The 43955-nt window shown below is 72.7% G+C and carries 33 protein-coding genes and 2 pseudogenes; 12 read left to right on the top strand and 23 right to left on the bottom strand.

The features are described from left to right. Positions 1 to 171 precede the first annotated feature (171 nt). The 9 genes and pseudogenes from ACRWND_RS21625 to ACRWND_RS21585 all read right to left on the bottom strand — a co-directional run bounded on the left by ACRWND_RS21625 (position 172) and on the right by ACRWND_RS21585 (position 13396). A complete protein-coding gene (locus ACRWND_RS21625; protein ID WP_431951866.1) occupies positions 172 to 1497 on the bottom strand; it encodes a M50 family metallopeptidase in 1326 nt (441 codons plus the stop codon). Continuing rightward, on the bottom strand, positions 1494 to 2762 hold the full coding sequence (dxr, locus tag ACRWND_RS21620; RefSeq protein ID WP_431951864.1) for a 1-deoxy-D-xylulose-5-phosphate reductoisomerase: 1269 nt from the start codon (positions 2760 to 2762) through the stop codon (positions 1494 to 1496). The genes ACRWND_RS21625 and dxr overlap by 4 nt, the downstream gene beginning before the upstream one ends. A gap of 92 nt (positions 2763 to 2854) precedes the next feature. Then, complete coding sequence (locus tag ACRWND_RS21615; protein ID WP_431951862.1) at positions 2855 to 4792, bottom strand: acyl-CoA dehydrogenase family protein; 1938 nt, start codon at positions 4790 to 4792, stop codon at positions 2855 to 2857. Between the two features lie 122 nt (positions 4793 to 4914). After that, positions 4915 to 7107, bottom strand: coding sequence for a M48 family metalloprotease (locus tag ACRWND_RS21610; protein WP_431951860.1), 2193 nt, complete (start codon positions 7105 to 7107; stop codon positions 4915 to 4917). Positions 7108 to 7251: 144 nt separating this feature from the next. Beyond that, positions 7252 to 8697, bottom strand: coding sequence for an aldehyde dehydrogenase family protein (locus ACRWND_RS21605; RefSeq protein ID WP_431951858.1), 1446 nt, complete (start codon positions 8695 to 8697; stop codon positions 7252 to 7254). A 113-nt stretch (positions 8698 to 8810) separates the two neighbouring features. Beyond that, complete coding sequence (locus ACRWND_RS21600) at positions 8811 to 10340, bottom strand: PucR family transcriptional regulator (RefSeq protein WP_431951868.1); 1530 nt, start codon at positions 10338 to 10340, stop codon at positions 8811 to 8813. 650 nt (positions 10341 to 10990) lie between these two features. Then, positions 10991 to 11647: a hypothetical protein gene (locus ACRWND_RS21595; protein WP_431951856.1), complete on the bottom strand. Its 657-nt coding sequence runs from the start codon at positions 11645 to 11647 to the stop codon at positions 10991 to 10993. Positions 11648 to 12057: 410 nt separating this feature from the next. Next, positions 12058 to 12649 (bottom strand): annotated as a pseudogene (locus ACRWND_RS21590) (HARBI1 family protein); the annotation flags it as partial. 375 nt (positions 12650 to 13024) lie between these two features. Continuing rightward, positions 13025 to 13396: a hypothetical protein gene (locus ACRWND_RS21585; protein ID WP_431951854.1), complete on the bottom strand. Its 372-nt coding sequence runs from the start codon at positions 13394 to 13396 to the stop codon at positions 13025 to 13027. 161 nt (positions 13397 to 13557) lie between these two features. Here ACRWND_RS21585 and ACRWND_RS21580 point away from each other — a divergent pair, with 161 nt between their 5' ends. Further along, a complete protein-coding gene (locus ACRWND_RS21580) occupies positions 13558 to 14118 on the top strand; it encodes an aldo/keto reductase (RefSeq protein WP_431951852.1) in 561 nt (186 codons plus the stop codon). A 73-nt stretch (positions 14119 to 14191) separates the two neighbouring features. On the opposite strand, the gene ACRWND_RS21575 is transcribed toward ACRWND_RS21580, so the two are convergent. After that, a complete protein-coding gene (locus ACRWND_RS21575) occupies positions 14192 to 16393 on the bottom strand; it encodes an ATP-binding protein (RefSeq protein ID WP_431951850.1) in 2202 nt (733 codons plus the stop codon). Between the two features lie 425 nt (positions 16394 to 16818). Between ACRWND_RS21575 and gabT the strand changes: the two genes are divergently transcribed. Further along, on the top strand, positions 16819 to 18150 hold the full coding sequence (gene gabT, locus ACRWND_RS21570) for a 4-aminobutyrate--2-oxoglutarate transaminase (protein ID WP_431951848.1): 1332 nt from the start codon (positions 16819 to 16821) through the stop codon (positions 18148 to 18150). A gap of 351 nt (positions 18151 to 18501) precedes the next feature. After that, positions 18502 to 19125: a phosphatase PAP2 family protein gene (locus ACRWND_RS21565; RefSeq protein ID WP_431951846.1), complete on the top strand. Its 624-nt coding sequence runs from the start codon at positions 18502 to 18504 to the stop codon at positions 19123 to 19125. On the opposite strand, the gene ACRWND_RS21560 is transcribed toward ACRWND_RS21565, so the two are convergent. The 9 genes from ACRWND_RS21560 to ACRWND_RS21520 form a co-directional block, all read right to left on the bottom strand. Then, on the bottom strand, positions 19097 to 20602 hold the full coding sequence (locus ACRWND_RS21560) for a CoA-acylating methylmalonate-semialdehyde dehydrogenase (RefSeq protein ID WP_431951844.1): 1506 nt from the start codon (positions 20600 to 20602) through the stop codon (positions 19097 to 19099). The genes ACRWND_RS21565 and ACRWND_RS21560 overlap by 29 nt on opposite strands. A 91-nt stretch (positions 20603 to 20693) precedes the next feature. After that, positions 20694 to 21485 (bottom strand): nucleotidyl transferase AbiEii/AbiGii toxin family protein, encoded by a 792-nt coding sequence (locus ACRWND_RS21555; protein WP_431951842.1) that lies wholly within the window; start codon positions 21483 to 21485, stop codon positions 20694 to 20696. Positions 21486 to 21589: 104 nt separating this feature from the next. Then, the gene (locus ACRWND_RS21550) at positions 21590 to 22057 is read right to left on the bottom strand and encodes a hypothetical protein (RefSeq protein WP_431951840.1); all 468 of its coding nucleotides are present in this window, start codon (positions 22055 to 22057) and stop codon (positions 21590 to 21592) included. Between the two features lie 136 nt (positions 22058 to 22193). After that, entirely contained in the window at positions 22194 to 23588 is a 1395-nt protein-coding gene (locus ACRWND_RS21545; protein ID WP_431951838.1) for an NAD(P)/FAD-dependent oxidoreductase, read from the bottom strand. A gap of 34 nt (positions 23589 to 23622) precedes the next feature. Next, positions 23623 to 24423 carry an ABC transporter permease gene (locus ACRWND_RS21540; RefSeq protein ID WP_431951836.1) on the bottom strand — a complete coding sequence of 267 codons (801 nt, stop codon included), beginning with the start codon at positions 24421 to 24423 and terminating at the stop codon, positions 23623 to 23625. Next, positions 24423 to 25358, bottom strand: coding sequence for an ABC transporter permease (locus tag ACRWND_RS21535; RefSeq protein ID WP_431951834.1), 936 nt, complete (start codon positions 25356 to 25358; stop codon positions 24423 to 24425). Before ACRWND_RS21535 ends, ACRWND_RS21540 begins: the two co-directional genes overlap by 1 nt. Then, the gene (locus ACRWND_RS21530) at positions 25358 to 26542 is read right to left on the bottom strand and encodes an ABC transporter ATP-binding protein (RefSeq protein ID WP_431951832.1); all 1185 of its coding nucleotides are present in this window, start codon (positions 26540 to 26542) and stop codon (positions 25358 to 25360) included. Before ACRWND_RS21530 ends, ACRWND_RS21535 begins: the two co-directional genes overlap by 1 nt. Before the next feature lie 29 nt (positions 26543 to 26571). Then, a complete protein-coding gene (locus ACRWND_RS21525; RefSeq protein ID WP_431951830.1) occupies positions 26572 to 27801 on the bottom strand; it encodes a polyamine ABC transporter substrate-binding protein in 1230 nt (409 codons plus the stop codon). An 88-nt stretch (positions 27802 to 27889) separates the two neighbouring features. Next, on the bottom strand, positions 27890 to 29407 hold the full coding sequence (locus ACRWND_RS21520) for a gamma-aminobutyraldehyde dehydrogenase (protein ID WP_431951828.1): 1518 nt from the start codon (positions 29405 to 29407) through the stop codon (positions 27890 to 27892). Positions 29408 to 29695: 288 nt separating this feature from the next. On the opposite strand from ACRWND_RS21520, the gene ACRWND_RS21515 reads away from it, so the two are divergent. Beyond that, positions 29696 to 31423 carry a PucR family transcriptional regulator gene (locus ACRWND_RS21515; protein WP_431951826.1) on the top strand — a complete coding sequence of 576 codons (1728 nt, stop codon included), beginning with the start codon at positions 29696 to 29698 and terminating at the stop codon, positions 31421 to 31423. 15 nt (positions 31424 to 31438) lie between these two features. Here the strand turns inward: ACRWND_RS21515 and ACRWND_RS21510 are convergent, their stop codons facing one another. After that, positions 31439 to 32416, bottom strand: coding sequence for a hypothetical protein (locus ACRWND_RS21510; RefSeq protein WP_431951824.1), 978 nt, complete (start codon positions 32414 to 32416; stop codon positions 31439 to 31441). Positions 32417 to 33055: 639 nt separating this feature from the next. Between ACRWND_RS21510 and ACRWND_RS21505 the strand changes: the two genes are divergently transcribed. Together ACRWND_RS21505 and ACRWND_RS21500 are read left to right on the top strand one after the other, a co-directional pair. Further along, positions 33056 to 34090, top strand: a complete 1035-nt coding sequence (locus tag ACRWND_RS21505; protein WP_431951822.1) for an adenosine deaminase — start codon at positions 33056 to 33058, stop codon at positions 34088 to 34090. Next, positions 34078 to 34740, top strand: a complete 663-nt coding sequence (locus ACRWND_RS21500; protein ID WP_431951820.1) for a glycerophosphodiester phosphodiesterase — start codon at positions 34078 to 34080, stop codon at positions 34738 to 34740. Before ACRWND_RS21505 ends, ACRWND_RS21500 begins: the two co-directional genes overlap by 13 nt. Positions 34741 to 34778: 38 nt before the next feature. Here the strand turns inward: ACRWND_RS21500 and ACRWND_RS21495 are convergent, their stop codons facing one another. Then, a complete protein-coding gene (locus ACRWND_RS21495) occupies positions 34779 to 35279 on the bottom strand; it encodes a hypothetical protein (protein ID WP_431951818.1) in 501 nt (166 codons plus the stop codon). Positions 35280 to 35383: 104 nt separating this feature from the next. Further along, positions 35384 to 36820: a gamma-aminobutyraldehyde dehydrogenase gene (locus tag ACRWND_RS21490; protein WP_431951816.1), complete on the bottom strand. Its 1437-nt coding sequence runs from the start codon at positions 36818 to 36820 to the stop codon at positions 35384 to 35386. 179 nt (positions 36821 to 36999) lie between these two features. Here ACRWND_RS21490 and ACRWND_RS21485 point away from each other — a divergent pair, with 179 nt between their 5' ends. From ACRWND_RS21485 to ACRWND_RS21460, 6 genes are all read left to right on the top strand, one after another. Further along, the gene (locus tag ACRWND_RS21485; RefSeq protein ID WP_431951814.1) at positions 37000 to 37488 is read left to right on the top strand and encodes an Lrp/AsnC family transcriptional regulator; all 489 of its coding nucleotides are present in this window, start codon (positions 37000 to 37002) and stop codon (positions 37486 to 37488) included. A 2-nt stretch (positions 37489 to 37490) separates the two neighbouring features. Beyond that, the gene (locus ACRWND_RS21480; protein ID WP_431951812.1) at positions 37491 to 38852 is read left to right on the top strand and encodes an aspartate aminotransferase family protein; all 1362 of its coding nucleotides are present in this window, start codon (positions 37491 to 37493) and stop codon (positions 38850 to 38852) included. A 284-nt stretch (positions 38853 to 39136) separates the two neighbouring features. Then, positions 39137 to 39862, top strand: coding sequence for an ABC transporter ATP-binding protein (locus ACRWND_RS21475; protein WP_431951810.1), 726 nt, complete (start codon positions 39137 to 39139; stop codon positions 39860 to 39862). Beyond that, a complete protein-coding gene (locus ACRWND_RS21470; protein ID WP_431951808.1) occupies positions 39844 to 40989 on the top strand; it encodes a hypothetical protein in 1146 nt (381 codons plus the stop codon). The genes ACRWND_RS21475 and ACRWND_RS21470 overlap by 19 nt, the downstream gene beginning before the upstream one ends. Positions 40990 to 41109: 120 nt before the next feature. After that, complete coding sequence (locus ACRWND_RS21465; protein WP_431951806.1) at positions 41110 to 42219, top strand: LOG family protein; 1110 nt, start codon at positions 41110 to 41112, stop codon at positions 42217 to 42219. Positions 42220 to 42525: 306 nt separating this feature from the next. Then, positions 42526 to 43311, top strand: coding sequence for a GNAT family N-acetyltransferase (locus ACRWND_RS21460; RefSeq protein ID WP_431951804.1), 786 nt, complete (start codon positions 42526 to 42528; stop codon positions 43309 to 43311). Between the two features lie 14 nt (positions 43312 to 43325). Here the strand turns inward: ACRWND_RS21460 and ACRWND_RS21455 are convergent. Beyond that, positions 43326 to 43595 (bottom strand): annotated as a pseudogene (locus ACRWND_RS21455) (ATP-binding protein); the annotation flags it as partial. Positions 43596 to 43955 lie beyond the last annotated feature (360 nt).

Below are 43955 nucleotides of genomic sequence, written 5' to 3'. Positions count from 1 at the left end.
TCTGGCGGCTCTTGCGGCGGTCGGCGAGCTTGATCGGAACGGACGGCATCCCGAGCGAAATCGCGGTCATGTGCGTGGCATCCCCAAAGTACGCGGATCGAGGTCCCGGCGGCGTGGGCGGGCTCCGGTCAACGAGACTACGTCACCGCGCCCACGCCTCCTGCATCGTGTCTAGGTCAAACGCACCGGATTGATGAGATCCGCGGCCATCACCAGGGCCGTGAAGCAGATGAAGATCCCGGCCACGACATAGGCGACCGGCATCAGCTTCGCCACGTCGAAGGGGCCGGGGTCGGCCCGGCGGAAGACCTTGGCGACGTTACGGCGCACGGACTCCCACAGGGCGCCCGCGATGTGCCCGCCGTCGAGCGGGAGCAGCGGCAGCATGTTGAAGAGGAACAGGGCCAGATTGACCCCGGCGAGCAGGTTGACCATCGTGGCGATCTTCTGCGTGGCCGGCAGCGGCAGCGAGAAGATGTCGCCGCCCAGGCGGGCCGCGCCGATCATGCCGACCGGGGAGTCGGGCTGGCGCTCGCCGCCGCTGAAGACCGCGTTCCACAGGCCGGGAACCTTTCCCGGGACCGCCGCGAGGGAGCGGACGCCGTCCTCGGCGGTGGTGGCCATGTGGTCGATCGACTGGCCGAAGCCGAACGTCACCACGCCGTCGGCGGGTGTGAAACCGAGGAATCCGGCCTGGACGTACTGGCCCTTGACGATGCCGCCGTTCCCGTCGGTCCTGACGACCTTGTTGGCGATCAGGTTCGCGTGCAGGTCGAGGGTCCTGCCGTCGCGGACGACGGTGATGGTGGCGGGGCCGATGGTCTTGCGGATCTCCTGCTGCAGCACCGTCCACTGGCTGTCGTCGACCTTGACCCCGTTGAAGGCCACGATCCGGTCGGCCTTGTGCAGGCCGGCCGCCTTGGCGGGGGCGGCCGGGTAGTCGCCGTGGGCGCAGGGGTCCTTGGCCTTGAGCGCCTGGGTGTCGGAGGCGGGGATGACGCAGTCGGAGACCGATCCGACCGTCGTCGTCTGCGTCGGGATGCCGAAGCCCATGAAGAGCGCCAGGAAGAGCCCGAAGGCGAGGACCAGGTTCATGAAGGGCCCGGCGAACATGACGATCACGCGCTTCCAGGGCTTGCGCGTGTAGAACATGCGGGTCTCGTCGCCGGGCTGCAGCTCCTCGTAGGCCGCGGAGCGGGCGTCCTCGATCATCCCGCGGAAGGGCGAGGTGGACCGGGCGGCGACGCGGCCGTCGTCCCCGGGCGGGAACATCCCGATCATGCGGATGTAGCCGCCCAGCGGGATCGCCTTGACGCCGTACTCGGTCTCACCCTTCCGGCGGGACCAGATGGTCGGCCCGAAGCCGACCATGTACTGCGGCACCCGGATCTTGAACAGCTTGGCCGTGGAGAGGTGGCCGAGCTCGTGCCAGGCGATGGAGAACAGGAGGCCGACCACGAAGATGGCGATCCCCAGTGCCCACATGAGTCCCGTCATACGTGTGCCGCCTCCGTCGTCGCCTGTTCCGCAGCCAGTTCCCGGGCGCGGCCGCGCGCCCACTCCTCCGCCTCGAGGACGTCCTCCACGGTGAGGGAGGTTCCCTCGGCGGGGGTGCCGTGCTCCTCGACCACCCGGGCGACGGTGTCCACGATGCCCGTGAAGGGCAGCGTTCCGGCGAGGAACGCGGCCACGCACTCCTCGTTGGCCGCGTTGAACACCGCGGGGGCGGTACCGCCGAGACTACCCACGCGGCGGGCGAGCGCCACCGCCGGGAAGGCCTCGTCGTCGAGCGGGAAGAAGGTCCACGTCGCGGCCTTGGTCCAGTCGCACCCGGGCGCGGCGTCCGGCACCCGCTCGGGCCAGCCGAGGCCCAGGGAGATCGGCATCCGCATGTCGGGCGGGCTGACCTGCGCCAATGTGGAGCCGTCGGTGAACTCCACCATGGAGTGGATGTACGACTGCGGGTGGACGACGACCTCGATGCGGTCGAAGGGGATGTCGAAGAGCAGGTGGGCCTCGATGACCTCCAGGCCCTTGTTCACCAGGGTGGCCGAGTTGATGGTGACCACCGGGCCCATGTCCCAGGTGGGGTGGGCCAGCGCCTGCTCGGGGGTGACCGCGGCCAGTTCCCGCTTGTCCCGGCCGCGGAAGGGGCCGCCGGAGGCGGTCACGACGAGCTTGCGGACCTCGGGGCGGGAGCCGCCCAGCAGGGCCTGGAAGAGCGCCGAGTGCTCGGAGTCGACGGGCACGATCTGACCCGGCTTGGCCACGGCCTTCACCAGGGGGCCGCCGACGATCAGCGACTCCTTGTTGGCGAGGATCAGGATCCGCCCCGCCTCCAGGGCGGCCAGCGTCGGGCGCAGCCCGATCGAGCCGGTGATGCCGTTGAGCACGGAGTGGCACGGACGGCGGGCCAGCTCGGTCGCGGCGTCCGGGCCCACCAGGACCTCCGGCAGGGACTCGGCGCCGTACCGCTCGGCCAGGGCCTCCCGCAGCGGGCCTTCCGCGTTCTCGTCCGCGACGGCGACCGCGGCGACGCCGAGCCGCCGCGCCTGGTCCGCGAGGAGCCCGACCCGGCCGCCGGCGGCGGACAGGGCCACCACCCGGAAGCGGTCGGGGTTGCGCAGGACGACGTCGATGGCCTGGGTGCCGATCGATCCGGTCGATCCCAGGACGACGATGTCGCGGGGGCCGTCGTTGGCCCCGCCGGCCGCGTCCGGTCCGGGCAGCCGCAGGTGGGGGTCGGCGAGAGTGTCCGTCATCCCCCCATTGTGTCGGGTCGCCGGCACGGCGGGGGCACCGCCTCCGGGAAGGCGGTGCCGCGCGTCGGGGGCCGCGCCCCTGGTCCGGTCGGTCAGCGCATCGGCCGGTGGACGTTCTCCTTGCGGGAGGCGCCAGGCGTGGTGTCGGCGATCCAGGGCCCGTCGCTCGAGGGGTCGACGATGCCCGATTCGAGCCAGGTGTAGGCCCCGCCCAGGACGCCGTCGACGACCTTGCGGTCGATGGAGTCGGTGTTCGTCCACAGGCGGCCGAAGAGCTCCTCGACGCGGATCCGCGACTGGCGGCAGAAGGCGTCGGCGAGCTGGTAGGCCTCGCGTCCGTGCTCGCCGCGCGTACGGAGCATCTCGGCGCGGACGCAGGCCGCGCTCATGGCGAACAGTTCCGCGCCGATGTCGACGACGCGCCCCAGGAAGCCCTGCTTGGTCTCCATCCGGCCCTGCCAGCGCGACATGGCGTAGAAGGTGGAGCGGGCGAGCTTGCGGGCGCCGCGCTCGACGTAGCGCAGGTGGGCGGCGAGGTCGGGATGGCCCGCCGGGTGGAAGGAGGAGTACGCGCCCGGGATCTGGCCGGGGCCGGCGACCAGCTTCGGCAGCCAGCGGGCGTAGAAGCCGCCGGCCTTCACACCGGCCCTGGCCTTGTCGCCGAGCGCCTTGTCGGGGTCGATGAGGTCCCCGGCGACCGACAGGTGGGCGTCGACGGCCTCACGGGCGATCAGCAGGTGCATGATCTCTGTGGAACCCTCGAAGATCCGGTTGATCCGCAGGTCGCGCAGCAGCTGCTCGGCCGGGACGCCCCGTTCGCCGCGGGCGGCGAGGGACTGCGCGGTCTCGAAGCCGCGGCCGCCGCGGATCTGCACCAGTTCGTCGGCCATGGTCCAGCCCATCTCGGACGCGAAGAGCTTGGCCAGCGCGCCCTCGATACGGATGTCGTTGCGGTTCTCGTCGGCCATCTGGCTGGAGAGCTCCATGACGGCCTCGAGGGCGAAGGTGGTCGCCGCGATGAAGGAGATCTTCGCGCCGACGGCCTCGTGGCGGCCGACCGGCCTGCCCCACTGCTCACGGGCCGCCGACCACTCGCGGGCGATCTTCAGGGACCACTTGCCGGCCGCCACACAGGAGGCGGGCAGCGACAGGCGGCCGGTGTTGAGGGTGGTCAGGGCGATCTTCAGCCCGGCGCCCTCGGGGCCGATCCGGTTCTCGGCGGGGACGCGCACCTGGTGGAACCGGGTGACGCCGTTCTCGATGCCGCGCAGCCCCATGAAGGAGTTGCGGTTCTCGACGGTGATGCCCTCGGAGCCGGCCTCGACGACGAACGCGGTGATGCCGCCCTTGTGGCCCTCGCTCCTGGGCACCCGCGCCATGACGACCAGAAGGTCGGCGACGACGCCGTTGGTGGTCCACAGCTTCACGCCGTCGAGGACGTAGGAGTCCCCGTCGGGGACGGCCGTGGTCGCCAGGCGCGCCGGGTCGGACCCGACGTCGGGCTCCGTGAGAAGGAAGGCGGAGATGTCGGTACGGGCGCAGCGCGGCAGGAACCGCTCCTTCTGCTCCGGGGTGCCGAACATCTTCAGCGGCTGGGGCACGCCGATCGACTGGTGCGCGGACAGCAGCACACCGACGGCGGGGCTCGCGGAGCCGACCAGGGCCAGGGCCTTGTTGTAGTACACCTGGGTGAGGCCGAGACCGCCGTACTTGGGATCGATCTTCATGCCGAGGGCGCCGAGCTCCTTCAGCCCGGTGATGACCTCGTCGGGGATCCTCGCCTCACGCTCGATCAGAGCCCCGTCCACCTTCGTCTCGACGAAGTCGCGCAGCTTGGCCAGGAACTCCTCGCCGCGCTGGACCTGCTCGGTCGACGGGGTGGGGTGGGGATGGATCAGGTCGAGCCGGAAGCGACCCAGGAACAGTTCCTTGGCGAAGCTGGGCTTGCGCCATTCCTGTTCGCGGGCGGCCTCTGCGACCTCGCGCGCTTCACGTTCGGACACGGTGGGGCGGGGGGATGCTGCGGACATGGGGACGTCACCTCGCGTCGGTTACCGACCGGAGCTGCTGGTTCGTTGGTACCCCGGTTCCGGCGTCGTCACCAGCCCTCGCGCACGGGGTGCGCGGGGCCGGTGACCTTCCCGACGGCGGCTCAGACCGCGGCGAGCAGCTTGCGCAGCGGCACGGTGTCCGGCGCGGCGCCGTCCTCGGTGGCGGGGGCGGCGAGGGCGTCGACCGCGGCGCCGAACTCCGCCTCGTCGGTGCCGTCGGCCAGCACCAGCCGCACGCCCTGACCCCACGTCAGCTCCCAGTGGGCCGCGCCGGATTCGGCGAGCGCGAGGCCGGCGAGCGCGGCGGCCCCCCTGTGCAGCGCGCCCTCGGGCAGCTGCTGCGCCACGGCCGCGAGGCGGCCCTGGTCGGCGGCGTCGAGCAGGGCCGTCACGGTCGGCTCGAGGCCCGCGGCCGACAGCGCGGCGCGCACCGGCTCGGCGTTGCCGGCGAGCACCGCACGCACCGCCGGATCCGCCAGGGCGCTCCACTCCACTCGGGTGAACGACTGGCTCTCGGGGCTGAGGCCCGCCGCTTCCAGGGCGATCAGCACCTGGTCCCGGTCGCGCAGCAGCTCCAGGGCGGGGCGGTCCGGCCCGGCGGGCGCCGTGGCCGGCCCGTCCGCGGGCGCCGCTTCGACGAGGCGCACGCGCTCGGCGATCGGGGGATGCGAGTCGTACGGGGAGCGCTGCTCGCGCGGCAGCCGGGCGCGCAGCCGGGCCAGCTCGGCACGGCGGGCGGGGTCGGCCAGGAAGCGGCTGAGGCCGCCGTAGACCTCACCGGCGGGCGGCAGCAGCCGGGCCGGTGCGCCGAAGGAGGCGTACTGCCGCATGTAGTGGTCGAAGGCGGTGTCCAGCACCGGGATCTCGCGCAGTGCGGAGGCGGTGGCCTCCCGCCCGGCGAGCCGCACCGCGGCCTGGTCGGCGGCGAGCTCCTGGGCGCGGCCGACGCTGTGCGAGGCGCGGAGGTAGAACGTGGCGTAGGCGGTGTAGATCGCCGCCATGGCCCGGTAGGTGATGCCGGCGCCCGTGGTGTCGACTTCCTTGGCGTCGCGGCCCTTGGCCAGCGCCTTCGCGGCCCGCTCCTCCTGCCGTGCCTGTTCCTTGCCCCGGGCGCGGGCGGCACGCTCCTCGAAGTGCGCGATGGTCCGCAGGACGCGCTGCTGGCCCCGCAGGGTGATCGCGGCCAGCCGGGTGTCGCTGTTGCCGTAGTGGCCGAGCTCATGGGTGAGGACGGCGTGCAGCTGGCGCTCGCTCAGACCGGTGAGCAGGGGCACGCCGATGTACATGCGGCGGCGGCCGCCGACCAGGCCGAGGAGGCGGGACTCCTCGGACACGGCGGCGTTGACGTCGCCGACCAGGACGATCTCGTCCGGCGCGCGCGTGCCGTAGCGGGCGGCGAGGTCGCGCACGGCCGCCCACAGCTCGGGCTGCTGCTGCTCGGTGACGGGGACACCCGAGGGGCCGGAGTCTTCGGGACGCCGCAGCATGAACATGCCGCGGACGATGGGGACGGCGAGGACGGCGCTGACGATGACCACCTTGCTGGTGAACGCGCCGGAGCCCCACGTGGCGACGAAGACGTCGATTCCCGCCAGCACCGCGAGGAGCACCACTCCCAGCAGGTAGAAGCCCGCGAGCAGCATCAGGGCGCGCACGGCGCGCGCCGTGGAGCTGCCGGCCTCGGCCGGCTCGTCGCCTTCCGGCGGCGCGGCCTCGACGCGTACCGCTCCGTCCGGTACGCCCGCGTCGGCGACGCCGTCCGGGGAGGTGAGCGAGGAGGCGCCGACCGTCGTGGCCGGGACCCCGAGTGCCGCGCACACCCGGCGCAGCAGCTCCTCCGACTCCGGTTCGGCCTCGCCGGGGCGCGGGTCGTTGCGGACCTCCGCCAGGGCGGCGGCCGCCTCGGGGCGCCCGAACCACTGCGCGCAGGTGGCGGCCTGGGCGTCCCACTGGGCGCGGTGCTCGGCGTACTCCTGCGGGTCGGTCGGCGGCTCCCAGCCGGCCGCCCATCCCATGCGCTGGCCGCCGTCGCTGTCCGGGCGCACGAACACCGCGTACGCGACCTGAGGTGTCGCCACCAGCACCACGGCCGGTGCGTCCAGGCGCCGTGCCAGTTCACGCCCGGCGGGCACCACGTCGGCGATGCCTATGCCCTCACCCTCGGTGACCGGCGCGTCGAACAGCACCTCGGTGCCGCCCTCGCCCCCGACGACCCAGCCTCCGACCGGTCCCCCGGCGACGGCTTCCGCGGTCGCCGGGGCCTCCGCCGCGCAGACCACCGTGTACGTTGCCACCTTGCGTTTCCCCTCCCCTGCGCCCCCTGGGCGCTCCTGCGATCGGGACACCTTACGTGCTCATGCCGACAGGGCGCAGGACAGGCCCGGGGCGCACCGCACATGCGCCCCGGCCGCCAGGGAGGGGTGGTTTTTCTCGGGGCGCTACAGGGCCAGCCCGGTCAGGACCAGCACCCGCTCGTAGGTGTAGTCCTCCATCGCGTACGCGACGCCCTCGCGGCCCACGCCGGAGTCCTTGACCCCGCCGTACGGCATCTGGTCCGCGCGGTAGGAGGGGGCGTCGCCGATGACGACGCCGCCGACCTCCAGCTCGCGGTGGGCTCGGAAGGCGGTCTGCAGGTCGTGGGTGAACACGCCGCACTGCAGGCCGAATCGGGAGTCGTTGACGACCGCGAAGGCCTCGTCGGCGCCGTCCACCTTGTGCAGGGACAGGACCGGGCCGAAGACCTCCTCGGTGGCGATGATCGCGTCCGCCGGAAGGTCGGCGAGCACGGTCGGCTCGTAGGCGGCGCCCTCACGCCGGCCGCCGGTCAGCAGCTTGGCGCCCTTGCTCAGCGCGTCCTCGACCCAGGACTCGACGCGCGCGGCGGCGTTCTCGTCGACGAGCGGGCCGACGTCGGTCGCCTCGTCCGAGGGGTCGCCGGTGACCTGGGCCCTCACCTTGGCGACGACCTTCTCCACCAGCCGGTCGTACACGGAGGCGTCGGCGACGACCCGCTGGACCGAGATGCAGGACTGGCCGCCCTGGTAGTTGGCGAAGGTCGCGATACGGCTCGCCGCCCACTCCAGATCCTCCTCCGAGGACCAGTCCGCCAGGACGACGGCGGCGGCGTTGCCGCCCAGCTCCAAGGTGACGTGTTTGCGCGGCACCGAGTCCATGATCTGGTGGCCGACCCGGTCGGAGCCGGTGAAGGAGATGACCGGCAGCCGCTCGTCCCGCACCAGGGCTGGCATGCGCTCGTTCGGGACGGTCAGCACGCTCCACGAACCGGCCGGCAGATCCGTCTCGGCCAGGATCTCCCCGAGGAGCAGCGCGGACAGCGGGGTCGCCGGGGCGGGCTTGAGGATGATCGGCACTCCGACCGCGATCGCCGGCGCCACCTTGTGGGCCACCAGATTGAGCGGGAAGTTGAACGGTGCGATGCCGAGCACGCTGCCGCGCGGGAAGCGGCGGGTCAGGGCCAGGCGGCCGGTGCCGCCCGCGTCGGTGTCCAGGCGCCGGGCCTCGCCGCTGTTGAAGCGGCGCGCCTCCTCCGCCGCCCAGCGGAAGACCGACACCGCGCGGCCGACCTCGCCGCGCGCCCACTTCATCGGCTTGCCGTTCTCGGCGGTGATCAGCCGGGCGATCTCCTCGCCGCGCTCGGCCAGCCGCTTCGACACGTGGTCGAGGGCCGCGGCGCGCACATGGGCGGGGGTAGCGGCGAACCGCGCCTCGACGGCCTTCGCGGCGGCGACCGCCTCCTCCACCTGGGCGGGGGTCGGCACGCTGACGCCGGCCACGACGCTGCCGTCATGAGGATTCACGACATCGAAGGTGTCCTCGCCGATGACCGGGCGGCCGGCGAGCCAGAAGGCGGTGGGTGTGCTCATGCCGACCACGGTAGGGCGGACGGCACCCGGCCGGTCTTGTCCAGTGCGTCCTAGCCGGCGGCGGCGACTCGCCTTTTTGTCAGGCCCCGAGGGACCGTCCTCAGGGGACTCGCTCAGCCGCGGGTCTTGAGGGCCAGCCACAGCTCCATACGGACGTCCGGGTCGTCCAGCGAGCGCTCCAGGATCTCCTCCACGCGCCGCATCCGGTAGCGCAGCGTATGCCGGTGGACCCCCAGGTCCGCCGCGGCGGCGTCCCACTGCCCGTGCCGGGACAGCCACGCCCGCAGCGACGCGACCAGATCACCGCGGGCGGTGGCGTCGTGCTCGCGCAGCGGCCGCAACAGGCCGTCGGCGAAGGCCCGTACGGCGTCGTCACCCAGCAGCCCCAGCATCGAGCCGGAACCGACCTCGTCGTGCTCGACCACGCTGCGGCCCCGCCGCCGGGCGACCGCCAGCGCCCGCTGGGCCTGCTCGTGCGCGCCCGGGACACCCGCGGCATCCGCCGCGGCGGACACCCCGGCCACCAGGTCGTCGCTGCCGTCGACCACCGCCAGGCAGGCCCGTGCCACCTCGCCCTCCGCGGCCGCGAGCGCCGTCAGCCGGCCCGCGTCCCGCACGACGAGCACCGGCTCCGCGGCCCGCAGGGCGGCCGTCTCGACCCGCTCGGCCAGCAGTCCCACCGCGTCCCCCGCTACCCCCGCCGCGCGTTCCGCGACCAGCACACGCACCGGGGCGTCGAGCAGCCCGCCGTACAGCCGCCCCGCCACGGTGCGCGCGTGCTCGGGCTCCCCGACCAGCAGCATCCGCAGCAACGCGGCTCCCAGGCGCTGCTCGGTGTCCTGGAGCGCGCGGGACTGCTCCAGGGAGAGGGTCAGCAGCGCGACGGCGGCGTTCACGAGGTACCGGGCCGAGGTGTCGGGCCGCTCCTCGGTGCCCACCGCGAGGAAACCGCGGGGGCGCCGGCCGGTGCCCAGCGAGTGCACCTCCACGCGGTCCTCGGTGCCGGCCATCGCCGCGCTGGCCGGGGCGGACCTGCCGCGCAGCCGCTCCACCTCCCCGGCGAGCCGTGCCGCACGCCGCCCCGCCCACTCCGGCGCCGCGGCCACCACGGCGCCCGACGCGTCGTACAGCGCCGCCCAGCCCTTCAGATGCGCCGCCAGCCGCGACAGCAGCGCCGTCGTCCCGTCCGGCGCGAGCGCCGCCCGGGTCAGCTCCCGCTGCGCCTCGAACCCAGCGGTCACGGTTTTGTACCGGTCGGCCGCGATCTCCGCGGAGACGGCCTTGCTGATCGCGATGAACGGTGTCCTGTGCGGCACCTCCAGCAACGGGAGCCGGTGCGCGGCCGCCGCGTCCACGAGCGCCTGCGGCACCGTGTCGTGGCTCACCCCCACGCCGAAGCCGAGGGCCACCACACCGGCTCCGGCCAGGCGCGCCACATACTGGCCGAGCGCCTCGGCCGAGCCGACGTCCAGTTTCAGGCCCGTGGTGAGCAGCAGCTCGCCGCCTTCCAGATACGGCGTGGGGTCGTCCAGCTCACTGGTGTGCACCCAGCGGACGGCGGCCTCCGCCAGGCGGTCCCCTCCGGCGAGGACGGCCAGCTTCAGGGCGGGGTTCCGCAGCAGCGAGGCGAGCGTGGGCGGCACGGGCTTTTTCTCCATCGCGGAGTGTGTTCACTTCCGATTCTGCCTCACCGTATACCTGCGGTGCCCCGCGATTCCCGACAGCGCCCGCCCCCCACCCTTGCCCCGCCCTCACTCGCACGGGGCCGCGTCGACGCGCCTTACTGCGTGTCAGACAGCCTTGACCGCTCCTCCGTCGATCAGGTCGGCCCCGGTGATGCAGCCCGCCGCATCGAGTGAGGAGGAACGTGATGAGGGAAGCCACTTCACGGGGGGTCGCCGATCCGCCCGAGAGCGATACCCCGAGCATCTCGGGCACCCGCGCCTCGAAGTCGGGCGCGGCCACTCCCGAGCGGCCGCGAGTTCCGCTCCGGCAGCCTCTGGGGCCTTGCGGATCCGGTGCGCATCGGGTCGGCGAGACGACGTCGAAGGGGACGCCCCGCGAACCGAATTCCTCGGCGACGAAGTCCCCCTGCGCCGTGAGCGCCGCCTTGGCGTCGCCCACCCGCCGGCCAACGCGCACCGTCGTCCAAGGTGGGATCACCGAAGGGGCGTAGCTCAACCCGGTCAGCTACCGGTGCCGCCACCCAGCTGTCAGGCGAATGGCACCGACATCACTCAACCAAGTTCAGTAGCTGTGCGGCGGCACCTCACCCTTGCCGGGGGGCAGGTCGTCACCAGTACGACGGTTCAAAGGGAGCGCGGCCGCTCTGGCTGTAGTAGGCGTGGACCAGCGAGACACTGGCGACTCGCCGGCCTTCTTCTACTGCGTGTTCTGCGGCTTTTTGTCCGGTGAAATTCCGCCGCTCTCGTTCGTATTCCTCGACGCCCTCGAACTCGAAACGGGTTGCGTCATCCAGGAGACGAAGCTCGGCAACGTCCTGGACCATCGTGACGATCAGGCGGTCATGAGTCTGGGGGTCGCGGTACTCGTACCGTTCGGAGCTGGAACTGTAACCGGAAGGAAACGGCACCCGTGCGCCGATCCACCGGTCGTTGCCGAGGGCCCTTCCCCATGTCTCGCCAACCGTCCGCAGGTCGCCGTCAAAAACGATATACCGCTCTAGCCGCCACTGGCAGCTCAGCGGACCAGGCGGTTCGCCTTCGAAGGGGGAATTACGAAGGCAGTGGTCCGCGGCGGCGGCACCGAGCTGTCGCGGTGCACCCGGCAGGACGTCGACGACCTTCTCCAGGCGGTGTTCGGCTTCAGCCTTCGCCTTGCGGCTCGCTGCGTCCACCTCATCGGTCCGCGACGGACCGGCCATCGGAACCGTCAGCCAGGCGTAGGCGTGCCACCCCGCTGCGGCAAGACCCACCAGCACAGCCAGCACTATTCCCGCACCGACTATCCGACGGCGCACCTGCGGTCTCGTCCTTCTTACCATGCCAAGATCTTCCCAAGCCCATGTCACCGAACGGCTACGAATTCGTCCGAAATTTGGACTGCCGGGTCGCGCCACCGCCTTCGTCAGCCGTTTCGAGGCGGTCGCGGTCAGTCCCCGGGGGGGGGTTCTGCACGAATGGGGACGGCCGTTCATGATCGTGGTTGCGGTAACCCTTCGTGGCCCAAGCACGGAATGTGATCCAGAACCACGGTTCACGGAACGGCGACACCCCGGCGGGTGGGAGGGCGTGGCGTGCGTTATCCGGTGACGAGAAGACGTGGCGCAGGTGGCGCAAGGCGCTGCGGCCGGTACTGAAGTCTTCTCAGTAACGTTTCGTGACGTTTTGTGATCTTTGTTCAGGTGGTGCGGCCGTGCTCGAGCTGGAGCAGGACGGGGGCGGCTCGGGCGATGCGGGTGATGGCCGAGGGGTCGAGGCTGACCCTGCGCAGGGCCTTGAAAGTGACCTTCAGCAGGGCGTTGGCTCGTTCGGCGACGGCGTGGACGCATCGGATCACGGAGTTGAACGCCTGGTCGGGCTCGGCGAGTTCACCGCCCTTGGGTTTCTTGACCGGGTGGCGGAAGCCGGGCCCGGCGTTCTCGTAGCCGAGGTCGGTCAGGGTAGGGATGTCCAGCGTGGCGGCGAGCCGGTTCAGGGCGTCGACCAGTCCGTGTGCCCGTGTGCAGGTGGTGTCGTGCTCGCGGCCCGGGCGGGCCGGGGAGACCCAGAGGCGCCAGCCGTCCGGGGCGGCTATGACCTGCACGTTCCCTCCGTGGTGCTTATGCTTGCCCGACCACCCCAGGTCGCGCCGTTGGGGCCGGCGGCGGCCACGCGGTCGGTGTGGATGAGCGCGCCGTCCAGGTTGAGGTGGGTGTATCCGGCCGCCGCCGCCCGCTCCAGCGCGGTGGACAGATCCGGCGCTCGGCGAGCACCGTCAGTCCTTCGTGCACCGCGCCGTGGCGACGAGATACGACAAACTCGCGGTCCGCTACGAGGCAACCGTCCTCGTCGCCGCCATCAACGAGTGGCTGTGACCAGCACTTTCGATACGCGCCCTCCGAATACCGCCGCGGTTACCGCGACGGCTACCGGTCCGCGTGGAACGCGTACTGCTGACCCGAAACCCGCACGCACCCCTGCCGCCCTGATCCCTCCTCGGGTTGACAATGGTCGCCCGGGGAACGCCCGGCGACCGACGTCGGACGCCACGACGGCTGGTACGCGGACCCGCTGTCCGGCCGCGTCCCGTTGACGCTGCTCGTCGCGAGCGACCCCGGTTCCTCCGTGGTCTTCGTACGGTTCGCGGGAGAACCGGGCGGCGGGGGCTATTCGCACGTGCGCTTGAAGCCGTCCGCCCCCACACGCGCGCGGAAGCGCACCTCGTGGCCCTTGGGGTCGGTGAAGATCGCTGTCGTCGGTGACAGCAGCGTCATCGTGCCGCGCTGCGTGGGGTTGCCCCAGCCCGGCGGGGGATTGAAGGAGCCGTCGGAGAGCGGGGTCTCGGCCTCGAAGTACGTGGACCCGACCAGGGCCTCGTCGATGCCGCAGTGGGTGTAGAGCTCGTAGGGGATGGTGGTCGGGGCCGGAGCGGTCGGGAGCGCCACGCGGGCGGGGTCCCGGTCGGCGCAGCCCGTGAGGACTGCCGCGGCGGCGGTGGCCGCGAGGGCGGTGGCGCGTGCGGAGTACCTGGTAGTCATGCCGGTTGGACGCCGCAGCGGCGGAGCGGGTTCCATCGGCGGCGCCCGTTCACACCGCCGCTGCCCGTACGCCGCCGCGCTCGCGCGGCACGCAGGTCGCGGCGACCGGCAGCGCGGCGACGATGGTGCGCGCGGGGAAGATCCGGGCCTTCGGCTCCTCCATGTCTCCGGCGGAGACCATCGTCGAGGCCCAGTGGGCGGCAGAGCGCCAGGGGTCGTACCGGTTCCTGACCGATCAGTCGATGTACTCCCTCTTCAGACGGCGCCCCGAGGGCGCCGTCTTCCCGACGGCGCAGCGCCACGGCATGGGAGTGCTGACCTTCAGCCCGCTCAACGGCGGCCGGCTGTCCGGCCGGGCCGACGTTTCCCGCGGCCACCGCGCGTCGTCCCGGCCGGCGCTCTACGACCCGGCCACGCCGGCGGGCCGGCTCAAGGCCGCCGCGCTCGAGCAGCTCACCGCCCTCGCCGACGAAGCGGGGCTGCGGTTGCCGCAGCTGGCGATCGCCTTCGCCCTCGCGCACCCGACCGTCACCTCGGTGCTGATCGGCCCGCGCACCGCCGAGCAGCTCGACGGGCTGCTCGATGGCGCCGGGACCACCTTGACCGACGACGTCCTGGATCGCATCGACGCGATCGTCCCGCCGGGGACCGACCTGAATCCGGAGGACAACTACGCTGCCACGCCGCCCCCGTTGGAGGACGCCCGGCTCCGCCGCCGGTAGCGGGCGGACCGCCGGCCGCGCCACCACCTCCGGTGGCCGACCCGGGCCGCGGGAACGAAGATCCCGCCGCTCCCTACGCCCGTAGATCCACCAGCACCGGCGGCGCCGACTCCCCGTCCACCGAGGTCAGCGACACGACCGCGTGACCCGCGGGGACGGCGTGCGCGAGGTCGGACGCGGACCACCGCTCGCGCTCGACCCGCCGCACCGTCACCGACTCCGCCGTGACGGCCTTCCCGGTCACCAGGCGCCGCACCGTGTGGAGCACCCGCGTGAGCGGCTCGTCCGCGATGATCTGGCGGTTCGTGACGTCCTGGACGTCCACCCACTCCTTGCCCCACACCTCCGCGAAGCGCGCGCCGTCCCAGGCGGTGACGCCCGCCAGGGCCGCCCGGCAGCCCACGGCGCCCAGCAGGGCGCCCCGGAGCGCTTCGGGGACGTCGTCCAGGGTGCGCAGCGTGAGGACGGCGCCGGCGTTGGCGGAGCGCATCCGCTGCAGGCCGCGCACCGACTCCGCGGTCACCGTGTGGGAGGCGTCGTCGAGGACGAGGCAGGCGAACAGGGAGCGGTCCCGCCGGGCCACTGCGCACTCGGCGAACTGGGCGAGGACGAGCCGCGCCAGCATCCGGGAGACCTCGGCGTGGCCCCGCTCCGGAAGGTCGATGCGGATCCGCAGCGGGTGCTCCAGGCCGCGCAGCGAGAAGGGGTGGCTGCCGCCCGTCGTGTCGAAGAACCCGGCGAACGCGGGCCGGTCGAGCAGCGCGATGCGGTCGGCCAGCAGGGGGCCCGCGTCGCCTGCCCGGGCGGACTGCCGCTCCCGTGCGTCGAGTTCGCGCAGCTGGCCCTGGGCGGCGGCACCGCGGGCCTGCAGGGCGGAGCGCAGCGCGGCCAGGGCCGCCGGGGTGCCGTCGAGGAGTTCGCGCAGCTCGGGGACGGAGGGGAACCGCCCGTGGGCGGCGTGGAAGGGCCCGAGGAGCTGGCCGAGGGCCGTGGCCGCGCGGCGGCTGTCCCCGCCGGGCAGCGCCGCGGCGAGGTCACCGACGAGGGCCTCGGCCAGGAAGCCCGCGGCCTCGTCGGGGTCGGCGGTGCCGCCGTAGAGGTCGAGGTCGTACGCGGAGTCGGGGTGGCCGATCTTGACGACGACGTCGAAGGACTCGTCGGGAGCCAGCCGCGCCCCGTCGGTGCCGACGGCGACGACGGCCGCCCGCCCGGCGAGGGCCTGCAGGCACAGGAGTTCCAGCACGGGCCGCACGAAGCGCACGGTCTTTCCGGAACCGGGCGGTCCGACGGCCAGCAGGGAGGTGCCGAGGACGGCCGGGTCGAGGGCGTAATCGGCGCCCCGGTGGGTGCGGGGATTGCGTTCGTCGTCGGGAGCGGCGCCGATCCGGACCTGGCCGGCGAGCAGGTCGTGCCGGGCGGTGCGGACGGGCAGGTCGCGGGCGCCGGACGGATGGGCGCAGGCGGCGGCCCCGTACCGCAGCACGGTGTCGGTGAAGGCGGTCAACCGGCCGGGGGCGAGGTGTACGGACTGCCAGGCGCGGGTGACGCGGGCGAAGTCGACGTCGTTCATCAGCCCGGAGCGGGCGTCCTCGGCGAGCCGGTCGGCGGCGTCGGCGGCGCCACCCTGCCGGAGCGCGGGGAAGGCGACCGGGTCCAGGGCGGGGTCGGCGGGCTCACGGCCGGCGGCCGCGCCCTCCGCCTCGCGGGACCGGCCGAGCGGGGCGGTGACGTAGCGGCGCCACAGTTCGGCCCAGCGGCCGATGCGGGCGAAGAAGACCAGAAGGGCGCCTGCGATGAGGGCGTAGTAAAGGTACGAGGCCCACAGGTAGGCGGTCTGGTTGCCGCCCGCCTGCCGCCACGAGTCCGGGGTGAGGGCGAGCAGCGGCCACAGCCAGTAGCTGCCGAGGTAGCCGTTCCACAGCAGGGACCACAGCAGCCAGCCGCCGAGGAAGGAGATCAGGGCGCCGGCGACGAGCTGGCGGCCCGGCACGGCGTCCGGGTCGGCGGCGGGGCGGGGGCGGTGCCCGAGGCGCCACACGCCGGGGGCGGTGGCCGGGCGCGGGATCCGCAGCCACGCGACGAGGCCGGAGCCGTCCGCGGTGGGGGTGGACCCGGACTGCGCGGGGGCGTGCCACGAGCCGGCTGCCGGGTGGGTCCCCGGCAGCGGGGGCGCCCCGGGGGGCAGCGGGGGCGCGGCCGGGGCGGTGTCGCGCCGGGCACGGGCGTGGCGCTCGCCGCGGCCGGGCTCGGCCGGGCCGGGGCGGGCCCCGGGCACGGGCGGCGCCGGCACAGGGGGCGAACCGGGCACGGGCGGCGCCGGCACAGGGGGCGAACCGGGCACGGGCGGCGCCGGCACGGCGGGCGGTCCGGGCACGGCAGGCGGTCCTGGGGGCGCGGGCAGGGCACCGGGCATCGGCCGGGCGCCGGGCACCGGCGGTGTGCCCGGCTGCGGGCCGGGGCCCCCGGGCGGAGGCGCCGCGGGCTTCTCGTGCGTACCGTCGCGTTCCATCGCGTGTGCCACCCCTCGCAGGTCCGCACTCAATGTAGTCGAGCGGCCACCGCAGTCTGAAGGATCTTGGCACGCTCATGTCCGCCACGTCGAAGAGGCGTTCCGCAGTGCGCCCTATCGGAGTGTGCGGGGCTCCGCCGAACGGGCTTAGCCTGCGAGGAAAGACCACGGTTCGAAGGAGTACGCCCGCCATGACCGATCTGGCCCAGGAGCGCCGACTCGTCACCCCGATCCCCGGCCCCAAGTCGCAGGAGCTGCTGGCGCGCAAGACGGCGGCGGTCGCGAACGGCGTCGGCGTCACCCTGCCCGTCTTCGTCACCCGCGCCGGCGGCGGCGTGCTCCAGGACGTGGACGGCAACTCGCTGATCGACTTCGGTTCCGGCATCGCGGTGACCTCGGTCGGCAACAGCGCCGAGGCGGTCGTGCGCCGCGCGTCGGCGCAGCTGGCGGACTTCACCCACACCTGCTTCATGGTGACGCCGTACGAGGGCTACGTGGAGGTCGCCGAGGCGCTCAACGAGCTGACCCCGGGCGACCACGACAAGCGCACCGCGCTGTTCAACTCCGGTGCGGAGGCCGTCGAGAACGCGGTGAAGATCGCCCGCGCGTACACCGGGCGCCAGGCCGTGGTCGTCTTCGACCACGGCTACCACGGCCGCACCAACCTCACGATGGCGCTGACGGCGAAGAACATGCCGTACAAGCACTCGTTCGGCCCGTTCGCGCCCGAGGTCTACCGCATGCCGCTGGCCTACCCCTACCGCTGGCTGACCGGCCCGGAGAACTGCGCGGAGGAGGCGGCCGCCCAGGCGATCGACATGATCACCAAGCAGGTCGGGGCCGAGAACGTGGCCGCGATCGTGATCGAGCCGATCCAGGGTGAGGGCGGCTTCATCGAGCCGGCCAAGGGCTTCCTGCCCGAGCTGGTCGACTTCGCCCGGGCGAACGGCATCGTCTTCGTCGCGGACGAGATCCAGACCGGCTTCTGCCGCACGGGCCAGTGGTTCGCCTGCGAGGACGAGGGCGTCGTCCCGGACCTGATCACCACCGCCAAGGGCATCGCCGGCGGTCTGCCCCTGGCCGCGGTGACCGGTCGCGCCGAGATCATGGACGCCGCGCACTCCGGCGGGCTGGGCGGCACCTACGGCGGCAACCCGGTGGCGTGCGCCGGCGCGCTCGGCGCCATCGAGACGATGAAGGAGCAGGACCTGGCCGCCAAGGCCCGCCGCATCGGCGAGATCATGCTCGGCCGGCTGCGCGGCATGCAGGAGAAGTTCGACGTCATCGGCGACGTCCGCGGCCGCGGCGCCATGATCGCGATCGAGCTCGTGGAGCCCGGCGGCAAGAACCCGAACCCGGCTGTGACCGCCGCGGTCGCCAAGGCCTGCCACGCCGAGGGCCTGGTGGTGCTGACCTGCGGCACCTACGGCAACGTGCTGCGCTTCCTGCCGCCGCTGGTGATCGGGGAGGACCTGCTGAACGAGGGGCTCGACATCATCGAGGGCGCGTTCGCCCGGCTGTGACCAGGCGCTTCGCCGTGACTCAGCGTGCACGGCAGGCAGCGTGAAGAAGGTGTGCGGGCCTGATGGCGGGAGGGTGCAACCCCTGCCGGGCGGCTCGCCGGTGACGTACGGTTTCGGCAGATGGAACGAACACCCCGTCTGCGAAAGTCCGCGGGCGACACTATGCCGGTGACTCCCCATCACCGGCACAGCAGTGCCCTCGCGCACAGCGCCGAAGCCGAAGGCTCCGGCAATCCTCGCCGATCGGTCGGCCGCTCGCCCCACACCCCCCGGGGCGGGCGGTACGGCGATCGTTCTGGCCGCCCCGGAACTCTCCCCCCTGTTCCGGGGCGGCCGGCTTCTCTGGTGGCCGTGGTGTGCACGGCGCTCTTCGGACTGCTGACCTGGCAGGAGGCACGACGAGGGCGCCTGCTGGCCCTGGACGGGCCGGTGCGCGCCGCCCTTGCGGGACCCTCCTCCCGTCCCGCCGGCCGATCCGGCGTGGCGGAGTTCCTCGCCGATCTGGGCGACTGGCGGGTCGCCGTGCCCGTTCTGCTGCTCGCCCTGGTCTGCGCCACCTTGCGGGCACGCCGGCGCGGGCTGCCCCGGCCCTGGGCGCCGGCGCTGGCGTACACGCTCGCGATGCTCCTCGCGGCGCTGCTGGTCGCCCTGGTGAAGCCGCTGATCGGCCGGTCCGGGCCCGGCTCGCTGGCGCTGTCCCCCGGCTATCCCGGGCTCTATCCCTCCGGCCACACGGCCACGGCCGCCGCCGCCTACGGCGGCGCCGTGCTCCTGCTGCTTCCGTGGCTGGTGCGCGCGGCGGCACGGCGGCTGCTGGTCGCGGCCGCCGTGCTGCTCAACGGTGCGGTGGGCGTCGCCCTGGTCCGCTGCGGATACCACTGGCCGCTCGATGTGGTGGGGAGCTGGCTGCTGTGCGGCGCCCTGCTGGCGGGCGCGGCACTGGCGGTCAGCTGTTGGTCGGGAAACCGAGGTTGATGCCGCCGTGGCTCGGGTCGAGCCACCGCTGGGTGACGGCCTTGCCGCGGGTGAAGAAGTGGACGCCGTCAGGGCCGTAGGCGTGCGTGTCGCCGAACAGCGAGGCCTTCCAGCCCCCGAAGGAGTAGTACGCCACCGGCACCGGGATCGGCACGTTGATGCCGACCATGCCGACCTCGACCTCGTGCTGGAAGCGCCGGGCGGCGCCGCCGTCGTTGGTGAAGATGGCCGTGCCGTTTCCGTACGGGTTGGAGTTGACCAGCTCCAGGCCCTCGTCGTAGGAGCCCACCCGGACCACGGACAGGACGGGGCCGAAGATCTCGTCGTTGTAGACGGACATGCCGGGCTTGACGTGGTCGAAGAGAGTGGGGCCGAGCCAGAAGCCGTTCGCGGTGTCCTCGCCCGTGACGGCGTGGGTGCGGCCGTCGACGGCGAGGGTCGCGCCGTCGGCGAGACCGGCGTCGAGGTAGGACGTCACCTTGTCGCGGTGCGCGCCGGTGACCAGCGGGCCCATCTCGGACGCCGCGTTGCAGCCGGGTCCCACCGTGAGCGCGGCCATCCGCTCCTTGATCTTCTCCACCAGTGTGTCGCCGATCGGGTCGACCGCCACCAGCACGGACACCGCCATGCAGCGCTCGCCGGCCGCGCCGAAGCCGGCGCCCACGGCCGCGTCGGCGGCGAGGTCGAGGTCCGCGTCCGGCAGGACCAGCATGTGGTTCTTGGCGCCGCCCAGGGCCTGCACGCGCTTGCCGTAGCGCGTGCCGGTCTCGTAGACGTAGCGGGCGATCGGGGTGGAACCGACGAAGGAGACGGACTTGACGTCGGGGTGCTCCAGGAGGCGGTCGACGGCGACCTTGTCACCGTGCACGACGTTGAAGACGCCGTCCGGTAGCCCGGCCCGCTTCCACAGCTTTGCGAGGAATTCGGCGGCTGACGGGTCCTTCTCGGAGGGCTTGACGATGACGGTGTTGCCCGCGGCGATGGCGATGGGGAAGAACCACATCGGCACCATCGCGGGGAAGTTGAAGGGCGAGATGATCGCGACCGGGCCGAGCGGCTGCCGGATCGAGTAGACGTCGATGCCGGTCGAGGCCTGCTCGGTGAAGCCGCCCTTGAGCAGCTGCGGGATGCCGCAGGCGTACTCGACGACCTCCAGGCCGCGGGCGATCTCGCCGAGCGCGTCCGCGTGCACCTTGCCGTGCTCGGAGACGATGAGCGCGGCCAGCTCGTCGCGCCGGGCGTTGAGCAGCTCGCGGAAGGCGAACAGCACGGAGGTGCGTCTGGCCACCGAGGCGTGGCGCCACTCCTTGAAGGCGGCGGCCGCCGCGCCGACGGCCTGGTCGACCTCGGCGACCGACGCGAAGTCCACCCGCCCGGTCACGGCGCCGGTGGCGGGGTCGTAGACGTCCCCGTGCCGCTCCGCGGTGCCGGTCCAGGGCGCTCCGGCGATCCAGTGCGTGATGCGCTTGTCGGTCACGGTGGACCTTCCTCTCCCTCGTCTCCTGCCAGTGTCGTCAGCGGCAGGGGCACCCTCAAGCACCAAGGTGTCGGCGTCGCGGGCAAAGGCTTTACAGGTCGTACAGCTCGTCGGGATGCTCCATGGCCTCCATGAGGTCCAGCCGGATGTCCTGGGCCCACTCGAAGGCCCAGCGCTTCACGGCGGCGGCGCCCGCGGCGTCCAGCCCCTGCGCCGCGTACGCCGTGTCGTCGGCCCCGACGAGTTTGTCGAGGCGGTCGGCGAGCAGGCGCGGCTGGAGGTCCTCGTCGAGGTGGACGGCCATCGTCAGCAGTTCCCCCGGTGTGAAGCACGCGGCCAGGGCGTGGAGGTCCACCAGGTCGCGTACCGAGGCGCGGTCGGCGACGGCGGCCGCCTTCAGCGCGGCGCAGTCCTCCAGCGCCACCACCGGGACGGGTCCTGACAGGCCGAGTCCGGCGGGGACCGGGGGACGGGAGAGCGGCTGCTTCGCCACGTCGACGGTGCGGCGCCCGCCGCCCGGCGAGGTGACCTCCAGTTGGGCGGCGAGCGGCGTTCCGGGCAGGGGGCTCACCTCGTCGCCTGCCCCGGTGTACGCGGCGGCGAGCGCGGCGCCGATGTCGGCGGCCGGGGTGGAGCTGAAGGTCACCAGGCTCAGGTGTCTCGGTGGCCGGCGGTCGAAGCCGTGCGCGATCAGCGCGAGGCCGCCCGCCACGGCGAGGCCGTGGCGGGCGCAGACCGGCAGGGCGGTCTCGACGAGATGCGCGAGGCCGGGTGGGAGGGCCGTGCCGGCCTCCCGCGGCGCCGCGCGCGCGACCGGGCGCGCGCCGTCACCCGCCCGGGTGTCGGCGGCCGCTTCGGGCCGACCGCTCGGCGTCGTGGTCACCCCACCAGTGTCGCGCACCGGGGCGGACGGCCGACGGGTCCCCGGTCACGGAGCACGTGCCCCGATCGCCCGCGCGGCTCACCCGCCCTGACCACGCGCGCGGTTCATACGCCCCGGTCACGGCCGCGCTGTCCCGCCAGGTGGGCCGCCGCCTCGTGCATGGCCAGTTCCAGGACGGCGGGGTCCGTGAGCCCGCCGGTGCCGTCGGGCGGCACGAGCCAGCCCGCACCTCCCGCGACGCGACCGGGGTGGGGGACCACGATCCAGGTGCCGGACCCCGCGGTGCGCACCCCGGTGCCGACCCAGCGGGCCGCGGTGCCAGGAGGCACGAAGTAGCCCACGCGGCCGCCGAGGTCGGTGAGGACGGGGCCAGGGCGCTCGACGAGGCGGGTGAGGACGCCGAGCGTCGGTCGGCCCAGTGCGCCGGTGAGGATGAGGACGTCCCACAGCCGTCCGGCGGGCAGGAGCGTCACCCCGTGGGGGTGGTGCTCCCATTCCCGCCGGGCGGCGTCAGGGTCGGGTGCCACGGAAACCAGCCACTCGGCCGCGCCTCGCGCGTTCGTGCCCACCATGCCGGTTCCTCCGTTGCGTGTGTGCGCTGTCGTACGGTCACGCGGAGAGAGCGGGCCGGGGCGGATCATTACGCGGGTTCACCCCGCCCGATGGGGTGAACCGGAGCGCGCGGCACGCCGAGGGCGGGCCGGCCGGTCAGGTGTCGAAGCCGAAGCCCATCCGGTCCATCGCCTTCAGCCACAGGTTGCGCCGGCCGGCGTTGCGGTCGGCGCGGTCCAGGGACCACTTGGTGAGGCCGATGCCGGCCCACGCCAGGGGCTCGGGCGGGAAGGGCAGCGGCTTGGTGCGCACCATCCGCAGGGCGGTGCGCTCGGTGGGCTCCTGGGAGAGCAGGTCGAGCATGACGTCGGCTCCGAAGCGGGTGGCGCCGACACCGAGGCCGGTGTAGCCGGCGGCATAGGCGACCTTTCCGTCGTGGGCGGTGCCGTAGAAGGCGGTGAAGCGCGAGCAGGTGTCGATCGCGCCGCCCCAGGCGTGGGTGAAGCGCAGGCCCTCCAGCTGCGGGAAGCAGCGGAAGAAGTGCGCGGCGAGCTTCAGATAGGTCTGCGGGCGCTCGTCGCGGGCGGTGTCCAGGCGGCCGCCGTAAGGGTAGACGGCGTCGTAGCCGCCCCATAGGACGCGGTTGTCCGCGGTGAGCCGGAAGTAGTGGAACTGGTTGGCGCTGTCACCGAACCCCTGGCGCCTCTTCCACCCGACGGAGCCGAGCTGCTGCGGCGTCAGCGGCTCGGTGACCAGCGCGTAGTCGTACACCGGGACGATGTATCGGCGGACCCGGCGCAGCAGCGAGGGGAAGACATTGGTGCCGAGCGCGACGTGGCGGGCGAAGACGCGTCCGTACGGGGTGCGCACGGCCATGCCGGAGCCGTTGCGGGCGAGCTGGGTGGCGCGGGTGCGCTCATAGACGCGCACGCCCAGTTCCTCGCAGGCGCGCCGCAGGCCCCACGCCAGCTTGGCGGGGTGCAGCATGGCGACGCCCCTGCGGTCCCACAGGCCGCCGACGAAGGTCGGCGAGTCGACCTCGGCGCGCACCTGGTCGCGGTCGAGCAGCTCCAGTTCGACCCCGTGCCGGGCGGCCTCCCGCGCGGACGCCCCGAGGTCGTCGAGCTGGTAGGGCTCGGTGGCGACGTCGATCTCGCCGGAGCGTTCGAAGTCGCAGTCGATGGAGTAGCGGGCGACGGTCTCCTCGATGCCGTCGAGGTTGCGGTTGCCCAGCCCCTCCAGTCGCTCGAACTCCTCGGGCCAGCGGGCGAGTCCGTTGGCCAGGCCGTGGGTGAGGCTTGCGGCGCAGAAGCCGCCGTTGCGGCCGGACGCCGCCCAGCCCACCTCCCTTGCCTCGATCAGGACGACGTCGCGGTGCGGGTCGCGCTCCTTGGCCAGCAGCGCGGTCCACAGGCCGGTGTAGCCGCCGCCGACCACGAGCAGGTCGCAGTACTCGTCGCCGACGAGGGCGGCACCCGCCCTCGGCCGGCCCGGGTCCTCCAGCCAGAAGGGTGTCGGCTGGGTGTCGGCGAGCGAACGGGCTGGATCCATGGGGTCTCACACCTTCGCGGATGCGGTCAGTGGATCAACTTCGGGCTTTCCTGCGGCGGCCGAGCATCTGTCCGACGACGACGCAGAGCACCGCCGCGACGAACATCAGGGTGCCGATGACGTTCACCTGGACGGGCAGTCCCTTCTGGGCGGCGCCCCAGACGAACATCGGGAAGGTCACGGTGGCCGGGCCGGCGTTGAACTGCGTGATGATGAAGTCGTCGATGGAGATCGCGAAGCTCAGCAGCGCTCCGGCCGCGATGCCGGGCGCGGCGATCGGGAAGGTGATGCGCCAGAAGGTCGACCAGGGGGTCGCGTACAGGTCCTGGGCGGCCTGCTCCAGTCGCGGGTCCATGCTCATCACACGCGCCTTGACCGCCGTCACCACGAAGCTGAGGCAGAACGTGATGTGCGCGATGAGGATGGTCCAGAAACCGAACGGGACGCGCATGTTGAGGAACAGGGTGCCGAGCGAGGCGCCCATGACGATCTCCGGCATCGCCATCGGCAGCCAGATCAGGCCGGTCACCGGGCCTCGGCCGCGGAAACGGTGTCGGCCGAGCGCGAAGGCGACCATGGTGCCGAGGATCGTGGCGCCGAGGGTGGCCAGGACGGCGATCTGCAGCGACAGCGACACCGAGTCGCACATGTCGCCGACGCCGCAGGGATTCTTCCACGCGTCGAGCGAGAAGTGGTTCCAGGAGTAGTTGAAGCGGCCCCTGGGCTGGTTGAAGGAGAAGACCAGGACGATCACGTTGGGGATCGTCAGGTAGGCGAGGGCGGCCGCCCCGGCGAGGACGACGAGGTGCCGGCGCACCCAGTTCAGCACGGGCATCAGACCAGTTCCTCCGTCCCCGCCCTGCGGATGTAGACGGACACGATCACCAGGATCACGGCCATGAGCATGAAGGACAACGCGGCGGCGGTCGGATAGTCGAGCACCGTCAGGAACTTGGACTGGATGACGTTGCCGATCATCTGCTCGCTGGGGCTGCCCAGCAGCTCGGCGTTGATGTAGTCGCCGGAGGCCGGGATGAAGGTGAGCAGCGTGCCGGCCACCACGCCGGGCAGCGAGATCGGGAAGGTCACCGTGCGGAAGGTGGTGAGGGGCCGGGCGTACAGGTCTCCCGCCGCCTCGTGCAGCCGAGCGTCGATGCGCTCCAGCGACGTGTAGAGCGGCAGGATCATGAAGGGCAGGAAGTTGTACGTCAGGCCGCACACCACCGCCAGGGGGGTGGCGAGCACACGGTCGCCGGCGGTGATGCCGAGGGACGCGGTGACGTTCAGGATGTGCAGCCTGTCCAGCACGGTGACGACATAGCCGTCGTCGGCGAGGATCGTCTTCCAGGCCAGGGTGCGGATCAGGAAGCTGGTGAAGAACGGAGCGATGACCATCACCAGGAGCACGTTGCGCCAGCGGCCCGCCTTGAAGGCGATGGTGTACGCCAGCGGATAGCCGATCGCCAGGCAGAGCACCGTGGCGATGCCGGCGTAGATCAGCGAGCGCAGGTAGAAGACGTCGTACTCCCTGAACGCGTCCCAGTAGGTGGCGAAGTGCCAGGTGACGCGGTAGCCCGTCTCAAGGGAGCCGGTCTGCACGGAGGTCGAGGCCTGGTAGACCATCGGCGCCGCGAAGAAGACCAGCAGCCACAGGATGCCGGGCAGCAGCAGCCAGTACGGAACGAGCTTGCGCCGTCGGGCGGCGGCGGCGGCTGGCGCCGGCGGTGTCTGCGCCGCAGCCCCGGAGGGGGCGGTGGAAAGGGCGGCCATCAGGCGCTGACCTCCCCGGCCTCGATGTCCTGGGCGGCGTCGAGAGCGAAGGTGTGGGAGGGGTTCCAGTGCAGCACCACCTCGGCGCCGGGCACGAGGCGGGCGTCGCGTTCCACGTTCGGCGCGAAGACGGCCAGTTCCGGGCACCAGGGGCTGTCGACGACGTACTGGGTGGAGACGCCGATGAAGCTCGCGTCGACGATCCGTCCGGTGATCTTGTTGCGGCCCTCGGGGACCTCGGCCGCGTCGTCGGCGTGCAGAATGGTGATCTTCTCCGGGCGCACCCCGGCCAGGAGCGTGTCGCCCTCCCGCACGGAGGGGACGCAGCGTGCGCTGGGCATCGCGAGGCGCCCGTCGCCGACGCTGAGCAGCAGGTCGTCGCCGCTGGTACCGGCGACCTCGGCCTCGATGAGGTTGGACTGGCCGAGGAAGTTGGCGACGAAGGTGGTGCGGGGGTTCTCGTACAGGTCGGTGGGCGCGCCGAGCTGCTCGATGCGGCCCGCGTTCATCACGGCGATGGTGTCGGCCATGGTCATGGCCTCCTCCTGGTCGTGCGTGACATGCACGAAGGTGATGCCCACCTCGGTCTGGATGCGCTTGAGCTCCAGCTGCATCTGGCGCCGCAGTTTCAGGTCCAGGGCGCCCAGCGGCTCGTCGAGAAGCAGCACCTTGGGGTGGTTGATCAGGGCGCGGGCGACGGCGACGCGCTGCTGCTGGCCACCGGAGAGCTGGTGCGGTTTGCGGCGGGCGAGGTGGCCCAGCTCGACGAGGTCGAGCATCTCCTCGACCTGCCTCTTGACGGACTTGACGCCGCGGCGGCGCAGGCCGAAGGCGACGTTCTCGTAGATGTCGAGGTGCGGGAAGAGCGCGTAGTTCTGGAAGACCGTGTTGACCGGGCGCTTGTACGGCGGCAGGCCCGTGACGTCCTGGTCGCCGATGCGGACGGTGCCGCTGCTGGGGTCCTCCAGGCCGGCGATCATGCGCAGTGTGGTGGTCTTTCCGCAGCCGGAGGCGCCGAGGAGCGCGAAGAAGGAGCCCTCGGGAATGGTGAGGTCGAGCGGGTGGACGGCGGTGAAGTCGCCGTAGGCCTTGCCGATGCCGGCGAGGGTCACGGCGCCACCGGCGGGCGAGGGGTGCTTGGCGTGCGCCGGTTCGCCGGCGAGGTGTGCGGTCTGCTGGGTCATGTCGTCAGATCCCTAACTGCGGTGGCCGGTCAGGCGCCGATGAGCTTGGCGAAGGTGTCCTCGAAGGCGGTCTCCTCCTTGGCGGAGAGCGACCGGAAAGGATGTGCCTTCGCATTCATCTCCGCGTTGGGAATGATCAGCGGGTTGTCGGCCACGTCCTCGTCGATCTTGAGGAGCTCCTCGTACACGCCGGCGCAGGGGGTGATGTAGTTGACCCATGCCGCGAGCTCCGCGGCGATCTCCGGCCGGTAGTACCAGTCGATCAGCAGCTCGGCGTTCTTGAGGTGCCTGGAGCCCGCGGGGACCAGCATGTTGTCGGTGGAGTAGAGGTATCCGGCGGGCGGGATCACAAACTTGATCTCGGGGTTGTCGGCCTGGAGCTGGACGAGGTCCCCGGCCCAGGCCACGCAGGCGGCGATGTTCCCCGAGGCGAGACCGTCGGTGTACTCGTTGCCGGTGAACTGGCGGATCTGCTTGCCGTCCACGGCCTTCTGGATGCGGGCCACGGCCGCGTCGAAGTCGTCCGCGGTGAAGGACTCGGGCCGTCTGCCCATGTCCAGCAAAGTCATGCCTATGGTGTCGCGCATCTCGCTGAGCATCGCCACGCGGCCCTTGAGGTCGGGGTCGTCCAGCAGTTGGGAGACACTGCCGACCTTCTTCCCCTTGGTGGCCTTCTCGTTGTAGGCGATGACGGTGGCGATGCCCTGCCAGGGGTAGGAGTGGGCGCGCCCGGGGTCCCAGTCGGGGTTGCGGAATCGCTGCTCCAGGTTGGTGAACGCGTGCGGCAGGTAGGTGGGGTCCAGCGGCTGGGCCCACCCCAGGCGGATCATGCGGGCGGCCATCCAGTCGGTGAGGACGACCAGGTCGCGGCCGGTGGACTGGCCGGCGGCGAGCTGCGGCTTGATCTTGGCGAAGAACTCGACGTTGTCGGTGATGTCGTCGCTGTACTTGACCTTGATCCCGGTCTTCCTCTCGAAGGCCTCCAGGGTCGGCATGTGCTTCTCGTCGTCGCTCATGTCGATGTAGAGCTGCCAGTTCGAGAAGACGAGCGACTTGTCCCGGTCGGACAGGTCGTCGCTTTTGAGCCCGCCCTGGTTCCTGGTCGCGGCGGGGATGCCGCAGGCGGACAGCGCCCCGGCGCCCGCGACGGCGAGACCGGCGCCGAGCACCCGGCGCCGGCTGAGGGATGCCCTCCCGTTGGTCAGGCTGCGTTCCCACGCTGTGCGTACGGGCTCGGACAGGCCCTCGAACATCTCCATTGCGGCGGCCTCCAGGGACGGTGGTACGGGGCACGGAAGGGGCTACCGGGCCGGTGGGGACGGTCCCGGAGGGGCGGGCGGCCGGGGGTCAGCGGCCGCCGAAGACCGTGCGGTGCCAGCTCTTCCTGGCGACCGCCGTATTGTCGTACATCACGTGCTTGACCTGCGTGTACTCCTCCAGGGAGTACGCCGACATGTCCTTGCCGTACCCGGAGGCCCGGTACCCCCCGTGCGGCATCTCGCTGATGATCGGGATGTGGTCGTTGACCCAGACGCATCCCGCCTTGATCTCGCGGGTGGCCCGGCCCGCGCGGAAGACGTCACGCGTCCACGCCGACGCGGCCAGACCATACGGCGTGTCGTTGGCCAGGGCCAGTCCCTCGTCATCGCTGTCGAACGGCAGCACCACCAGGACGGGCCCGAAGACCTCCGACTGGACGATCTCGCTGTCCTGCGCCGCGCCGGTGACCAGGGTGGGCCGGTAGAAGGCGCCGGGCGAGGCGGGGGCGTCGCCGCCGGTGACGACCGTGGCGTAGGAGCGGGCCCGCCCCACGAAGCCGGCGACGCGGTCGCGCTGGGCGTGCGAGACGAGGGGGCCGAGGTCGGTGTCTGCGTCGAAGGGGTCGCCGACGCGGATGCCCGAGAAGAGGTCGGCGACACCGGCGACGAAGGCGTCGTAGAGGGGGCGCTGCACATAGGCGCGGGTGGCGGCGGTGCAGTCCTGACCGGTGTTGATCAGGGCGCCGGCGACCGCGCCGTGGACGGCCGCCTCCAGGTCGGCGTCGTCGAAGACGACGAAGGGCGCCTTGCCGCCCAGCTCCAGGTGCAGCCGCTTGACGGTGCCGGTGGCGATCTCCGCGACGCGCCTGCCGACCGCGGTGGAGCCGGTGAAGGAGGTCATGGCGACGTCCGGATGGCCCACCAGGTGCTCGCCCGCCTCCTTGCCGGCGCCGGCGACCACGTTGACCACGCCCGCCGGGATGCCCGCCTCGGTCGCCGCCTCGGCGAACATCAGCGAGGTCAGCGGCGTCAGTTCGGCCGGCTTGAGCACAATGGTGTTGCCCGCGGCGATCGCCGGAAGGACCTTCCAGGCGGCCATCTGCAACGGGTAGTTCCACGGCGTGATGGAACTCACCACGCCCACGGGCTCGCGCCGCACATAGGAGGTGTGGTCGCCGGAGTACTCCCCCGCCGCCCTGCCCTCCAGATGGCGGGCGGCGCCCGCGAAGAACGCGGTGTTGTCGACGGTGCCCGGGACGTCGAACTCCGTGGTCAGCCGGAGCGGCTTGCCGCACTGGAGCGACTCGGCGTACGCGAACTCGGCGGCCCGCCCGGCGAGGACGCCGGCGAAGCGGTGCATGGCGTCGGATCGTTCACCGGGAGTGGCGCCGGCCCAGCCGGGCAGCGCCCAAGCGGCGGCGGCGACCGCGGCGTCCACGTCGCCGGGGCCGGCCAGGTCGTAGGAGTACACGGTCTCGCCCGTCGCCGGGGCGACCACGGGGTGCGGCCGGCCGGAGGTGCCGACGCACAGGGTGCCGTCGATGTACTGGGCCCCCGCGGCGAAACGCTCCCGCACGTCGAACACGCCGTTCGCGCTGAGGTCCATCGTCTTCTCCTCGCACTCCCTCGGCGGCGTGGCTAAAGCCTGGATTGGTGGATGATCCTGACAGAGGAGGCTCACCCCAACAAGTGATTCCGTTGTTGCCTTTTGGTTACGCGACGAATTCTGTGTCATCTTCGGGGCGCGGCAGACCGGCCGGGGGACGCTGCCGGGCGCCGCGTCCGGCAGTGTCCGCCGGGCGGCGGTCACGTCGCATGCCGCGTCACGGGGGCCTTCACGCAGTGGGGTTACCGTGGCACGGCATCCGCCCCGCTCCGCCGCCGGAGGTCACCCGTGTTCCCCACCGTCGCCGAGGTCCTGGAACTGGACGTGCTCCGAAGGGGAGCGCCGCAGGTCGTCGCGGGCTCCGGCGGGCTCCGGCGCCCGGTGCGCTGGGTGCACGTCAGCGAACTGGCCGACATCGCCGGCATGCTGCGCGGGGGCGAGCTGGTGCTCACCACCGGCGTGATGCTGCCCGACGACAAGGAGGCGCTGGCACGCTACATCGACGGCCTCGCCGACGTCGGCGCGGCGGGCCTCGTCGTCGAGCTGGGCCGGCGCTACGCGGACGCCCTGCCCCTCCCCCTCGTGCGGGCCGCAGGGCGGCGCGGGCTGCCGCTCGTGGTCCTGCGCGCCGAGGTGCGCTTCGTCGCGGTGACCGAGGCCGTCCACGCCCTCGTCGTCGACGCCCAGTTGACCGAGCTGCGGGCCTCGGAGGCGGTGCACCAGACCTTCAACGAGCTGTCCGTCGAGGGCGCCGAGCCCGACGAGGTCGTCCGGGAGGTGGCCCGGATGGCGGGCGCGCCCGTCGTCCTGGAGAACCTCTCGCACCAGGTGCTCGCCTTCGACTCCGCGGGCCAGGACCCCGAAGCCCTGCTCGACGGCTGGGAACGGCGCAGCCGCGGCGTGCACCCGGCCGGCCGCACCGGCCACGACCGGCGCACCGGCTGGCTGGTCACCGCGGTGGGGGCGCGCGGCCGGGACTGGGGCAGACTGGTGATCGTCGGCGAACCGGCGCCCGCCACGGCGCCGGACCCGATCGAACGCCCGCACCGCCACGGGGTGCTGCTGGAGCGGGGGGCCGCCGCCCTCGCGCTCAACCGGCTGCTGCAGCGCGACCGGGAGTCCCTGGAGCGGCAGACCCACCGCACCCTGCTCTCCGGCATCCTCACCCATGCCCTGACCGTCTCCGACGTGGCGCTGCGCGCCCGGGCGCTCGGGGTGCCGCTGGAGGGCCGGCGGCTGGTCGGCGTCATGCTGCGGCTGCGCGGCGGACCCGCCTCAGCCGCGCTGGAGGCGCAGGCCAGGCTGCGGGACTTCACCGAGACGGCGGCCCAGGCCGTACGCGAGCGGGGGCTGACGGCGCTCACCGCGCCCCTCGACGACGGCGCGGTCGGCGTGCTGGTCTCGCTCGGCGCCTCCGACCACGAGCACACCGCGCTGGAGGACTTCGCCGCCGCGCTGACCCGGCTGACCGACCCCGCCCGGGACGGCGGACCCGCCTTCCTCATGGCGGCCGGTTCCTCGGTCGGCTCCCTGCGCGACGCCCGCCGCACCCTGCTGGAGGCGGCACAGGTCGCGGACGCCGCGATGCACGGCGGGCGCGGCGAAGGGGGCGGGGCACAGCCCCTCACCCCGGGGGTGGTGGCGGGCGGCGGGCGCGGAGCGGGAGGCGTGAGGGGCGGCGGGCGGGCGTACTACCGACTGCCGGACGTCCGGCTGCGCGGGCTGCTCCACCTCCTGCGCGACGACGCGCGGCTGCAGACGTACGTCGAGCGCGAGCTCGGCCCGCTGCTCGCCCACGACGCCGAGCACGGGAAGGATCTGGTCCGGATCCTCACCGCCTACCTGGACGCCGGCCGCAACAAGTCGGCCGCGGCCGAGGCCGCGCATCTGTCGCGGCCCTCATTCTACGACCGGCTGCACCGCGTCGAACGCGTCCTCGGCGTCGACCTGGACCAGGTCGAGTCCTGTCTCTCGCTGCACGTGGCCCTGCTGGCGCTGGACGCGGTGCGGCGCTGAACCGCGGCGCCGGCCCTACGGCACGTCCAGGTGCCAGTAGGTGTAGTCGTACGCGTAGCCGGGTGCGACCTCGACCTGGAAGAGGCCGTCCTCGTCGTCCATCGGTACGACCACGGTGACCTCCGCGGTCGTGCGCTCGCCGGCCTCCAGCTCGCCGGACAGGCCGCGGCCTGCCGACAGGTTCGGCAGGCTCTCCTCCTCCTCGTCGGCCGGATAGGCGGAGATCTCGCTCTCGCTGAGGTCCGCGGTGTCGTCGCCGGTGTTCACCACCTCGACGGTGAAGGTGACGGCGGTGCCCTCCCCGGCCAGGCCGGTGGGCAGGCCCTCGGCAGGGCGGGCGTCGGTCAGCGTGACGCGGACCCCGTCCTCGTAGACGGCGGTGCCGCCCTCGCCCAGCGGCTCCGCCCAGTCGCCGTTCCGGGACGTGATGAGATCGCCGCCCGGCCCGTCGAACCAGCCATTGTTGATTCCGTTGACGGCCAGGGCGATCATCGCGGCCGACAGGACGATGGAGACCGCCCCGAGGATCAGGCCGGTCATCGCCTGTGCCCGGTTGGTCGCCTCGCCGCGCCGGGTGAACCGCAGTCCGACGATGCCGCAGACGACGGCCGCGATGCCGAGCGGGAGGCCGAGGAAGGCCCCGAAGCAGGACACCGCCAGGACGGCGCCCACGATGGCCAGGACCATCGCCGTCACGCCGACGCCGTTGCGGGCGGGGGGCGGCGGCGCCCACCCGCCGTACGGGTCCATCCCGTAGCCGGGGTGGGTGGGGTAGCCGGGGTGGGCCGGGTACGCGGGGTAACCGGGCGGCCCGGAGTGCCCGGGGTAGGCGGGGAAGGCGGGGAAGGCGGGGAAGCCGGGCCCGCCGGGGTGGGGCGGCTGCGGGGGCACGGCCGCCGCGTCCGGCGCGGGCGGCGCCCACGGATCGCGCGGCTGCGCGTCCGGCCCGGGCGCGGGCGCGCCCTCGGGCACCGGGCGCTTGGTCAACTCCACGTGCTCCTGCGGCGGCTGCGGGACGGGCGGCGCCCAGGGGTGGTATCCGGCCGGCGCGCCGGGTTGCCCGTATCCGGGAGCCGTGGGCACCGGCGGCGCCCACGGATCGCGCGGCCCTGGCACCCCGAAGGGCGGCACGGCGGGCGCGGCAGGCGCGGCAGGCACGGCGGGCGCCGCAGGCACGCCAGGCGCCGCAGGCACGCCAGGCGCCGCAGGAGCAGCGGGCGCCGCAGGCACGGCGGGCGCCGCAGGCACGCCAGGCGCCGCAGGCACGGCGGGCGCCGCAGGAGCAGCGGGCGCCGCAGGAGCAGCGGGCGCCGCAGGCACGGCGGGCGACCCGCCTTCCGTGCCCGCGCCATCCACGGGCGCCGCGCTTCCGGGCGCCTCCCTGTCCCCGGCCGGGGCGGTGCCGGAGTCGGCGTCCGCCGGGGCCGCCGGGGCCGCCGAGGGCGGCGACGGGAGCGCCGCTGCGGGGGTTTCGCTCGCGGCGTCGAGCGGCGTCGGGTTCTCGGCTTCGTGGGACATCGCTGCCTTCCTGATGACTACGTCGGGCAATGCTATGGCCTGCGACAACACCGAACAGGGGCATTTTCACGTTTACGATGGCGGTTGCCGACGACCCCGCAGGAGGTTCACCGCATGCCCGACACCGCGTCATCCCTCGACGCCTTCATCGCGGGGCTCCCCAAGGCCGAACTGCACGTGCACCACGTCGGCTCGGCCTCTCCGCGCATCGTGGCGGAGCTCGCCGCGCGGCACCCGGATTCCCGGGTGCCCGCCGACCCCGCCGCTCTCGCCGAGTACTTCAGCTTCCGGGACTTCGCCCACTTCATCGAGGTCTACCTGTCCGTCGTCGACCTGGTCCGCGACGCGGAGGACGTGCGCCTGCTGACGTACGAGGTCGCCCGCGACATGGCGCGGCAGAACATCCGTTACGCGGAGCTGACCGTGACCCCGTACAGCTCGGTCCGCCGGGGCATCCCGGATGGGGCCTTCGTCGAGGCGATCGAGGACGCCCGCAAGGCGGCCGAGTCGGAGCTCGGCGTCGTGCTGCGCTGGTGCTTCGACATCCCGGGCGAGGCGGGGCTGGCCTCCGCCGAGGAGACCGCGCGCATCGCCACCGAGCTGCAGCCGGAGGGGCTGGTCAGCTTCGGGCTGGGCGGGCCCGAGATCGGGGTGCCGCGCCCCCAGTTCAAGCCGTACTTCGACCGTGCCCGCGCGGTCGGCCTGCACAGCGTGCCGCACGCGGGCGAGACCACCGGTCCGCAGACGATCTGGGACGCGCTGCGCGAACTGGGCGCCGAGCGCATCGGCCACGGCACCAGCGCCACCCAGGACCCTCGTCTGCTGGAGCACCTGGCCGAGCACCGCATCCCGCTGGAGGTCTGCCCGACCTCCAACATCGCCACCCGCGCCGTCGCCACGCTCGACGAGCACCCCGTCAAGGAGATGGCGGCCGCGGGCGTGCTCGTCACCGTGGGCAGCGACGACCCGCCCATGTTCGGCACCGACCTCAACACCGAGTACGCGGTGGTGGCACGGCTGCTGCGGCTCGACGAGGGCGGCCTGGCCCAGCTCGCCAGGAACGCCGTCGAGGCCTCCTTCCTCGACGCCCCCGGCAAGGCGAAGCTCACCGCCGAGATCGACTCCTACCTGGCCGGATGGCAGCACTAGCGATCGCCCACCGCGGCGACCCCTACCGCCACCGCGAGAACACCCTGCCCTCGCTGCGCAGCGCGCTGCGCGCGGGGGCGGACACGGTGGAGATGGACGTACGGCTGACCCGCGACCAGGTGCCGGTGCTGCTCCACGACCCCAGCCTCAAGCGGCTGTGGGGCGTGGGGTCGGCGGTGGCCGACCTCACGGCGGACCGGCTGCCGCCGGGCGTCCCGACGCTGTACGAGGCGCTGACCGCGGTCCGCGGCTGCCGGGCGCTGATCGACCTCGCCCTGCCGGAGTCCGCGGGCCCGGTGCTGGCCGCGGTCCGGGACGCGGGCGCCGCGGACCGTACGTACTACTGCGGCGAGACGGCCGCCGTGCTGGCGCTGCGCGACGGTGACCCGGCCGCCGAGATCGCGCTGACCTGGAAGACCTCCGCGCCCGTGCCGCCACTGCTGCTGACGCGGCTGCGGCCGCGCTGGATCAACCTGCGCTTCGGGCTGGTGGACGCGCCCGTGGTGGCGTGGGCGCACGGCGAGGGCCTGTGGGTCGGCGCGTGGACGGTGGACCTGCGCCGGACGATGCGGCGGCTGCTACGCCTCGGCGTGGACGCCGTGACCAGCAACCGCATCGGCGTGCTGCGCGCGGAGCTCGACGGCCCTTGAAGCGTGCGCGGACCGCGGTCCGCGCACGCCGCGGTCCGTCAGACGCCGGCCGGCTGGGCGGGCGCCGCGGTGGCGCTCTCCAACCGCTTGATCAACCGCCGCAGGGCCAGCAGCGGCACCATGCCGAAGACGCCGAAGGCCATGTCGACCGGCATCCACCACAGCGGCAGGCCGCGCAGCGGGATGCAGATCGCGGCCAGCGGGACGATCCCGACGCAGGCGATCATGGCCCACTCGACGACCCAGACGTTGCGCACCGGGTCGCGCCAGACGCCGTAGAAGGCCACGGCGATCACCAGGTGGGCGAAGGCCAGCCAGTCCGTGCCGTAGAAAAGGAAGGGGTAGGTCGCGTCGGTGGTGTCCAGCGCCTCCCTCACACGTGACATCCAGTCACCGACCGCCCCGGGAAGGCCCCAACCGTCCACCCAGCGCACCTCCTGCGCCAGCGGGAACGCGGTCACGCCGCTCAGCACCAGGCCCACCACGAAGACAACGAGCCAGGCCCGTATGCGCTGTTCGAGAGATCTTCGATCCTCCATACCGGCAGCGTACGCGCGCACGCCGCGGCCCCGGACGCGGGGGTCGCGCCGGGGCCGTGGCGGGGCTGTTGCAGGGCTGCGGCGGGGGCTCGCCCCCTCGTGCGTCAGCCGTCCAGGGACGTCATGACGTGCTTGACGCGCGTGTAGTCCTCGAAGCCGTAGGCGGACAGGTCCTTGCCGTAGCCGGACTTCTTGAAACCGCCGTGCGGCATCTCGGCGACCAGCGGGATGTGGGTGTTGATCCACACGCAGCCGAAGTCGAGGCGCTTGGACATGCGCATCGCACGGGCGTGGTCCTTGGTCCACACCGAGGAGGCCAGCGCGTACTCCACGCCGTTGGCCCACTCGACGGCCTGGTCCTCGTCGGAGAAGGACTGGACGGTGATGACCGGGCCGAAGACCTCGTTCTGGATGATCTCGTCGTCCTGCCTGAGTCCGGAGACGACGGTGGGGGCGTAGAAGTAGCCCTTCTCGCCGACCCGGTGGCCGCCGGCCACGACCTTCGCGTGCGCCGGCAGGCGCTCGATGTAGCCGGCGACCTGGGCGAGCTGGTTGGCGTTGTTCAGCGGGCCGTAGAGCACGTCCTCGTCGTCCGGGGCGCCGGTCTTGGTGTCGGCGGCGGTCTTGGCCAGCTGCGCCACGAACTCGTCGTGGATCGACTCGTGGACCAGGACGCGGGTGGCGGCGGTGCAGTCCTGGCCGGCGTTGAAGTAGCCCGCGACGGCGATGTCCTCGACCGCCTTCGCGATGTCGGTGTCCTGGAAGACCACGACCGGGGCCTTGCCGCCGAGTTCGAGGTGGACCCGCTTGACGTCCTTGGCGGCGCTGCCGGCCACCTGGATGCCGGCGCGGACCGAGCCGGTGATGGAGGCCATCGCCGGGGTCGGGTGCTCGACCATCAGCCGGCCCGTCTCACGGTCGCCGCACACGACGTTGAAGACACCCTCGGGCAGGATCCCTGCGATGATCTCGGCGATCAGCACGGTGGAGGCCGGGGTGGTGTCCGAGGGCTTGAGCACCACCGTGTTGCCCGCGGCGATCGCCGGCGCGAACTTCCACACGGCCATCATCATCGGGTAGTTCCACGGGGCGACCTGGGCGCAGACGCCGACCGGCTCCCGGCGGACGATCGAGGTCATGCCCTCCATGTACTCGCCGGCCGAGCGGCCCTCGAGCATGCGGGCGGCGCCCGCGAAGAAGCGGATCTGGTCGACCATCGGAGGGATCTCCTCGCTGGCCGTCAGCCCGATCGGCTTGCCGGTGTTCTCGCTCTCGACGGCGACCAGCTCGTCCGCGCGCGCCTCGAAGGCGTCCGCGATCTTCAGCAGGGCCCTCTGGCGCTCCGAGGGCGTCGTGTCGCGCCAGGCCGGGAAGGCGGCCGCGGCGGCGGCCATGGCCGCGTCGACATCGGCGGCGGCGGAGAGCGGCGCGGTCGCGTAGACCTCACCGGTGGCGGGGTTCACCACGTCGGTGGTGCGCCCGTCGGCGGCATCGCGGAATTCTCCGTTGATGTGGTTGCGCAAGATACGGAGCTCGCCCACTGCACCTCTCCCTGTCCTGTCCGATGTGTGAGACGGACTCCAGCCTACCGGCAGCACTGCCGTATTCGACATAGCCGAAACTCCGAAACAACAGATTCCGCGCGAACAGAACCTGTAAACCACGGATTTCATCGATCAGGGGTTGCATGACGGCTGACCTCTCGTGCAGAGTGGGGGGCGTGGCCACTCGTACTCCGGATCACAGGGGCGGCAACGCCGGCCTCGTGATCGATTCCGTCTCCAAAGCGATCATCGAGCAGCTCCAGGAGGACGGCAGGCGTCCCTACGCCGCCATCGGCAAGGCCGTGGGCCTGTCGGAGGCGGCCGTGCGCCAGCGCGTCCAGAAACTGCTCGACCAGGGCGTCATGCAGATCGTCGCCGTCACCGACCCGCTCACCGTGGGCTTCCGGCGGCAGGCGATGGTCGGCATCAACGTCGAGGGCGACGTCGAGCACGTCGCCGACGCGCTCGCGGCGATGGGGGAGGTCGAGTACGTCGTCGTGACCGCGGGCTCCTTCGACCTGCTGATCGAGATCGTCTGCGAGGACGACGACCATCTCCTGGAGACGATCAACAAGCGGATCCGCACGCTGCCCGGCGTGCGGTCCACCGAGAGCTTCGTCTACCTCAAGCTGCGGAAGCAGACCTACACCTGGGGAACCAGATAGCCATGAGCGCGGACCTTTCCAAGACCGCGTACGACCACCTGTGGATGCACTTCACCCGCATGTCGTCGTACGAGAACGCCCCTGTGCCGACCATCGTGCGCGGCGAGGGCACGTACATCTACGACGACAAGGGCAAGCGCTACATCGACGGTCTGGCGGGGCTGTTCGTGGTCAACGCCGGCCACGGCCGCGTGGAACTCGCGGAGACCGCCTACAAGCAGGCCCAGGAGCTCGCCTTCTTCCCGGTGTGGAGCTACGCCCACCCCAAGGCGGTCGAGCTCGCCGAGCGCCTCGCCGGCCACGCCCCCGGCGACCTCGACAAGGTCTTCTTCACCACCGGCGGCGGTGAGGCCGTCGAGACCGCCTGGAAGCTCGCCAAGCAGTACTTCAAGCTCACCGGCCGGCCGACCAAGTACAAGGTCGTCTCGCGTGCCGTCGCCTACCACGGCACTCCGCAGGGCGCCCTGTCCATCACCGGTCTGCCGGGCCTCAAGGCACCCTTCGAGCCGCTGGTCCCCGGCGCCCGCAAGGTGCCCAACACCAACATCTACCGCGCGCCGCTCTTCGGCGACGACCCCGAGGCCTTCGGCCGCTGGGCCGCCGACCAGATCGAGCAGGAGATCCTCTTCGAGGGCCCGGAAACCGTCGCGGCCGTCTTCCTGGAGCCGGTGCAGAACGCCGGCGGCTGCTTCCCGCCGCCGCCCGGCTACTTCCAGCGGGTCCGCGAGATCTGCGACCGGTACGACGTGCTGCTCGTCTCCGACGAGGTCATCTGCGCCTTCGGACGGCTCGGCACGATGTTCGGCTGCGACAAGTTCGGCTACGTCCCGGACATGATCACCTGTGCCAAGGGCATGACCTCGGGCTACTCCCCCATCGGCGCGTGCATCATCTCCGACCGCGTCGCCGAGCCCTTCTACCGGGGCGACAACACCTTCCTGCACGGCTACACCTTCGGCGGCCACCCGGTGTCGGCGGCGGTCGCCCTGGCGAACCTCGACATCTTCGAGCGCGAGCAGCTCAACCAGCACGTCCTCGACAACGAGGGCGCCTTCCGCGCCACCCTGGAGAAGCTGAAGGATTTGCCGATCGTCGGCGACGTCCGCGGCAACGGCTACTTCTACGGCATCGAACTGGTGAAGGACAAGGCCACCAAGGAGACCTTCACCGACGAGGAGACCGAGCGCGTCCTGTACGGCTTCCTCAGCAAGGCGCTCTTCGAGAACGGCCTCTACTGCCGCGCGGACGACCGCGGGGACCCGGTCGTCCAGCTCGCGCCGCCGCTGATCGCCGACCAGTCGACGTTCGACGAGATCGAGGGCGTCCTGCGCACCGTCCTCACCGAGGCGTGGACCAAGCTCTGACCGCTCCTTGCCGAGGACCGGTCGCGTCCGGGGCGCCACCGGCGCGCCCCGGACGCTGGGAGCGCCCCCGGCGGCCGGCACCGCCCGCGCGCCCCTTCGGCGCACTCGGCGACAGCGGCCACGGGACCGGGGCGGGAAGCCGGGGAAACGGGGGAGACCGCGCCGAGGCGTAGTCCGCACGGGTGGCCACGCCCGGCGAAAGGCGGCCGGTGACGGCGGGACAGGGCGGTGGGGCGCATACGGTGCGCAGTGACCCGGACTCCCCGCGTTCGTCGGAGGCCCATGTGAACCCACCCGACAACGACGTGCTGTGGGCCCGCGGCCTGCACCACACGCACGACCGCTCACCCGCCCTGCTCGGCGTGTCCCTCGGCGTGCGGGAGGGCGAGATCCTCGGCGTCCTCGGCGCGCACGGCGCCGGAAAGACCACCTTGCTGCGCTGCCTGTCCGGCGAACTCCTCCCCGAGCAGGGCGAGGTGTGGTTCAACGGCTCCCCCGTGCACAGCCTCGGCACGGCCGCCCGCGAGCGGCTGCGCCGCGAGCGCTTCGGCTGGGTCGGCAGCAGCCCCCAGCTGCTGCCCGAACTGACCGTCCGGGAGAACACCGCGCTGCCGCTGCTTCTGTGCGGCGTCCCCTACCGCACGGCCCGCACCGCCGCTCAGGAGTGGCTGGACCGGCTGGACCTCGGCGGTGTGGCCCGCAGGCGCCCGGACCGGCTGCTCCAGGCCGAGCGCCAGCGCGTGGCGATCGCCCGCGCCCTGGTCAACCGGCCTTCCGTGGTCCTCGCCGACGAACCGACCGCTCCGCTGCACCGCGCGGACAGCGCCCAGGTGCTGCGCATGCTGACCAGCGCCGCACGTTCGCACGGCATCGCCTTGCTGCTGGCGTCCGACGACCCCGAGGTCGTCTCCCTCGCCGACCGGGTGGTCACCCTCGTCGACGGCCGGCTCGCCGCCGGCATGCCGCACCAGGAGCGGGAGGAAGCCGACTCGTGCTCAGCCTCCGTGTAGCCCTCGGTTCCCGGCCGGACGTACTGCTGCGCCGGCTGCTCGTCGTCGCCGCGGCCGCGGGCACGGGGTTTCTGCTGCTCGCCGTGCTCGGGCACGCCCTCGCGCACCCGGAGCAGGCCCCGGACGGCCTCCTCCGGCTGCTGTGGTGCGCCGTGCCGTTCGCCGCCACCGTCCATCTGTCGGTGCTGGTGGCCCGTACGGAGCCGAGCGTGCTGCGGCCGGGACTGTCCGCCGCCGGGCTCAGCCGGCGCGGACTGCCGCTGCTGGCCGCGGCCGGCTCGGCGCTCAACTGCGGTCTGGGCGCCCTGCTCGCGCTCCTGGCCTTCCTCTTCCTGCGCGGCGAGCTGCCCGGCCCGCATGTCACCGGCGCCGCCGCGGCCTTGGGCGCGGACCGGGAACTCCCGCTCGCGGGCGCGCTGACGCTGCTGGCCACGCTCCCGCCGGTCGCGGCGCTCTCGACCGCCGCCGCGCTGCGGCCGAAACGCGCCCGTCATGAGGTGCCCTCCACGCGGGAGGGCCGCACGCCCGTGGGCCTGCCGTGGGGCGTCGCCCTTGTGGCGATCGGCCTGACCGTGCAGGTCGCCTCGGCCGGGAAGGCCGCCGCCCCCGGCGGCAGGCTCCCGCTGCCCGGCGGCCTCGGCCACATCGCGGCGGCCGTCGCCGGCGGCTGGCTGCTGACGGCCGCCGGCATGGTGCTGGCCATGCCCGGCCTGATCCACCTGTGCGGGCGGCTGCTGGCGGCGCACCGGCCCGGCTCCCTGCGGCTCCTGGCGGGCCGGGCCCTCCAGGAGGAGGCGGCGCTCGTGGGCCGTCCGCTGGGCGCGCTCTGCGCGGTGGCCGCCACCGCCCTCGCCGGCAGCGACCGGGTCGGCGCCGCGACGCACCCCGTCGGACCGCTCACGGTGCTGGGTGGCCTCCTGGTCGTCCTGTCGGCGGTCGCGACCGCCCTGACCGCGACCGTGGACGCCAGGCGCGCCCGCCGTCCGGCCACCGCCGCTCTCACCCGGCTCGGAGCGCCCGCCGCGCTGCTGCGCAACGCGGCCGCCGTACGGGCCCTTTCGGTCCTCGGCGCCGTGCTGCCGCTGACCTTGCTCATCGCCCATCTGGGCACCGTCCCGCTGCCGTGACGTCCCCGCCGTCCCGAGGGGCGGCGCGCCCGCTCCGACGGCCGTACCAGGAGCCCGCCGTGCGGGGACCGGAACCCCGCCGAGACCCCCGCGGCGGGCTCCGCCGTCCCGAGGGCTAGGGTGGCGGGCGTGCAGCCGACGAGTGATCACGAGATAGAGACCCTCGAGGAGTTCGACCGCGTCGCCGCGTCGGGATCGCTGCGCGGTCAGCGCGTGCAGTCGGTCGACCTGACGGCCCGTACGCCCGCCCTGATGTCCACGGACACCTCCGAGGCCGTCTTTCTGGGCTGCGCCATGGAGCCGGAGGCGGCCGCCCACGTCCGCGCGGGCGGCGCCATGTTCTTCCCCCCGGTGCCGGACCTCCCCTTCGACCCCTACCGCGGCTCGCTCTACGGACCGGACGCGCTGTTCGAGGGCCTCTCCGAGGGGTACGAGGCGACCCCGGACGCCCGCGCCTACCAGTGGTTCCTGCGTACCCGGGGCAGCGGGGACATCTACGCCTCGATGCTGCGCGGGATCCACGACGACGCGGTCTCCGACGCCTTCGACGAACTCGTCGCGGGCGCCCGCGTCGTGGGGGTCATGGGCGGTCACGCCATGGAGCGCGGCAGCGACGCGTACGCGGACGCGGCCCGGCTCGGCCGGTCGCTGGCCCGCGCGGGCCTGACCGTGGCCACGGGCGGCGGGCCCGGCGCCATGGAGGCGGCCAACCTCGGCGCCTACGCCGCGCCCTTCGACGACGCGATGCTCCTCGATGCCCTGGAGACGGTGGCCAAGGTCCCCTCCTTCCGCCCTTCCGTCACGGACTGGGCGCGCGTCGCCTTCGACGTGCGCGACCGCTGGCCCGACGGCGGCGCCTCCATCGGCGTGCCGACGTGGTTCTACGGACACGAGCCGCCGAACGCCTTCGCCGCACACATAGCCAAGTACTTCGCCAACGCCATCCGCGAGGACGGCCTGCTGGCCCGCTGCACCGCCGGGGTGGTCTTCCTGCCGGGCGCGGCGGGCACCGTCCAGGAGGTCTTCGACACCGCCACGCCGAACTACTACGAGTCCAACGGCGCTCCGCGTCCCATGGTGCTGGTCGGCCGCGAGCACTGGACGCGGCGCCTGCCCGTCTGGCCACTTCTGCGGGCGCTCGCCGAAGGCCGCTCCATGGAGCCGCGCATCGCGCTCGTCGACTCCGTCGAGGACGTCCCGCAGGCCCTGGCGCAACTGACGCGGCGTTGACCACCCCGCCCCGGGGTGCGGTGGTGGCTCCGCAGGACGGTCACGGTCCGCGCCGCCGAGCCCGGCTGGGGGTCCAGACTCCAAAGCCGGTCCGGTTCGGGGTGCCGGGGGTCTCGTCGCCGTCCGCGCGGCGGAGGTGTCGACGGTCGGCCGCTCGAAGGGCGGCTGGCCGTCGAGGCAGGTAGGGGCAGAGGGCCAGTACCTGGTTCTGATCTCTCCGGTGGCCGGGTGAGAGAGCGCAGCCCTTGCTGGTCACGCGATGTCGACCCGCGTTTAAGCACTTGACCCGGTCCGTACGGTGTTCGAGTGAAAAACAAGCTGATCGACGAGCTCCGCACCGCGTATGACGCCCAACTCCGCGGTGTCACCCCTCCAGGCGGCAGCGCCCGCATCGAGAAGGACGGCCCCTTGACCCGCGTCGTCGGCTGGCACCGCGGCTTTGTCACGGGCCCACGCGACCTTGGTGTGCGTGGGGCAGAACTCGACGCGCTCATAGCGCGACAGCGTGACTTCTTCGCTGCCCGTGGTGAGGCGGTCGAATGGAAGACTCGCGCCCATGATCTCCCCGCCGACCTCACTGACCGGCTCACGGCGGCCGGCTTCGTCGCCGAGGACAGCGAGACCGTGCTCATCGGGCAGTCCGCGGACCTTGCCGCCGATCCCGTCCTGCCCGACGGCGTCACCCTCCGCCGTGTCACCTCCAGGTCAGACCTCCAGCGCATCGCCGCCATGGAGAGCATCGTCTGGGGCGAGGATTGGAGTTGGCTCGCCGACGACCTGGCCGCCCGGATCGAGAACGCCCCGGAGAACACCATCGTCCTCGTCGCCGAGGCACACGCCGAAGTCGTCTGTGCGGCCTGGCTGGTGTTCAAGGACGGCGTCGACTTCAGTGGCCTCTGGGGCGGCTCGACGCTCAAGGAATGGCGCGGACAGGGCATCTACCGGGCCATGGTCGCCCACCGGGCCCAACTCGCCGCTGCCCGCGGTGTCCCCTACGTCTACGTCGACGCCTCAGCCGACAGCGCCCCGATCCTCACCCGCCTCGGCCTGCACGCGGTCACCACGACGACACCGTATGTCTGGTCGCCCTGAGCGCAGCCGGCCTTCGACGGCGCCTCAGCTCGGGCTCGGGTCCCGGCGAGGCGGCGGGAGTCGGTTCCGGTCTCGAAGACGGTGCCGTTGGAACGGGAGCCGGTCGACGATCGCCGCGCAGAGCCTGGGATCGGTGAACACGTCTTGGTCCAGCCTCCGAACGACTCGTTCGAGGCCGTAGGAGACGTCGGCAACGGTTCCTCGACCAGCCGGTGGAAGATCCGGGTGACGGTGTGCCGCTGCTTGCGTGGTGCATCCAGGTCCGTCCGGAGGATCTCGTCGATCACCGGCTCGTACCGATCCGGAGCGGGGGCCCGGGGCGGCAGCTTCTCGCGTGGCTCCGGGCGGGCCGAGTCCAGTGCCTTCCCCGGTCCGTCACGTCACGCCGTGTTCGCGCTCGAGCTCTCGCATCGACATGCCGTCGCGGTGGTCACGCCGGATGACCACGTACCGCTCGACCGTCGACATCTGCGGCATGACCAGCACCTTTCGCCAGGAGCATCCCGATGCTGCCCTGGCAAAAACCCGACACCACCCGTCCGTGGAACGGGGCGCCTCCCGAACTCGTCGAGAAGCGACATCGCTACTGCTCGACAAAGCCACGTGGTGGGGGGCGCGCCCGCCCCCCCCACACCCCCCCCGGG

Origin of the sequence: Actinacidiphila sp. bgisy167, assembly GCF_965342175.1 — a bacterium.
GTDB lineage: Bacteria > Actinomycetota > Actinomycetes > Streptomycetales > Streptomycetaceae > Actinacidiphila.
This window is presented reverse-complemented; position numbering and strand designations above follow the sequence as displayed.

What these genes read in the sequence shown, in the direction of transcription:
- ACRWND_RS21525 (WP_431951830.1), bottom strand. Translation starts at nt 27,801, where the DNA reads ATGGAGATGTTCGAGGGCCTGTCCGAGCCCGTACGCACAGCGTGGGAA.
- ACRWND_RS21615 (WP_431951862.1), bottom strand. Translation starts at nt 4,792, where the DNA reads ATGTCCGCAGCATCCCCCCGCCCCACCGTGTCCGAACGTGAAGCGCGC.
- ACRWND_RS21480 (WP_431951812.1), top strand. Translation starts at nt 37,491, where the DNA reads ATGAGCGCGGACCTTTCCAAGACCGCGTACGACCACCTGTGGATGCAC.
- gabT (WP_431951848.1), top strand. Translation starts at nt 16,819, where the DNA reads ATGACCGATCTGGCCCAGGAGCGCCGACTCGTCACCCCGATCCCCGGC.
- ACRWND_RS21585 (WP_431951854.1), bottom strand. Translation starts at nt 13,396, where the DNA reads ATGACTACCAGGTACTCCGCACGCGCCACCGCCCTCGCGGCCACCGCC.
- ACRWND_RS21530 (WP_431951832.1), bottom strand. Translation starts at nt 26,542, where the DNA reads ATGACCCAGCAGACCGCACACCTCGCCGGCGAACCGGCGCACGCCAAG.
- ACRWND_RS21545 (WP_431951838.1), bottom strand. Translation starts at nt 23,588, where the DNA reads ATGGATCCAGCCCGTTCGCTCGCCGACACCCAGCCGACACCCTTCTGG.
- ACRWND_RS21495 (WP_431951818.1), bottom strand. Translation starts at nt 35,279, where the DNA reads ATGGAGGATCGAAGATCTCTCGAACAGCGCATACGGGCCTGGCTCGTT.
- ACRWND_RS21625 (WP_431951866.1), bottom strand. Translation starts at nt 1,497, where the DNA reads ATGACGGGACTCATGTGGGCACTGGGGATCGCCATCTTCGTGGTCGGC.
- ACRWND_RS21605 (WP_431951858.1), bottom strand. Translation starts at nt 8,697, where the DNA reads ATGAGCACACCCACCGCCTTCTGGCTCGCCGGCCGCCCGGTCATCGGC.
- dxr (WP_431951864.1), bottom strand. Translation starts at nt 2,762, where the DNA reads ATGACGGACACTCTCGCCGACCCCCACCTGCGGCTGCCCGGACCGGAC.
- ACRWND_RS21500 (WP_431951820.1), top strand. Translation starts at nt 34,078, where the DNA reads ATGGCAGCACTAGCGATCGCCCACCGCGGCGACCCCTACCGCCACCGC.
- ACRWND_RS21580 (WP_431951852.1), top strand. Translation starts at nt 13,558, where the DNA reads ATGTCTCCGGCGGAGACCATCGTCGAGGCCCAGTGGGCGGCAGAGCGC.
- ACRWND_RS21535 (WP_431951834.1), bottom strand. Translation starts at nt 25,358, where the DNA reads ATGGCCGCCCTTTCCACCGCCCCCTCCGGGGCTGCGGCGCAGACACCG.
- ACRWND_RS21505 (WP_431951822.1), top strand. Translation starts at nt 33,056, where the DNA reads ATGCCCGACACCGCGTCATCCCTCGACGCCTTCATCGCGGGGCTCCCC.
- ACRWND_RS21550 (WP_431951840.1), bottom strand. Translation starts at nt 22,057, where the DNA reads ATGGTGGGCACGAACGCGCGAGGCGCGGCCGAGTGGCTGGTTTCCGTG.
- ACRWND_RS21540 (WP_431951836.1), bottom strand. Translation starts at nt 24,423, where the DNA reads ATGCCCGTGCTGAACTGGGTGCGCCGGCACCTCGTCGTCCTCGCCGGG.
- ACRWND_RS21520 (WP_431951828.1), bottom strand. Translation starts at nt 29,407, where the DNA reads ATGGACCTCAGCGCGAACGGCGTGTTCGACGTGCGGGAGCGTTTCGCC.